At 48.7% G+C, this 57,671-nt stretch carries 49 protein-coding genes and 1 CRISPR repeat array (1 of these 50 only partly in view); of the genes, 46 read left to right on the forward strand and 3 right to left on the reverse strand.

Translation table 11 applies throughout. The features are described from left to right. The first annotated feature begins 123 nt into the window (after positions 1–123). Positions 124–1,634: direct repeats of the CRISPR family, unit length 33 nt; unit sequence GTTACAACCTGCGCTCCGCGAGGAGATGGAAAC. Positions 1,635–1,768: 134 nt separating this feature from the next. The 15 genes from csm6 to KTH89_RS02815 all read left to right on the forward strand — a co-directional run bounded on the left by csm6 (position 1,769) and on the right by KTH89_RS02815 (position 19,854). Then, the gene (gene csm6 / locus KTH89_RS02745) at positions 1,769–3,133 is read left to right on the forward strand and encodes a type III-A CRISPR-associated CARF protein Csm6 (protein ID WP_238720535.1); all 1,365 of its coding nucleotides are present in this window, start codon (positions 1,769–1,771) and stop codon (positions 3,131–3,133) included. A 182-nt stretch (positions 3,134–3,315) separates the two neighbouring features. After that, positions 3,316–4,158 carry a shikimate kinase gene (locus KTH89_RS02750; protein ID WP_238720536.1) on the forward strand — a complete coding sequence of 281 codons (843 nt, stop codon included), beginning with the start codon at positions 3,316–3,318 and terminating at the stop codon, positions 4,156–4,158. A gap of 130 nt (positions 4,159–4,288) precedes the next feature. Continuing rightward, positions 4,289–5,254, forward strand: a complete 966-nt coding sequence (locus tag KTH89_RS02755; protein WP_238720537.1) for a substrate-binding domain-containing protein — start codon at positions 4,289–4,291, stop codon at positions 5,252–5,254. A 262-nt stretch (positions 5,255–5,516) separates the two neighbouring features. Next, a complete protein-coding gene (locus KTH89_RS02760; protein ID WP_238720538.1) occupies positions 5,517–6,209 on the forward strand; it encodes an ABC transporter permease in 693 nt (230 codons plus the stop codon). Further along, positions 6,202–6,903: an ATP-binding cassette domain-containing protein gene (locus tag KTH89_RS02765; RefSeq protein WP_238720639.1), complete on the forward strand. Its 702-nt coding sequence runs from the start codon at positions 6,202–6,204 to the stop codon at positions 6,901–6,903. Before KTH89_RS02760 ends, KTH89_RS02765 begins: the two co-directional genes overlap by 8 nt. Before the next feature lie 3 nt (positions 6,904–6,906). Continuing rightward, the gene (locus tag KTH89_RS02770; protein WP_238720539.1) at positions 6,907–8,136 is read left to right on the forward strand and encodes a molybdopterin molybdotransferase MoeA; all 1,230 of its coding nucleotides are present in this window, start codon (positions 6,907–6,909) and stop codon (positions 8,134–8,136) included. 33 nt (positions 8,137–8,169) lie between these two features. Then, positions 8,170–10,089, forward strand: a complete 1,920-nt coding sequence (locus KTH89_RS02775; protein WP_238720540.1) for a molybdopterin biosynthesis protein — start codon at positions 8,170–8,172, stop codon at positions 10,087–10,089. A gap of 210 nt (positions 10,090–10,299) precedes the next feature. Further along, complete coding sequence (aroD, locus tag KTH89_RS02780; RefSeq protein ID WP_238720541.1) at positions 10,300–11,064, forward strand: type I 3-dehydroquinate dehydratase; 765 nt, start codon at positions 10,300–10,302, stop codon at positions 11,062–11,064. A 105-nt stretch (positions 11,065–11,169) separates the two neighbouring features. After that, positions 11,170–12,363, forward strand: coding sequence for a phosphoenolpyruvate hydrolase family protein (locus KTH89_RS02785; RefSeq protein ID WP_238720542.1), 1,194 nt, complete (start codon positions 11,170–11,172; stop codon positions 12,361–12,363). A gap of 408 nt (positions 12,364–12,771) precedes the next feature. Then, positions 12,772–13,977 carry a Tm-1-like ATP-binding domain-containing protein gene (locus tag KTH89_RS02790; RefSeq protein WP_238720543.1) on the forward strand — a complete coding sequence of 402 codons (1,206 nt, stop codon included), beginning with the start codon at positions 12,772–12,774 and terminating at the stop codon, positions 13,975–13,977. Positions 13,978–14,024: 47 nt separating this feature from the next. Continuing rightward, positions 14,025–14,855, forward strand: coding sequence for a phosphoenolpyruvate hydrolase family protein (locus KTH89_RS02795; protein ID WP_158342882.1), 831 nt, complete (start codon positions 14,025–14,027; stop codon positions 14,853–14,855). Positions 14,856–15,122: 267 nt separating this feature from the next. Then, positions 15,123–16,511, forward strand: a complete 1,389-nt coding sequence (locus KTH89_RS02800) for an SLC13 family permease (RefSeq protein WP_158342883.1) — start codon at positions 15,123–15,125, stop codon at positions 16,509–16,511. 83 nt (positions 16,512–16,594) lie between these two features. After that, complete coding sequence (locus KTH89_RS02805) at positions 16,595–18,478, forward strand: aryl-sulfate sulfotransferase (RefSeq protein ID WP_238720544.1); 1,884 nt, start codon at positions 16,595–16,597, stop codon at positions 18,476–18,478. Positions 18,479–18,628: 150 nt separating this feature from the next. After that, a complete protein-coding gene (locus KTH89_RS02810) occupies positions 18,629–19,405 on the forward strand; it encodes a threonine/serine exporter family protein (RefSeq protein ID WP_238720545.1) in 777 nt (258 codons plus the stop codon). Next, positions 19,402–19,854, forward strand: a complete 453-nt coding sequence (locus KTH89_RS02815) for a threonine/serine exporter family protein (protein WP_238720546.1) — start codon at positions 19,402–19,404, stop codon at positions 19,852–19,854. The genes KTH89_RS02810 and KTH89_RS02815 overlap by 4 nt, the downstream gene beginning before the upstream one ends. Here KTH89_RS02815 and KTH89_RS02820 read toward each other — a convergent pair whose 3' ends face one another. After that, a complete protein-coding gene (locus tag KTH89_RS02820) occupies positions 19,855–20,874 on the reverse strand; it encodes a LacI family DNA-binding transcriptional regulator (protein ID WP_158342887.1) in 1,020 nt (339 codons plus the stop codon). A gap of 455 nt (positions 20,875–21,329) precedes the next feature. Here KTH89_RS02820 and KTH89_RS02825 point away from each other — a divergent pair, with 455 nt between their 5' ends. The 9 genes from KTH89_RS02825 (at position 21,330) to KTH89_RS02865 (ending at position 31,295) form a co-directional block, all read left to right on the forward strand. Next, a complete protein-coding gene (locus tag KTH89_RS02825; protein WP_238720547.1) occupies positions 21,330–22,421 on the forward strand; it encodes a sugar ABC transporter substrate-binding protein in 1,092 nt (363 codons plus the stop codon). Between the two features lie 18 nt (positions 22,422–22,439). Further along, entirely contained in the window at positions 22,440–23,444 is a 1,005-nt protein-coding gene (locus tag KTH89_RS02830; protein ID WP_238720548.1) for an ABC transporter permease, read from the forward strand. A gap of 22 nt (positions 23,445–23,466) precedes the next feature. Then, entirely contained in the window at positions 23,467–24,954 is a 1,488-nt protein-coding gene (locus KTH89_RS02835) for a sugar ABC transporter ATP-binding protein (RefSeq protein ID WP_238720549.1), read from the forward strand. Positions 24,955–25,059: 105 nt separating this feature from the next. Continuing rightward, a complete protein-coding gene (locus KTH89_RS02840) occupies positions 25,060–26,049 on the forward strand; it encodes an ABC transporter permease (RefSeq protein WP_158342891.1) in 990 nt (329 codons plus the stop codon). 30 nt (positions 26,050–26,079) lie between these two features. After that, positions 26,080–27,273, forward strand: a complete 1,194-nt coding sequence (locus KTH89_RS02845; RefSeq protein ID WP_238720550.1) for a M24 family metallopeptidase — start codon at positions 26,080–26,082, stop codon at positions 27,271–27,273. 66 nt (positions 27,274–27,339) lie between these two features. Further along, positions 27,340–28,236 carry a sugar phosphate isomerase family gene (locus KTH89_RS02850; protein ID WP_158342893.1) on the forward strand — a complete coding sequence of 299 codons (897 nt, stop codon included), beginning with the start codon at positions 27,340–27,342 and terminating at the stop codon, positions 28,234–28,236. After that, complete coding sequence (locus KTH89_RS02855) at positions 28,230–29,204, forward strand: ribokinase (protein ID WP_238720551.1); 975 nt, start codon at positions 28,230–28,232, stop codon at positions 29,202–29,204. Before KTH89_RS02850 ends, KTH89_RS02855 begins: the two co-directional genes overlap by 7 nt. 200 nt (positions 29,205–29,404) lie before the next feature. Next, on the forward strand, positions 29,405–29,947 hold the full coding sequence (locus KTH89_RS02860; RefSeq protein ID WP_238720552.1) for a CCDC90 family protein: 543 nt from the start codon (positions 29,405–29,407) through the stop codon (positions 29,945–29,947). Between the two features lie 403 nt (positions 29,948–30,350). Continuing rightward, positions 30,351–31,295 carry a DMT family transporter gene (locus KTH89_RS02865; protein ID WP_238720553.1) on the forward strand — a complete coding sequence of 315 codons (945 nt, stop codon included), beginning with the start codon at positions 30,351–30,353 and terminating at the stop codon, positions 31,293–31,295. A gap of 176 nt (positions 31,296–31,471) precedes the next feature. On the opposite strand, the gene KTH89_RS02870 is transcribed toward KTH89_RS02865, so the two are convergent. Both KTH89_RS02870 and KTH89_RS02875 read right to left on the reverse strand, forming a co-directional pair. Further along, positions 31,472–32,272 (reverse strand): polysaccharide deacetylase family protein, encoded by an 801-nt coding sequence (locus KTH89_RS02870; protein WP_238720554.1) that lies wholly within the window; start codon positions 32,270–32,272, stop codon positions 31,472–31,474. A 76-nt stretch (positions 32,273–32,348) separates the two neighbouring features. Next, entirely contained in the window at positions 32,349–33,035 is a 687-nt protein-coding gene (locus KTH89_RS02875) for a hypothetical protein (protein ID WP_238720555.1), read from the reverse strand. Between the two features lie 326 nt (positions 33,036–33,361). Between KTH89_RS02875 and KTH89_RS02880 the strand changes: the two genes are divergently transcribed. From KTH89_RS02880 to gatA, 22 genes are all read left to right on the forward strand, one after another. After that, a complete protein-coding gene (locus KTH89_RS02880) occupies positions 33,362–34,780 on the forward strand; it encodes a hypothetical protein (RefSeq protein ID WP_238720556.1) in 1,419 nt (472 codons plus the stop codon). 152 nt (positions 34,781–34,932) lie between these two features. Further along, entirely contained in the window at positions 34,933–36,162 is a 1,230-nt protein-coding gene (locus KTH89_RS02885) for a cation:proton antiporter (RefSeq protein ID WP_238720557.1), read from the forward strand. A gap of 14 nt (positions 36,163–36,176) precedes the next feature. After that, the gene (locus KTH89_RS02890; RefSeq protein WP_238720558.1) at positions 36,177–37,541 is read left to right on the forward strand and encodes an MATE family efflux transporter; all 1,365 of its coding nucleotides are present in this window, start codon (positions 36,177–36,179) and stop codon (positions 37,539–37,541) included. Positions 37,542–38,212: 671 nt separating this feature from the next. Beyond that, on the forward strand, positions 38,213–39,385 hold the full coding sequence (locus KTH89_RS02895; RefSeq protein ID WP_238720559.1) for an ATPase, T2SS/T4P/T4SS family: 1,173 nt from the start codon (positions 38,213–38,215) through the stop codon (positions 39,383–39,385). A gap of 15 nt (positions 39,386–39,400) precedes the next feature. Then, positions 39,401–40,375, forward strand: a complete 975-nt coding sequence (locus KTH89_RS02900) for a type II secretion system F family protein (protein ID WP_238720560.1) — start codon at positions 39,401–39,403, stop codon at positions 40,373–40,375. A 68-nt stretch (positions 40,376–40,443) separates the two neighbouring features. After that, complete coding sequence (locus KTH89_RS02905) at positions 40,444–41,295, forward strand: type II secretion system F family protein (protein ID WP_238720561.1); 852 nt, start codon at positions 40,444–40,446, stop codon at positions 41,293–41,295. Between the two features lie 10 nt (positions 41,296–41,305). Beyond that, positions 41,306–41,524 carry a Flp1 family type IVb pilin gene (locus KTH89_RS02910; protein WP_158342911.1) on the forward strand — a complete coding sequence of 73 codons (219 nt, stop codon included), beginning with the start codon at positions 41,306–41,308 and terminating at the stop codon, positions 41,522–41,524. A gap of 21 nt (positions 41,525–41,545) precedes the next feature. Beyond that, positions 41,546–41,953, forward strand: a complete 408-nt coding sequence (locus KTH89_RS02915) for a hypothetical protein (RefSeq protein ID WP_158342912.1) — start codon at positions 41,546–41,548, stop codon at positions 41,951–41,953. A 54-nt stretch (positions 41,954–42,007) separates the two neighbouring features. Further along, complete coding sequence (locus KTH89_RS02920) at positions 42,008–42,538, forward strand: hypothetical protein (RefSeq protein WP_158342913.1); 531 nt, start codon at positions 42,008–42,010, stop codon at positions 42,536–42,538. 51 nt (positions 42,539–42,589) lie between these two features. Beyond that, the gene (locus KTH89_RS02925; RefSeq protein WP_238720562.1) at positions 42,590–43,267 is read left to right on the forward strand and encodes an SAF domain-containing protein; all 678 of its coding nucleotides are present in this window, start codon (positions 42,590–42,592) and stop codon (positions 43,265–43,267) included. Between the two features lie 34 nt (positions 43,268–43,301). Then, on the forward strand, positions 43,302–45,245 hold the full coding sequence (locus KTH89_RS02930; protein WP_238720563.1) for an InlB B-repeat-containing protein: 1,944 nt from the start codon (positions 43,302–43,304) through the stop codon (positions 45,243–45,245). Positions 45,246–46,161: 916 nt separating this feature from the next. Next, positions 46,162–47,265 carry an HNH endonuclease domain-containing protein gene (locus tag KTH89_RS02935; RefSeq protein WP_238720564.1) on the forward strand — a complete coding sequence of 368 codons (1,104 nt, stop codon included), beginning with the start codon at positions 46,162–46,164 and terminating at the stop codon, positions 47,263–47,265. Positions 47,266–47,423: 158 nt separating this feature from the next. Next, positions 47,424–48,305 (forward strand): amino acid ABC transporter substrate-binding protein, encoded by an 882-nt coding sequence (locus tag KTH89_RS02940; protein ID WP_158342917.1) that lies wholly within the window; start codon positions 47,424–47,426, stop codon positions 48,303–48,305. A 99-nt stretch (positions 48,306–48,404) separates the two neighbouring features. After that, complete coding sequence (locus KTH89_RS02945; RefSeq protein WP_158342918.1) at positions 48,405–49,055, forward strand: amino acid ABC transporter permease; 651 nt, start codon at positions 48,405–48,407, stop codon at positions 49,053–49,055. Positions 49,056–49,067: 12 nt separating this feature from the next. Beyond that, entirely contained in the window at positions 49,068–49,835 is a 768-nt protein-coding gene (locus tag KTH89_RS02950; protein WP_158342919.1) for an amino acid ABC transporter ATP-binding protein, read from the forward strand. A 226-nt stretch (positions 49,836–50,061) separates the two neighbouring features. Further along, positions 50,062–51,393, forward strand: a complete 1,332-nt coding sequence (glnA, locus tag KTH89_RS02955; protein WP_238720565.1) for a type I glutamate--ammonia ligase — start codon at positions 50,062–50,064, stop codon at positions 51,391–51,393. Between the two features lie 87 nt (positions 51,394–51,480). Further along, complete coding sequence (locus tag KTH89_RS02960) at positions 51,481–52,023, forward strand: ANTAR domain-containing response regulator (protein WP_158342921.1); 543 nt, start codon at positions 51,481–51,483, stop codon at positions 52,021–52,023. Between the two features lie 149 nt (positions 52,024–52,172). Beyond that, complete coding sequence (gene dapF, locus KTH89_RS02965) at positions 52,173–53,021, forward strand: diaminopimelate epimerase (RefSeq protein ID WP_238720566.1); 849 nt, start codon at positions 52,173–52,175, stop codon at positions 53,019–53,021. 4 nt (positions 53,022–53,025) lie between these two features. Continuing rightward, positions 53,026–54,240, forward strand: coding sequence for an LL-diaminopimelate aminotransferase (locus tag KTH89_RS02970; RefSeq protein ID WP_238720567.1), 1,215 nt, complete (start codon positions 53,026–53,028; stop codon positions 54,238–54,240). Between the two features lie 376 nt (positions 54,241–54,616). Further along, complete coding sequence (gene aspS / locus KTH89_RS02975; protein ID WP_238720568.1) at positions 54,617–55,948, forward strand: aspartate--tRNA(Asn) ligase; 1,332 nt, start codon at positions 54,617–54,619, stop codon at positions 55,946–55,948. An 18-nt stretch (positions 55,949–55,966) separates the two neighbouring features. After that, the gene (gene gatC, locus KTH89_RS02980; protein WP_158342925.1) at positions 55,967–56,260 is read left to right on the forward strand and encodes an Asp-tRNA(Asn)/Glu-tRNA(Gln) amidotransferase subunit GatC; all 294 of its coding nucleotides are present in this window, start codon (positions 55,967–55,969) and stop codon (positions 56,258–56,260) included. A gap of 13 nt (positions 56,261–56,273) precedes the next feature. Continuing rightward, positions 56,274–57,671, forward strand: partial view of an Asp-tRNA(Asn)/Glu-tRNA(Gln) amidotransferase subunit GatA gene (gene gatA, locus KTH89_RS02985; protein ID WP_238720569.1) — the 5' portion only. 69 nt of this gene lie beyond the right edge of the window; only the first 1,398 of its 1,467 coding nucleotides appear in the window; its start codon is at positions 56,274–56,276; its stop codon lies beyond the right edge, outside the window.

A 57,671-nucleotide genomic window follows, 5' to 3' on the forward strand; every position in this document is an offset into this window, starting at 1 on the left:
CTTGGTGTTTTCAAGGCGGAGAGGTGTTTGCGGAAGCTTTTTGAAGAAAAATAGTGATTGTTTTTTGGTGTTCGCACTTTTTGGGTGTGGAGATGGCTTTGGGGGCGGTCAGGTTTTGGTGGGGTTACAACCTGCGCTCCGCGAGGAGATGGAAACGGTCGGAAGGTCAAGCGCGTGTGGCTGGACATGGTTACAACCTGCGCTCCGCGAGGAGATGGAAACTCTGGGAGTTATCGCCATATGAGGTAATGGATCTGAGTTACAACCTGCGCTCCGCGAGGAGATGGAAACCCCGAAGAGTCTATAAGAGACAGATTGAGCCAGGGTTACAACCTGCGCTCCGCGAGGAGATGGAAACAACAGGTAGTGGACGTAGCCAGGAGGCAGACACAGTTACAACCTGCGCTCCGCGAGGAGATGGAAACATTGGGTGATACGCTTAACAGACCGTTATTGCTAAGTTACAACCTGCGCTCCGCGAGGAGATGGAAACTCGTAATGATAAAACTTGCAGTTATACATACCGTGTTACAACCTGCGCTCCGCGAGGAGATGGAAACCCTTTGAAAGCCCCTGAATATGGCATAGATTATAGTTACAACCTGCGCTCCGCGAGGAGATGGAAACCTCAAGCGTTTTACCAGATATTTCAGTGATTTTAGTTACAACCTGCGCTCCGCGAGGAGATGGAAACAAAAGGACTTATAGAAGAAAATTGTTTTATCTCTGTTACAACCTGCGCTCCGCGAGGAGATGGAAACGTGTCCATCATATCGGAGATTGCCAATAAAAGCTGTTACAACCTGCGCTCCGCGAGGAGATGGAAACAACAATAACCTCAAGTTGATTGTCTGCCCTATCTGGTTACAACCTGCGCTCCGCGAGGAGATGGAAACTGTAAGGACTCCACTTCCGGCCGGCCGGACTGCGGTTACAACCTGCGCTCCGCGAGGAGATGGAAACCGAAGGAAATCGTCCAAAGCCTGTTTCCTGATCTGTTACAACCTGCGCTCCGCGAGGAGATGGAAACTTCGCAGGGAGGACATAGCGACCGTTGCGGAATGTTACAACCTGCGCTCCGCGAGGAGATGGAAACGTTTGTAAGGATGGCTTTTTGTACCACTTCCATAGTTACAACCTGCGCTCCGCGAGGAGATGGAAATCATTGCCGCTATGTCTATCTCGCGCAGCTGGTACTGGTTACAACCTGCGCTCCGTGAGGAGATGGAAATTGGAAAAATATTGCATATATTGGAAAAACATCAAGTTACAACCTGCGCTCCGCGAGGAGATGGAAATTCCATTAGGCAAATGAAGTGTAGTATCCATCTCAGTTACAACCTGCGCTCCCCGAGGAGATGGAAATACCCAACTCGCCAGCTCTTCTGCCCGTTCAAACAGTTACAACCTACGCTCCGCGAGGAGATGGAAATAGGGGGCAACCGAACGATGGGATGGCGGGGAACGTTACAACCTACGCTCCGCGAGGAGATGAAAATGGTCTTGGCTTATGCGTTTCCACGTAAGCACCACAGTTACAACCTACGCTCCGCGAGGAGATGGAAATCTGGATGTTCGTATGTCCCAACTTTTTCTTCGATGTTACAACCTACGCTCCGCAAGGAGATGGAAATGTTGGGTTTTGCACCCGTTTCACTTGCTTTATTGTTACAACTTGCGCTTTACGAGGAGATACCGTATATAAGCTAAATATTATATTTAACAACTCCTTATAATTTGTAGTAAATACAGAAAGAAGGACCCACAAATGAAAAAAAATATATTATTCTCAGCAGTAAGCGGCACCGATCCCATATCAAAAAATAGTGACGGTCCTCTATTACATATTTGTCGAAAATATAGACCAACTGAAATTTATCTATATTTATCGAAGGAAATGTTGGAATTACACAGAAGAGATGATCGCTATTGCCTAAGTCTGAATAAATTAGGAGAGAAATTAGGATGTACGTTCACGATTGAAGTTATTGAAAGACCTGAATTAGATAATCCACATGTGTTTGATATTTTTTATAAAGAATTTCGCAGTATATTAAATAATATATGGGAGAAACACGAAGGAGAAGATTTCGATTTCCTTTTGAACGTATCTTCTGGAACACCCGCGATGGAAGCAGCTTTACAGACCTTGGCAGCTTTCGGTGAAAATAAATATATACCGATTCAAGTAACTTCTCCTGCAAAGGGAGGTAATTTTCCAAAAGAAGATTTTATTATTGAAAAAGTATGGGCAACGAATAAGGATAATGAAGAAAAATACTGTGATCGGAGCGTAGTCTCGGAAAATCTGAATCTGGTTGAAGAGATAAGATACGGTATTATTAGACGGCATCTGAAGGTATACGATTATATTGCGGCAAACACGGTTGCAAACACTTGTAATCATCTGTCAGATGTCATATTAGCGATGCTGGAAGCTTCGGAAGATCGTTTTCGCTTAGATTTAGACAAAGTCGAAGCGTTGCAAAAACAGTATGATTTTAATTTTATGCCTACGACAGATGCAAGATACCAAATGAATATAGAATATCTTTTAACTTTGGATATCAAGCGTAAGCGCAAGGAATATGTTGATTTTATAAGAGGTGTTACGCCTATTAATTTAGACTTGTTAGAGATTTATTTATCAAATATTTTAAATATTAATATAAAAGACTATTGCGAAACATTTGCAAGCGGTAAAGTATGTATTACCCAGAGAAAATTGAAGAAAACCGAAAAGGGCAGAGATGTTTTAGAGAAACTGGAAGGTGGTTTTAAAAAAGGAGCTGCAAAAGGATATAACGACAGATTACCCTATTCTTCTGAACATCTTAGAATTCTAATAGAAAGTTATGGTAATGATAGAAATGTCTTTGCTATGGTGGCGGAATTGAGAACAGTAGAGATAAAAGTGCGTAATTTAGCAGCGCATGTAATTATATGCCTTACCGAAGATAAAATAAAAAAAGAATGTGGAAAATCTCCGGATGATATTATGAATATTTTATGGGGATTAGCCAGAAAAGCTGGTATTATTCAGAATGAGGACATCCAATCATCATACCGTAATATGAACGATCAAATAATACAAGAAATATATTCCGGTAATAAAAATGTCTCTTTTTCATAATTTAATTAACTTATACATAGTCCTCGACGATAGAAAGACAGCATAATTTATTACATTAAATTGAAAAAGTGTTTGAATTGATATTTGTATATTGCTATAATATAACCTTACAGAGATTAAAACGAAAGTGTAAATGTATGTTCTTTACATACTTAAAAACAAATTAGACAACGGAGGTAACAATGCAAACCCAAGACATAGAAAAACTGCAAGAACGCATTCGGCAGTGCGACGAACACATTATAGAAGCTCTGATACAGAGAATGCAGTTGACCAGAGAGCTGGCGGAACTCGATAAAAAGTATCACCAGCCTTTGCTGACAATGGTTTCAGCACAAGGAGGAGGGAGGAGCGGAAATCACGATGGCAGCCGGGAAGATAACCCATCTGAAGGGCTGTACGGATATCTGGACACCATGCTCCGGGGCTGCCCAGATGAAACAATGATCCGTGAGATCTATCAGACGGTTATGGAAAGTACCAAAAAAGTCCGGGCACAGTCTCTGTTCTCCTGCAACATCCTGCTGGTAGGCTTCATGGGAACCGGTAAGAGCACGGTCTCCTCCTATCTGGTGAAAGCCCTCGGCGTGGAAGAGATCGATACGGACCGCCTGATCGAGCAAAGAGAGGGCCGGAGTATTGCCGGCATCTTCGAAACGGACGGGGAGGCTTATTTCCGCCGATGTGAAACCCAGCTGCTGGCAGAGCTGCAGAAACGGAAAAACCTGATTATATCCTGCGGCGGCGGCATGGTGCTGCAGGAGGAGAATGTACGTCTGATGAAAGAAAACGGGAAAATCGTACTGCTGACGGCCAGTCCCGAGACGATCTACGGGCGGGTGAAGGACAGCCGGGAACGCCCGCTTCTCAATAATAACATGAACGTGGAATTTATCGCCGGGCTGCTGGAGAAGAGGCGGCCGAAGTACCTGAAGGCAGCGGATATCATCATTGATACCGACGGAAGAGACGTGGCGGATATCTGTGAAGAGTTGATTGAAAAAGTAGCGGGAAGTGCGGAATAAGCTTTCATTTGCCGGAAAATTCCTGTATGATTAAGAAGTAAGAAGTTAAGCAGCAGGGAGAGAGTTATAGATATCAGCCGTGATATTAATCCCGGTTCCTGCAATACTTTTGTTTCAAGGGAGGGTTACGATGAAAAAAACAAGAAAGATCCTGTCACTTATTCTGGGCCTGCTCATAATCGCAGCTGCGGCCGCAGGCTGCGGAAAAAAGGAAGAATTGCCGGCCGGGCCGGCGGAACCAGCCGCAGTTGAGATGCCCGAAGCACCGCCGGCAGAGCCAGCCGCTCCGGTGGAGAGTGAGAAACCGGCGGAACCTGAACAGACGCCGGCGGAAGAAAAAGGGGTGCTCTTGATGGCTACCACCACCAGTACCGATGACACGGGGCTGCTGGATTATCTGAAGCCCATATTCCTTGCGGATACCGGCTGGGATCTGCAGTGGGACGCCGTCGGCACGGGGGAAGCCCTGAAAATGGGTGAAAACGGCGACGTAGCCGTCGTTCTGGTTCACGCCAAGGCCAGTGAGGAAGAATTTATTGCAGGCGGTTATGGAGTGGAGCGTTTTCCGGTGATGTACAATGATTTTATCGTGGCGGGGCCGGCACAACCGATCGCCCATACAGATAATATAGAGGCTGTTTTTTCACGGATTATCAAAGAACAGCTGCCCTTCGTCTCCCGTGGGGATGATTCCGGAACGGATAAGAAAGAAAAACAGATCTGGAAGAAGCTGGCGCTTGATCCGGCGCAGGATCCGGAATATGTGGAGTCCGGACAGGGAATGGGCGCTACACTTACGATGGCGGACGAGATGAAGGCTTACTGCCTTACCGACCGGGGCACTTATCTGAAGATGAAGAAGGATGCTACCGTACCGCTGGAACTGGAGATTGTCTGCGAGGGTGACGCCAATCTGTTGAATCAATATGGAGTGATCGCGGTCAATCCTGATAAATATCCCGATATCAACAATGTGGGAGCCAATGATTTTATCGACTGGATCTGCTCCGAAAAGGTGCAGCAGCTGATCGGTGAGTTCGGTGTGGAAGAATACGGGCAGGCGCTCTTTGTGCCCAATGCCGGAACCGATTCTTAATTCATACGAAGATGCATAGCGCCGTATCCGCGTAGGACAGAGGTCTTCTTGCGGATACGGCGCCGTTTTTTATCTAAGGGTTGGGCCGCAAAATATGGTGGTCTGCAAAACTTGGTGGTCTGCAAAATATGGTGGCCTGCAAAATATGGTGGCCTGCAAAATAGGGCGGCCCGCAAAACAAACGGTATGATAAAAAGACGGTAAGAAAAATAGAAGGTAAGAAAAATAGATGGTATGATAAAAACGCGGAAGGGGGCTGGATATGAACGCGATTGAACAATGGATCAATGAGACATTTTCCAATGTAGGGGTATTAAGCTCGATTCAGGTGACGTTTCAGATGGCTGTCTGTTCCACCGCCATCTCCGCACTGCTGGGAATCCCGCTGGGCCTGCTGTTGGAGAAACACCAGTTTCCCGGCAAGCGTATTGTGGTGCGGGTGAACAGGACCTTGATGGGAGTGCCGCCGGTGGTGATCGGCCTGCTGGTATATATGCTTCTGATGCGGCGGGGGCCTTTGGGGGCGTTCCGGTGGCTGTTTACGATCAAGGGCATGGTTCTGGCGCAGACCCTCATTATCACGCCGATTATCTGCGGGATGGTCTACTCTTACGCGGTGCGCACCGCGCCCGCCATCCGGAATTTCGCCGTCACTATGGGGGCAAGCCCGATGCAGACGAACCGGCTGATGCTCCGGGAGATGAAAAACGAGATTTATTTTGCCATCCTCTCGGGCTTCGGGCGTTCGATCAGTGAAGTGGGAGCGGTTATGCTGGTGGGGGGAAATATTAAGGGAAATACCCGTACCATGACTACGGCGATATCTTTGCTGAAAAGCCAGGGGATTTTTACAGAGGGAGTGGCGCTGGGGCTTATATTGCTGCTCATGGCTTTTCTATTGCAATGCCTGGCGGACTTTTTCCGAAAGGAGGAAATTTCCGTTGAAAATGACTGATATCGAAAAGCGGGTCGGGGATTTCTGCCTCCGGATTCCTGAACTACAGCTGGAAAGCGGATGCATCCACGGGCTGATCGGCGGAAACGGTTGCGGTAAGACCACGCTGGCGAAGCTGATGATGGGGATTCTGACGCCGGATTCCGGACGGATCGACCGGGAGGGGCTTAACGAAAGGGAGATCACCATGACTACCCAGAGACCCTATCTGATGCATACCAGCGTCTATGAGAATCTGGTGTATCCGCTGAAGCTTCGGGGAAAGAAGCCAAGGGAGGCTGATGTCAGGCCATGGCTTACCCGCTGTGGGCTGTGGGAGAAAAAGGATCAGTACGCAGGCAGTCTGTCCGGAGGGGAACGGCAGAAATTGTCCATGATCCGGGCCATGATTTTTAAGCCAAAGCTGATTATCGTGGATGAAACCCTTTCGAACCTGGATCCGGACAGTGTGGAGCTGTTTGAACAGTGGATCCGGGAGATTCAGGCGCAGGCGGCTGTGACCTGGGTAATGATCAGCCATCAGCTTTCCCATATTTGCCGTATGTGCGATCAGATTCATTTCCTGTCACAGGGGGAACTGGCGGCCAGCGGCCCTGCGCGGGAACTGCTTAAGAACTGCGGGGACGAAAGGCTGAAAGCATTTCTGGAAAGGGAATCCCTGGATCTGAATGTCCGGGGAAGAAAGGTTGATTAAAATATGAAGCTGCTGAACGTGGATACATTGGAAGAAGCGGTCGGGAAACTGCTCCGGGCGGCTGAAACACTGCCGCTTCATACACAGATGATCCGGACAGAGGAAGCCTTGGGAAGGATACTGGCCGGTGATGCGGTAAGCGCTGAGGATATCCCGGGGTTCCGGCGCTCCACCGTGGACGGATATGCGGTTGTGGCTCAGGATACGCAGGGAGCGGCGGAGACGCTGCCGGTATTTTTGAAACTAACGGAAGAGGTGAGCGCAGGACAAGTGCCCGGGCGGTGCTTACAAAGCGGCCGTTGCGCCTATGTTCCCACCGGAGGCATGCTTCCGGAAGGGGCGGATGCCATGGTGATGATAGAGTATTGTGAGCCGTTTGGCGCGGGAGAGATCGCGGTGGGGCAACCGGTATCACCCGGCAGAGATGTGGTTCCTGTGGGGGAGGATATCCGGGCTGGAACTGTCTTTTTGAAAAGAGGGACCGAGATCCGTGCGCAGGAGATCGGAGCCCTTTTGGCGGCAGGAATCGGGAAAATCCCGGTCTTCGCGCCGTTTCAGGTTACTATATTATCTACCGGCGACGAATTGGTGGAGCCAGGGGTAACGCCCGGCCCCGGACAGATGCGGGACATTAATACGGGGGTGTTGAAAACGCTGGCCCGACAGTATGGCTGTGATGTGATTCATACCGGCCTGATTAAAGATGAGAAAGAGCAGTTCTTGCGTACGGTAAAGGCGGCAATGGGCGGCAGTGATCTGGTGCTGCTCTCAGGAGGAAGCTCAAAGGGAAACAAAGACTTTACCGCGGAGGTGATTGAACAGCTTGCCAGGCCGGGAGTATTTACGCAGGGCCTGGCGTTAAAACCGGGCAAGCCGACGATCCTGGGTTATGATGAGCCCAGCCGGACGATACTGGCCGGGCTGCCCGGGCATCCTGCGGCTGCGATGCTTGTGTTCGTTCTGCTGTTTGGTAGGATCTTTAAGCAGCTGCGGGGAGAAAAACCTCCGTTCTGTATCCGGGCTAAGATGGAATGTAATGTGCCGGGAGCGCCGGGAAGAGAGACCTGCCAGCTGGTACGGCTTCTGCCCGCGGAAGGCGGATATCTGGCCCGGCCGGTATTTGGAAAGTCGGGGCTTATAACCACGCTGACGGAAGCGGACGGTTATATTATGATACCCCTTAACCGGGAGGGACTTTGCACCGGGGAGAGCGTTGACGTATGGCTGATGTAAAGGGTAATTTATGTAGGAAAGGATAGAATCGGGATGGAGAAACGGAATCTTTATCTGAATAATATTCCGGCGGAGGAAGCGGTTGAGATCTATCGGAAGGCCCTCAAAGAGAGCGTCGATGTCAGCTATGAGAGGATACCGGTAACGGAGGCGCTGAACCGGGTGACCAGGTCGGCGGTTTATGCCAAATATTGTTCTCCCCTATACAATTCAGCGGCGATGGACGGTGTGGCTGTCCGAGCGGATATCACGAACCATGCCTCGGAGCGGGAGGCTGTGGAACTGGTGATCGGTGAGAACTGCCGGCTGATCGATACGGGGGATCCGGTCAGACCGCCCTATAACGCGGTAATCATGGCGGAGGATCTTGTGGAGACAACGGATCCGGACAGGTTCCGAATTCTGGCGTCGGCAGCGCCCTGGCAGCATGTGCGCCCCATTGGGGAGGATATCGTGGCCGGTGAAATGATCCTGCCCGGAGGGCACAGAATTCGACCGGTTGATATCGGCGTATTGCTTGCGGGAGGGATTCTGCAAGTGGAAGTTATCCGGCGTCCGCAGGTGGCGGTGATTCCTACCGGCTCTGAGATCATAGAGCCGGGCCGGGAGCCGCGGGAGGGAGAGATCATCGAGTCGAATTCCCGGATGTTTGAGAATCTGGTGACAGAGCAGGAAGGCCTGCCGCACCGCCTGCCGCCGGTTCCGGATGATTACGGACTGCTTCGGCAGACGGTTCTTAAAGCGGTGCGGGAACATGATATGGTATTGGTAAATGCCGGCTCCAGCGCGGGGACGGAGGATTATACCGTGCATGTGCTAAGAGAACTGGGGCAGGTGATCGTTCATGGCGTGGCGGTAAAACCCGGGAAGCCGGTGATTCTTGCGGTTGTGGAAGGAAAACCGGTCATCGGGCTCCCGGGCTATCCGGTATCCGCCTTCATCGGATTTCAGAATTTTGTGATACCTGTAATGGATCTTTACCTAGACCGGGACCGGCAGCCGGCGGGATGTGCCGAAGCGGTGCTGTCCAGACGCCTGATATCCAGCCTGAAATATAAGGAGTACGTCAGAGTCAAGATGGGAAAGGTAGATGAGAAACTGATCGCTGCGCCGTTGGCCAGAGGCGCGGGAGCGGCCATGTCCCTGGTGCGGGCGGATGGGTTTTGCATCATCGGCCAGAACCGGGAAGGCGTGGAGGCGGGAGAAACGGTGGAGGTAGAGTTGTTCCGAAGCCTTTCGGAAATCGAGCATACGGTGATGGTGATCGGAAGCCACGACCTGCTTTTGGATGTACTGGCGGATCTGATGCCGAGCCTACATCCGCATATGTTTTTGAGCAGTACCCATGTGGGGAGTATGGGCGGCCTGATGGCTCTGCGGCGGGGGGAAGCTCATGTGGCGCCGGTCCATCTGCTGGATCAGAAGACGGGAATTTATAACATATCCTATCTGGAGGAACTTTTTCACGAACCGGTGCTGCTGGTCAAAGGCGTGAAACGGATTCAGGGCTTGATCGTGAAAAAGGGAAATCCACGGAATATCAAAGAAATCCGGGACCTGCCGGGGCTTCGGTACGTGAACCGGCAGCGAGGGGCCGGAACCAGGATTCTGTTTGACTATCTGCTCAGTGAGAATGGCCTTGTGCCGGAAGAAATAGAGGGATACACCTATGAGGCTTCAACCCATATGGCTGTGGCGGCTCTGGTGAGCAGCGACGGAGCGGATGCCGGGATGGGGATCCAGTCGGCGGCGAAGGCCATGGATCTGGATTTTCTGCCGATCGGGGCGGAGGAATATGATTTTGCACTCTATCCGAAATCCCTTGAACTGCCGCATATACAGGCGTTCCTGGATGTGCTGCAAAGCAGGGAATTCCGGATGAAGCTGGAGGAATTGGGAGGATATGATACTTCCGGAATCGGGGAGCAGATTCTGATTCACGGTTTGTGTTAGGGAATATGACAAATTCCGTGGATATAACAATTCCGTGGATATACCCGTTGAGCGGAGCCTGCTTTTCGTGCTATAATTTACCGGTAGAAAAGAAGAGGCAGAAGCGGCAAAGGAAAGTCGAAATATGTCGGCAGCACGTAAATAAAGCAGATGAGAATATAGATTAAAGCAGATGAAAATATAGATTAAAGCAGATGGAGGAAAACACACATGAACCCGGTAATCGTACGCAATATAAAAATCGGAGAGGGAAGGCCAAAGATCTGTGTGCCCCTGGTGGGCGCGACGGAAAAAGAAATCTTAGGCCAGGCGGCAGAGCTGTCCGGCCTGCCGGCAGATATTGTGGAATGGCGTGCGGACTGGTTTGAAGAAGTATTTGATTTAGTACGGGTAAACCAGGTTTTGGTAAAGTTAAGAGAGGCAGCCGGCGGTCTGCCGCTTCTATTTACCTTCCGCACGGCCCCGGAAGGCGGGGAGAAGCCGATCTCTGGCGACGCGTACACGGAACTTCTGATCCGGTCGGCGCAAAGCGGGCTGATTGACTTGGTTGATATCGAATATTTTACGGTGGGAGAGGACATGCAGAAGTGTCTGGATGCGGCTCATGAGGCGGGCGTAAAAGTCATCGCGTCTAGCCATGATTTCGGAGGTACTCCTTCAAAAGAAGAGATGGTAGCCAGACTTCGGACAATGCAGGAGACGGGGGCGGATATTTCCAAACTGGCCGTTATGCCCCGGAGCACAAAGGACGTACTGGCCCTGCTGGATGCGACGCAGGAGATGGTATCGGGATATGCGGACCGTCCGGTGATTACCATGTCCATGGGCGGGATCGGGCTGATCAGCCGGCTCTGCGGGGAGGAATTCGGCTCCAGCGTGACCTTTGGAGCGGCGAAGCGGGTTTCGGCGCCGGGACAGATCCCGGTAACAGAGTTAGAGAGCATTCTTAAGACGATTCATGAGAACATGCAATGAAAAGGCAGCAGCGTTCGAAAAGTAGTTATATTAAGACAAGCTTTGACGTAAGATAGAGAAGAACCATGGGAACCATCTAAAAGGTACGGAAGCGGAGTGGTATCAATGCCTGATCGGGAAAAAATCTTAAAACAACTGCACGCCCAGATCCATGTCAACGGCCATATCATCGGCGTCGCCACCGGAAGCGGAATGACGTCCAAATATACGGTTCTGGGAGGGGCGGATCTGATACTGGCCCTGAGCGCCGGAAGGTTCCGGCAGATGGGCAGAAGCTCTTTGTGCTGTTTTCTTTGCTATGGCAACAGCAATGATATTGTTATGGAATTTGCCACCCGGGAGCTTTTGCCGGTGATTCCGGATACCCCGGTGATATTTGGCATCAATGCCAGCGATCCGGCCGTCCATCTCTATGAGTACATATCGAAAATCAAGGCGCTTGGATTCGCCGGGATCAACAACTTTCCTACGGTGGGCCTGATCGACGGGCAATTTAGGGAAGCGCTGGAGGAAGAGCAGGTTACCTATGACCGGGAGGTGGAGGCGATCCGGATCGCCCGGTTTCTGGACTTGCTGACCATCGCCTACGTATTTGACGAGGAGCAGGCAAAGAAGATGCTGGACGCGGGGGCGGATATTATCTGCGCCCATCTGGGTCTGACCACGGGAGGCCTGCTGGGGCCAAAGAAAGTCGTATCCCTGGAGAAGTCCGCTATGCTGGCCAGAAGAATCTTTGATGTATGCAAAGGCAGGACAGATGTGATCAAAGTCGTGTACGGCGGCCCGATCAAAACGCCCATTGATATGCAGTATTTCTATGAAACCACGGAGTGCCAGGGTTTCATCGGTGGATCTTCCTTTGAACGGATTCCGGCGGAGAAGGCGATACTGAATGTGACCCGGGCCTATAAGACCTCCGGCAGCCTGGATGAGGATAATGTGGTATATAAAGTGCTTATGGGGAATGGGCGGAATTATGACTACATTAATTATGTCAAACAGTTTATCCAGGAAAATTACCGGAGCCAGATTCATCTGGGAGATCTGGCGATGGCGGCCCATATCTCCCCTTCCTATCTGAGTACTCTGTTTAAAAAAGAGGAAGGCAGAAGCTTCAGTGAATACCTGGTGCGCTTTCGGATGGACCGGGCGGCGGAATTCATGGAGGATACGGGGATTCCGTTCGTCGAAGTGGCAAACATGGTTGGGTACACAGATTATGCCCAGTTCTGTAAGATGTTTAAAAAATACAAAGGAGTTTCCCCGACGGAATTTCGGAAATCTAATATAAACACATGAATTTCCAAAAGAAAGCCAGGGAAAAACAAATATAACCACATAAGATGCAAATATAACCACATTTACTAATGAAGAAAGAAACAGTAAAATGTACTTATCAAACATTTACTGTTTCTTTTATTTATTCACAGGAATACAACTGTTCCATAAAGAAAACACAAAAAGAAACAGCGGATTCCGCGAGTGGAATTCTGAAAAATCCGGCCGGATCAGAAAATGCAGTAAGAATAAGTGCCATGGAAAACGCGGCAGAACAAGTGGACAGTGGAACAAGTGGACAATGGAATAAGCTGGGTAATGGAATAACTCGGACAATGGAACGAGTTTAGCAGGCAAGAAGCGAAGCGCAGAAAAGAAGCGGACCATTGCAGGAAGCTTACGAAAGACAGATAGAAAGGAGGAAGATATTTGAAAACAATAGCGGTAGCAGGAACCTTTGATACAAAAGGGGAAGAATTTGCTTATGTGAAGGATTTGATTGAGAGCATAGGAATGAAGGCCTATATGATACATACAGGGGTATTCGAACCGGCGTTTCGGCCGGATGTCTCCAATCAGGAGCTGGCGGCAGCGGCGGGGGAGAAGATAGAAGACGTTGTAGCCAGAAAAGACCGGGCCTGGGCCATGGAAGTGCTGTCTAAGGGGATGGAAAAGCTTCTGCCGGTTCTTTACGATGAGGGAAAGTTTGATGGAATAATATCCTTCGGAGGATCCGGAGGAACGGCTCTTGTGACACCGGCCATGCAGGCGCTGCCCATCGGCGTGCCGAAGGTGATGGTATCCACCATGGCATCCGGGAACACGCAGCAGTATGTGGGAACCAGCGATATCGTCATGATGCCGTCGATCGTGGATGTGGCGGGGTTAAACAGCATTTCGGTGAAAATATTTACCAATGCCGTATTTGCCATCGCCGGAATGGTGAGCTTTGAAAACAAGAAGACCGTACCGGAGAAGCCGTTGATCGCGGCTACTATGTTCGGAGTGACGACGCCTTGCATTACCCATGCGAGAGAATATCTGGAGAAACGCGGCTACGAGGTGCTGGTGTTCCATGCCACAGGAATCGGAGGGCGCTCTATGGAAATGCTGATCCGTGCCGGATTTATCAAAGGGGTGCTGGATCTGACGACGACGGAGTGGTGTGACGAGCTGGTTGGAGGCGTTCTGAACGCAGGCCCCCACCGCAGCGAAGCGGCTTCCCTGTGTAAGATTCCCCAGGTGGTATCGGTGGGAGCCTTGGATATGGTGAATTTCGGGCCATACGATACGGTGCCTGAGAAATTCGCCGGCCGGAATCTGTATAAACACAATCCGATGGTGACGCTGATGCGCACGACCAAGGAAGAAAATGAACAGATCGGGGAAAAGCTGGCGGAAAAACTGAATATGGCAACGGAAAAAACCGTGCTGATGCTCCCCCTTAAAGGGGTATCCGCCATCGATGTGGAAGGCGGCGCTTTCTATGGGCCGCAGGAAGACCAGGTGTTATTCAACACCTTGAAGAGCAAAGTAAATACCGATGTAGTGGAAATAGAAGAAATGGACTGCAATATCAACGATCCCGCATTTGCCGAAGCGGCAGCGGAAAAATTAATAGAAATGATGAAATAAGAAAACAGAATAATTTATAAAATGGATGAAATAGGAGGATATGTGAAATGAACACAATGTCAAGAAAAGAGATCTTAGCAAAATTCAAAGAGGAAACAGCAAATGGAAAAATTCTGGTAGGCGTGGGCGCCGGAACCGGGATCACCGCCAAGAGCAGTGAGGCAGGAGGAGCCGACATGCTGATCATCTATAATTCCGGACGGTTCCGGATGGCAGGCAGAGGATCCCTGTCGGGACTTTTATCCTACGGCGACGCGAACCAGATCGTTGTGGAGATGGGATCTGAGGTGCTCCCGGTAGTAAAGAACACTCCGGTACTGGCAGGCGTGTGCGGAACCGACCCGTTCCGCGTGATGGATGTATATCTGAAACAGTTAAAGGATATGGGATTTAACGGTGTACAGAACTTCCCTACCGTAGGACTGATCGACGGCGTATTCCGCCAGAATCTGGAAGAAACCGGTATGGGGTACGGCCTGGAAGTGGATATGATCCGCAAAGCGCATGAGCTGGATATGCTGACCTGCCCTTACGTATTCGATCCCGAACAGGCAAAAGCCATGGCGGAAGCCGGAGCCGATATTCTGGTTGCCCATATGGGTCTGACGACAAAGGGAACGATCGGTGCGCAGACGGCTCTCACGCTGGATGATTGTGTCGTGAAAATCAAAGCGATCATCGAAGGCGGTAGAAGTGTTAATCCTGATGTTATGGTTATCTGCCACGGCGGACCGATCGCGGAGCCGGAAGACGCGCAGTATGTTATCGAGAGAATTCCGGAGATAGACGGATTCTTCGGAGCGTCAAGTATCGAACGGTTTGCCGCTGAAAGAGGAATTAAAGCGCAGACAGAAGCTTTTAAGGATGTTCACAGATAATAAGGATATAGAAAATAAAGATATAGAAAATAAGCAGGCATGACGGGGTGAAATCATGTTCTGGCGATAAGTATGTTATGTATTTAAATTCGTGTGTGGAGGACATACACGGTCCGTGAGACAGGCGCATAGAACACGAGAAGGGTGCGCTTTCGGAAAAAGCTTTTGCCATATAGCATTACATTATGGACAAAAGCTTTTTCCTTAGAAAAACGGAAAGAACCTTTTTACTGGCAGAATTATATATTGGAAAGAGAGGATCGGGGAATGAACAAAAAATCGATACCGTATGGACAGATTATAAAATGGGTGATTGCGATCGGCGTTCCGGCGCTGCTATATTTCATCATTCCGCAGTCAGATGCCGTTTCACCGGAAATGAGGAAGTTTTTCGTCGTTACCGCGTGGGCGATTCTGACCTGGGCGATGAACCTGATGCCGGTGTATATCTCCGGATTGCTGCTGACGATTGGGGCTATCCTCTGGGGTGTGGCGCCGGCGGCGGTGGTACTTTCACCCTGGACAGGGTCTGTTGTGTGGCTGTCCCTGGGAGGGCTGACCTTATCCGTTATTTTTGAAAAAAGCGGGCTGATGCAGAGAATTGCATATTTCTTCATTGTAAAGACCGGAGGATCCTACAAGGGGATCGTTACAGGAATCGTCCTGTCAGGTGTTGTCGTAGCATTACTGGTGCCGAATATGACCGGCCGGGTGGCTTTGTACTGTGCCCTCTGCTATGGGATCTACCATGCCCTGAAAATAAAGAACAACAGTAACACCGGAGCGGGCATCATGTTCGCGGGCTTTGTGGCCGCTATCGCCCCGGCCTGGCTGTACTTATCCGCCAGTGAGAATTTGCAGCTGGTCAATTCCTACTTAAAAGAAACCGGTCACGCGGTAAGCTGGATGGATTATTTCATTAGCAACTTCCCGGTCATGCTGATCTGGACTCTCGTGCTGTTGGTCATGGTGCGGATTCTGTTCAAACAGGATGTGCAGATCGATGGAAAAGAATATTTTGTAGAAAAATATAACGAACTTGGGAAAATGAAACCCAAAGAGATCAAATTCCTGGTTGTGCTGGTTTTACTTGTTATTGCCATGATATTTACCAATATAGACGCCGGATGGCTGTTCTCCCTGGCGGTGATCGCCTGCTATCTGCCGGGTGTGCAGGTGGCGGAAGTGGAAGATCTGAAGTCTGTGAATTTCCCGATGGTATTCTTCGTGGCGGCTACCATGTCCATCGGAAGCATGTCCAACGCAGTTGGTGTGGCGGATCTGGTCAGCAGTATCGTGATGCCGCTTCTGCAGAATGTAGGGAACCTGGGAATGACCGCGTTCGCATGGCTGACCGGTGTAATTACCGATATGATGATGACGCCTCTGGCTGGTATGGCAGCATTTTCGCCGCTCTTCATCGATATTGCCTCCAAGCTTGGCCTGAGCATCGTAGGCACCACCTTCAGCTTTGTATGGGGCGTGGAGCAGTTGTTCTTCCCCTACGAGTGGGCATTGTTCCTGATCCTGTTCAGCTATGATGTATTTGATATGAAAAAGGCGATCAAATTCTGTACGACCCGTACGGTGCTCAGTATTATATTCCTGATCCTTATTATATTCCCTTACTGGTCGCTGACCGGCTTCTTAAAGTAACTGGTATCGATTCGGCAGGTCCCGGTTAGGCGGGACCCTGCCTGCATGAATATCGCAGAAAACTGCGGACTGGAGGAAAAACAATGGATGCGCAAGCAATGAAATATGAAAAAAAAGAACATCTGGTCACAAGGCAGAACAAGGCGGAGCAGGAAATACTGGCGGAGTTTGAACGGGGAAACTATACGCTGAAAGCGCCCCTGGTCAAATTGAACCCCTATCTGATCTCACCGCTGACCGCCCTGGTTTTATTCCGCACGGAAGTAAAGCAGGAGGTTACCCTGACGGTCAAGGGCAAAGAGCACGCAGGAGATATTTCCCATACGTTCCCGCGCGATACGGTTCATATCCTGCCGGTGTATGGATTATATGGGGATTATGAGAATACGGTGGAACTTCGGACATCAGGGGGCGAGACCAGCCTGGTCACGATCCGCACAGAGCCCCTGGCGCCGGAGGTTCCGGTACCCACCTACTGTAAAGAAAATAAAGAACATATGGGAGACAATCTGATCTTTCTGACGCAGACATCCAAGGCGGATGCGCTGGCCTGTGATTACCGGGGAGATGTCAGATGGTATCTGACGGTGAACGTATCCTTCGACATGAAGCGGCTGGCCAACGGACATCTGCTGGTGGGAACCGACCGTCTGATCCGGCTGCCCTATTATGTCAGCGGTGTATACGAAATGGGAGTACACGGTAAGATTTACCGGGAATACCGGGTTCCGGGAGGTTATCACCATGACACGTTCGAGATGGAAGACGGCAATATTCTGATGCTGACCCAGGCCCCCGATGCAGAAACGGTGGAGGACGTACTGGCGCTGACGGACCGGGAGACCGGGAAGATCCTGCGCATCTGGGATTATAAAAAGCTTCTGCCCTATCAGTGCGCATCCACCTATTCCGGCTCCGGTTCCGCCCACGACTGGTTCCATAATAACGCCGTGTGGTATGATAAAAAAACCGACTCTATCACGCTGTCCGGGCGGCATCAGGATGCGGTAATCAATATCGATTACGTGAGCGGTGAGCTGAACTGGGTGCTCGGTGATCCCACCGGATGGCCGGAGGACTTTGTAAGCCGTTACTTTTTTAAACCGGTTGGGGAACCGTTCGAATGGTCCTATGAGCAGCACGGTGTCCTGGTCTGCCCGGACGGGGATATCATGATGTTCGACAATGGGCATTACCGTTCGAAGATTAAGGAAGAATACGCCAAAGCCGCCGACAGCTATTCCCGGGGCGTCCGTTACCATATCGACACACAGGCGCGCACGGTCCGTCAGGTCTGGCAGTATGGAAAAGAGCGGGGAGCGGATTTCTTTTCCCCTTATATCTGCAATGTGGAGTATTACGGCGAAGGGCGGTACATGGTACACTCCGGCGGAATCGCTTACAAGAACGGAGAACCGTTGGAGGGCCTTGGCAGTATGGACGGTACGGGACCGGACTGCCGTCTGAACTCCATTACCTGCGAGATCGTAAATGATGAGGTGGTCTATGAACTGCACGTTCCATCCAACGTATTCCGGGCCGAGAAACTGCCTGCTTATTATGCCGGAGAAGTGATGGAGCTCGGAGCCGGACGGGTATGCGGCGAAATGAGCGTTACCGGGGAATTCGACACCGAGGTACCGGCACAGGCGGCCGGGGAAACAGTGCCGGAACACTATGAGGCTTCCCTTACGGAAGAAGAGGACCGGATTCTGTTCAATGCGACTTATGAAAAAGGACAGCTGGCAATGCTGCTGCTGACCGGCGAGGATGACCGTGTCCACCGCTATTATATCAACACGTCGGCATCTAAGAATTTTGAAGCGATGTGCGTCGGAACATTCCTGAAAAACAATCCCCGGAATGTAGATCTGTTTATCAATAAGAAGGGGCTTGGCGGAAAATTCCGTGTGCAGCTTCTGGTAGATGAGAATATCTACGAGACAGGAATTATGTTAGATTTCTAAGACTGACTGTCCTGGTTTAAGTTATTTTTATGCGGTATATGTGAAAACCGGCGGCTTTGAAGAAATTCAAAACCGCCGGTTTTTTGGCCCTTGAAGCGGTCCGGGCCATGTGCTATGATGCTAACATAAAATGAGGAAAAGGGTGATCACGTGGATTATCAATCCCTGACAGACACCGCCGTACTGGCTGGTGAGATCATGTTAAAAAATAATGCGGAGACGTACCGCTGCGAAGAGACGATTACCCATATGCTGGAAGCGCAAAAGCCGGGCCGGGCGGAAGCGGTGGTGCTGACCACCTCCATCGTGGTGACGGCTTCCGATCGGGACATGCATCCCATTACCGTCGTACGCAGGATTAAGAACAGAGATACGAATCTCAACCGGATCTGCCGGGTGAATGAGATATCCAGACGTTTCTGCGCCGGCGCACTGACACTGAATGAGACCAGGGAAGAACTGATGTCCGTGTCCAGGGAGAGAATCTACCGTCCCTATCTGGTCAACCTGTGTCTGGTCATGGTGTCTATCTTCTATACCATGCTGCTGGGCGGAAATGCCATCGACTGTCTGAATGCTGCGGTATGCGGCGTCCTGATGGCAGCCATGACCTATGGGGGCAGCCGGATCGGCCTGAGGCCATTTATACGGGATTTTTGTATCTGTGCGGCTATCGCGGTCTGCGCCTGCGCGGTGGGCCGGTTCCTGCCGGTGCCCGTCCACCTGGACCTGATCATTATAGCAACCATGATGCCGATGATGCCCGGGGTGGCGGTGACCAATGCGGCCCGGGATACGCTTCAGGGGGATTACATGTCCGGCGGAGCCAGAATGCTGGAGGCGTTTGTGAAAGCGCTGGCCATCGCGTTGGGCGTGGGTCTGGGCCTCGGTATCTGTGGCCTGTTCGGATGGGAGGTCCTGCTATGATACTACAGATTATCGGTGCGTTCGTATCTGTCTTGTGTTTTTCCATCATCCTGGAGGTCCCCAGGAAATATCTGCTGTACACCAGTGCCACGGGCTCTCTTGGCTGGCTCATCTATCTGGTGGTGCTTCGCGTGGAAAACAGTACGATTATGGGGAGTCTGATCTCCGCCATCGTGGTTGCCCTGCTGTCCAATATCCTGGCCCGGAGCCGGAAAGCCCCGGTGACCACCTTCTTCGTTCCTGGAATCCTGCCGATCGTACCCGGCGTGGGCATGTTCCGCGTGGTCTATTACATGCTGGAGAAAGACTTTGAGGCGGTGAAATCGTATTTGTTTGAGACATTCATGATCGCGGGTGCGATCGCGCTTGCGATTTTTCTGATCGACTCTATCTTCCTGCTGTTTCTGAGATTTGACCGGCGGCGGGCTAAGGCAGGCAAAGGGAAGTAATCATCTCGGTTTGTATTTTTTGGTACTGTTTCGGATGATTAAGTCCCCGTCGATTAGCATCTTCTGAACCGGGGAATCCGGGTGGCTGATCTTGTGATCCAGCAGGCGTACCGCCCAGATGCCCAGATCTGCGGGATACGCGTTACAGGTGGTCAGCGGCGGATCGGAGATGGCGGAGAATGAGATATTATCAATTCCTACGACAGAGATATCTTCCGGAACTCTCACGCCGGCTTCTTTAAAAGCCTTGATGGCGCCCAGAGCAATACAGTCATTGATCGCCAGCATGGCGGAAGGAAATGTGACGCCCTGGCGCAGCAGGGCTTTTGTGCTTTCATAGGAACCGGAGAGGGAGGGCGGCACCTCGTGAATCAGCGAGGAATCAAAGGGAAGCCCCAGTTTTTGCAGGGCCGACTTATAGGAGGACCGGAGGCTCTGGCAGTTACAGGTGGGCAGGGAGTTGGCTAACAGACCGATCTTTGGATGCCCCAGATCGGCCAGATGCTTGACTGCGATATAGGACAGCTGTTCATTGTTGGCAACCACGCAGTCATAAGGCTCCTGAACCAGAAGATTGTCCACGATCACCAGCGGAGAATGAAGTTCCTGAAGATAGGTATTGTCGTGTGGATACCACTCGGTTCCCAGCAGAATCAGCCCGTCCTCCTGAGGCTGGCTGCGCAGCATATCGAAGACCTCCCCGGCATTGTGGGCATCGAAGGAGGTCATAATGAGATTATAGCCCAGACGTCTGGATTCGTGTTCTATGGAATCGATCATGGAGGAGACGAAATTTGCGTTTCCATCAACCAGATAAGAGTGCAGGCTGTACTTTAAAAAACGGATGCTTCTGGTCTGGCTGAACGGGAGAGGATCTGATTCAATTACATATCCGTTCTGTATAAGAAGCTCGGTGAGACGTTCCCGGGTTTCTTTATTTACCCCTTTTTTATTATGCAGCACCAGGGATACGGTGGCAGGTGAGACCTGTGCGGCCTGTGCGATGTCTTTTAGATTCAAAGTGGTTCCCCCTTTTTGGAGTATATTTTCTTTTGTGTTTGCCGGTAATCATTTATTCTGTTTTTTCTGTATCTATCATAGCAAGTTCTATTTTAAAATTCAAGGGATTATTTTAATAAAATAATTTAAAATTTATGTGTATTTTAAACAAATAATATTAGAAAAAACATATATTTTACTCTGCTAAAACTAAAAAGTTAATAAAATATTAGAAAATTTACAACAAATATTGACAAAATAGTAAATAAAAGCTAGCATAAGAGGTGGAAAGGAGCATTTTAAGGGATAAAATTTAATTAAAATATTTTAAATAAATAATTAAAATTATTTAAAATAGTGAATAAGCTATTTGCCGAACGGCAGAAGCAATTTAAAGTTTACCCTATCCATTTAAAATGCTAAAACATCAGAAGACCAGAGGCGACAGTTATCTGTTCACAAAGGAGGAGAAAATTATGTTCAAAAGGTTATTTGCATTATTTATGGCAGTCATGCTTACATTGGCCGCCGCAGGGTGCGCAGGGCAAAAAGAAAACGAAACGGCACCCGCCGCCGCATCCGAATCCACGGAAACCGAAGACAACGGTCAGGATCAAAGTAAGACGGCAACTGATGTAGAAAAAGACAATGGTGACATGACAATCGGAGTTTCGATCTGTTCCTTATTTTCCCCCTATTATGTGGGAACCTATAACGGCATCACAGCTACGGCAGAACAGATGGGAGTAGAGCTGGTTACTTTAATGGCAGATGATGACATCAATAAACAGAATGAACAGATGCGTAATCTGATTTCCCAGAAGGTCGACGCGATTATCTGTATTCCGTTAGACGGTACCTCGATCGCCGTTACCGTCCAGGAAGCGATGGATGCCGGAATCCCGGTCATTATGTGCGACCGGGCCATCGAAGGGGCGAAGGCAGCCAAATCAGTGGTGGCCGATACTTACCAGATGGGGAAAGATATTATTCAGTGGTTTGTAGATGATGTAAAAGAAGAAGACAAGATTACCGAACCTTATCAGGCACTGCTGCTTTTGGGAAGTCTTGGGGATTCTGCCACAGTGAAGCTGTCCACCGGTTTCAAAGAGGTGATCGCAGAGCATCCGGACATTATTGAAATAGTTGGTGAGGTACCTACGGAGTGGAATCAGGAGACAGCATTAAAGGGAATGCAGAATTGGCTGCAATCCAACCCGGAAATTAACATGATTATTGTACCTTCCGATCTGTTAATCCCTTCCGTACAGAGTGCGTTGCAGCAGGTGAACCGCTGGCACAGGATCGGGGAAGAGGGACATGTGGTAATCCTCTCCAGTGATGGGGACTCGGCAGGGATGCAGGTATTAAAGGACGGGTACAGCGAAGTGGACGGAGCCTTTGACGCGGTGGACTGCGGGGTACAGAGTGTGATCCACGCGGTTAAGATCTTAAACGGGGAAGAGGAAGCGGATGACGGACAGATTGTCTACGGCGCCACGCTTGCTACTTATAAAAATGTAGAGGAGACAGGCCCTTCGATCTGGAGCTGGGACGATGTGGAATAAAGACAAGAGGTGGTCGATATGAACGAAAAACTGCGGAAGATTAAGGCGGTGGTGATGAAATATCCGATCCTGGTATTCCTGACAGCAGCGGTGTTGGTAGCTCTATTTTTCACTCCTAATTTCTTTACGGTATTTAATTTGAAGAATCTGCTGTTACAATCCACCGATCTGCTGATTCTGTCCTGCGGGCTGACATTGGTTCAATTGAACGCCGGGATCGACTTCAGCATCACCTCCGTCCTGTCCCTGGGCAGCGTACTGGGAGCTTATCTTATGGCCAGGACACCGCTTGCCGCAAATCCCCTGCTGGGGATATGCGCCGCGGTTCTTATGATGGCAGGTACGGGAGTGGTGTTTGGAATAATTAATGGAGCTGCGGTAACCCGGCTTAAGATGCCGTCCTTTATTGTCACGCTGGTGATGCAGATGATCGGTTCCGGCGCCGCTGTGCTGTTCGTCAACTCTATTGCGGCCGAGGCTACGCTATCCGCCACGATCGCAGGCCTGCCTCCGGCATTCGGCGTCCTGGGCGGGCTTGGTAACTGGTTCTTTGTGCCTGTACTGATCGCGGCGGCGGTGTTCCTGTTCTCAGACTGGTTACTGACGAAAACCCGGTTCGGAAGAAATGTTTACGCAGTGGGAACCAACGCCAGAACCGCAGAAGTATCGGGAATTCCGGTTAAAAAAACGATCTTTCTCCTCTTCGTGCTGTGCGGCCTGTACGCCGGGATATCCAGCATTCTTGCGACAGCCAGGAATCAGTCCGGAATACCGACTTTGGGAGATAAGATGTTTTTAAATATTATTGGGGCTGTTATCATCGGGGGTACCAGCGTGCTTGGAGGCTCCGGGGGAGTCAGACAGACGCTTCTGGGTGTGATTTTCATGTCACTGATGACCAATGTCATGAATCTGATGAATGTGACCTGGTATATTATATTGTTGGTACAGGGGATTCTGATATTTGTCGTGGCTATGATGGATTATGTTATGAAGCGGCAGAGCGCATATCAGGAAAACTGAGCCGGGAAAGGAGAATCAGGATATGTCCGATGTGATTTTAAAATTAAACGATATCTGTAAGAGCTTCTTTTCGGTGGAGGTGCTGCATCATGTGAACCTGGAGCTGCGCCAGGGAGAAATACTGGGACTGGTGGGAGAGAACGGAGCTGGAAAATCTACACTGATGAATATACTGGGAGGTATTTTCCCTATGAGCGCGGGCAGTATTGAATTCCTTGGAGAACCCTACGAACCTGCTTCGCCGAAATATGCTACGGAAAAGGGGATAGCTTTTATCCATCAGGAACTGAACCTGTTTACCAATCTAAGCGTGGCAGAAAATATGTTTATTGACAATTTTCCCACGGGATTCCTGGGAAGGATCGATAAAAAGAAAATCCGGGCAAAGAGCCAGGAATACATAGATAAGTATGATCTGAATGTGCGGGCATCCGCAAAAATGGGAAATCTGCCCATGGGTTCCAGACAGATGGTGGAGATAGCGAAGGCACTGATGAAAAATGCGAAGGTGATAATTTTCGATGAGCCGACTACTTCGCTGTCCAACCGGGAAAAGGAAAAGTTGTTTAAAGCAATACGGGAATTAAAGGAAAATGGAGTGTCGATCATTTATATTTCCCATATTCTGGAGGATGTGCTGCTCCTGTGTGACCGGATCAGTGTGTTGAGGGACGGCAAAGTGGTGCATACCGATAAAAGGGAACGGTATGACCGCGCGGGACTGATACGCGATATGGTGGGGCGGGAGCTGACCCAGGTCTATCCGTCCGTAGAAAAAGAGATTCATGATAAGGTTCTTGAAGTGAAAGATTTAAACTGCGCAGGCTTTGTAAAAGGGGTTTCTTTCTGCCTGCGGGAAGGGGAAGTCCTGGGGCTGTTCGGACTGATGGGAGCAGGGAGAACACAGATCTTAAGGGCCGTGTTCGGGCTGGATCCTAAGGAGAGCGGAGAGGTGCGGGTATTTGGAGAGGAAGTAAAAAAACCTTCCCCGGGCGAATGCATCCACAGAGGGATGGCATTTATCACGGAAAACCGCCGGGAGGAAGGCCTGCTTATGCCCAGGCCGGTCAGCACCAATCTGCTGATGGTGAAAAATGAAGAACTGGCCGGTTCCATGGGAGTTGTGGATACGAAAGAAGAGGCCGAGCTGTGCAGGAAGATGGTGAAAACTCTGGACATCAAAACGGCGCGTCCGGACCAGCAGGCGGCCAACAGTCTGTCAGGGGGAAACCAGCAGAAAGTAGTCATGGGAAAATGGCTGTTGAAAGAACCTAAAATTTTTCTGGTGGATGAACCTACCCACGGGGTGGACGTGGGGGCAAAATATGAGATTTACAGACTGATTTTAAATATGGCAAAGGAGGGCTCCGCAATCCTGGTGGTATCCTCGGAGATGCAGGAGCTGATGGGAATCTGCGACCGGATTCTGGTTTTGTCCAATGGAAGGCTGACGGGAGAGGTCCGGAAGGAAGATTATTCACAGGAACGGATCATGAAGTTTGCTTTATGAGGGTATACCTGTATGCCTTGAGAAACAAGGCAAATATGGAAACACCCTGCGGGTATACCTGTATGCCTTGAGAAACAAGGCAAATATGGAAAGGAGTAGGTGAAGATGACGGAAGCCTGTGAAGGAAGTGTGGGAAAACGGATCCTGCAGTATCTTATGCGCTATGGGATGTATCTGATCTTCCTGTTGCTGATGATCTATTTCAGTGTCTCGAATCCCAACTTTTTGACATTTAACAATCTGATCCTGATATTGCAGCAGGCATCTCCCCACGGAATCGCGGTAATTGGAATTATCTTTGTGCTGACGGTAGGGGGAATCGACATATCGATAGGCAGAAATATGTTCCTGGCCAGTACGCTGGTTGGTGTGATGACTGTGAACGTGAGTAAAAATTTTTTGGATTCCACGGCTGCGCTGGCGGCATGTCTGGGAATTGCGGTGGCAGTGGGTATTGTATTCGGACTCTTGAACGGCATTATAATAACAAAATTCAGGATGGTTCCGTTTATTACCACATTGGCTGTGGGCAGTGTGATGCGGGGACTGGGACTTACGATTTCAAATACCAGACAGTTTAATATTACTTTTATGAGTCCTCTGGCCAGCGGACGGATTTTTAACATTCCATATGTACTGATTATTTTTGCCGTACTGTTGGTAGTGTCGAATTATATATTACGCTCTACCACGTTCGGCAGGCATCTGATGGCCATCGGAAACGATCCGGAGAACGCAAAGAAGATCGGAATCAATGTGGACCGGGATACGATCCTTGTCTATGTGATCTGCGCAGTGCTGGCCGCTCTTGGAGGGATTCTCTCTGCCGGACAGATCGGAACGATTGCGGCCACCTTTGGTGAGGGGAATGAATTTATCGCTATCTCGGCTGCGGTGGTTGGCGGCGCCAGTTTGTTCGGAGGTAAGGCAACGATTCTTCCGGGGGCGGTAGTGGGAATACTTTTGATTACGCTGATTACCAATGGGATGGCTATGGTAAATGCGTCTCCCTATGCCTACACTATAGTCCGGGGGGCCATTATATTCCTGGCTGTTATGCTGGACAGTATCAATTATAAAGGCGTGCTGCGCTGACGCGGCAGTGTACGCAGGAGGATGAGGCAAATGAAGAAATGTTATGGGATACCGCGAAGTGAGTTTGAACAAAGAATCGCCCGGATACGGGAGGAGATGCTGAAGAATAACCTGGATCTGCTATTGGTCTATGGAGACGAGTACCGCAGGGAACACCTGCGCTATGTGAGCAATTATTGGCCATTGTTCGAACGGGGAATATTGTTGATTCCGAAGGATGCAGAGCCAATACTGATGTGTGCTCCTGAGGGGGAGATGATCGCCCGGGAGATGTCCGTTTGGAATGATATCCGTCTTCACCCCGGCCTGGCCGGGATCTATGTGCCGGAAGAGATCGATTATCCTTTGGCCAGCTATACAGACTTTTGTAAACTGGCCAGGGAAATCAATACTGCCGGAAAGGTACGGCGTCTGGGGATAGCGGGAATAGATTCGATGTCTCTTTATCTGCTGGACGATATTAAGCGGTCGTTCCAGGTTGACCCGATCGACGCCAATCCGGTGATGCGGGCTGTAAAACAAATCAAAACCGGCGAGGAGATCCGGTGTTTGAAAGAGGCGGGCCGACAGGCTGATCTGGGATTTGCCGCAGTCTATGAGCTTGGAGACCGGCTGATTGGTATGACTGAGATCGAGGCGGCTGCGGAAGCGGAATATGCGGCGAGAAAAGCAGGAGCGGAGCAGATCGTATTTACTATTCTGGCGTCGGGAGATCGAACGGAATCCATCGTGGGCAGGCCCCAGCATAAGGTGATCGAAGACGGAGACATGGTTATGTGCGGGATCGCGGTTATGTATGAAGGATATATCGCCAGCAGCGGCGCGCCTTTTGCCGTGGGGCATTGTTCACCTGAGACGGAAGAAGTGATCCGGGTATTAATGGAAGCATCGGAAATCGCGTTGCGGCAGATCGGGCCCGGACGCCCCATGAATGGGATTGTAAAAGCGGTGCGGGACTATTTTCGAAGTAAAAATCTGGAACAGTATGACATCTATCCTCCGCTGCACGGGATCGGCAGTGCCGAAGCGGAGTCACCTTATCCGGACGAACACACGGCGGATAGTTTTCAGGCGGGGATGACGGTGAACACCGATATCAGTCTTTTCGGAATGCCTGGGGGATCAAACCGAATCGAAGAGGGTTTTCTGATTACGGAGGACGGATTCGAGAGCCTGACACCTTATATACGCGGCTGCATTCAGAATTACTTAAAGGGAAGGTGAATGAGGTTAATTTATAGACATGAACTCTAATCATGCATGCGGAAAAACATACGAATGGAGGAAAAAATGGAATTTCAATTGACGATAGAGCAGATCGAGGAATGGTGCCGGATCCCCTTCGATGAATTATGCAAACAGGAGGGATTAAATGCGGCGGTCCGCCTGTCTGACACGAAAGAACAGACTATGACGGACATTGGTAACCTGATGGCGGAAGAAATGATACGGTATAACAAAGAGGGTAGGATAACCAGATGGATCCTGCCGGCCGGTCCGATGGAGCAGTACACGACTTTTATCGACCGGGTAAACCGGGAAAAAATTAGTCTGAAAAACCTTTATGTATTTCATATGGACGAATTTCTGGATTGGGAAGGCCGGCCTTATCCGGTAGAGGAAAAATTTTGCAGCCTGCGGGGCACTATGCAGGGAGGTTTTTATGACCGGATAGATCCAAAACTTAATGTTCCTGTGGAACAAAGAATTTGGCCGGATATACACGATCCGGACTGCTTCGACCGGAAAGTGGAAGAGATGGGCGGTATCGATACGACATGGGCGGGTATCGGCTGCAAGGGACTGATCGCATTCTGTGAAGCACCCCATTCCAGGTATCACAGAATAACCCGGGAACAATTTAAAAACGGAAAAACCAGAATACGCGAGATTAATGAGGATACTATCGTGGCATTAGCCCAGCGGACCTTTGGCGGCTTTTATGATATGGTTCCACCCATGGCTATCACGGTTGGAATGAAATCCATCCTGACATCGAAGCGGATTGTATTTATGATTACAACCGGCGCATGGAAGAACACGGTCATCCGTATCCTGCTTATGTGCAAAGAGCCTGTCCTGGAATATCCGGTGACATTCCTGACCCAATACATTCCCGAAAAGATACTATGCTGTGACAAGGCCTCCTGCGACCATCCGCTGTCGCATAAAATGAAGCTATGGTAGCTGCAAAAGAAGCCCCCCGGGTCCTGGTATTCAACAATCACGGAGTCGGACAGTATGTCAGGATAGACCGTCTGCCAAAATGGGGAGAGACGATCCGAGGGAAGGACTGGCAGTTTGAGCAGGACGGGGGAAAAGGATCTAATGTAGCGATCGCCCTTGGAAGACTAAAAATTCCAACTGCTTTTCTGGGAAAGATTGGTAAGGACTACTGGGGTGACTTAGGAATCTCCTGGATGGAAGAGGCTGGGGTGAATATCTGCAGAATCCGCCGTTCCGAACAGGTAAATACCTGCACAGGTATTATATTGACGGATCATGACGGAAGGAATTCCATTGTTGTTGGCGAAAGCAGCAGCAATGCCATGACGATAGAAGAACTGGAGGAGGATATCGGGTGTTTTTCCAATGCGGACATACTGATCACAGGATTTGAAATACGCGAAGATCTGGCTCTGAAGGCAGCCAAAATCGCCCATAACAAAGGTATATGTACAATCCTGAATGCCAGTCCGGTGCCGGAACATGGGATAGGTATGCTTTTGGATATCGATATTCTGATTATTAACTGGGAGGAGGCATGCGTCCTGGCTCAGATCGAGGAAGAGGAGCAGGACGGGAAAACTGGTAATGGGTACAGAGCACAGGTGATCCGCCGGGTGAAACAGACCTGCTTACCCGGGAATGTAATTATGACATTGGGAGATGAGGGTTGTATGGTACTGGAGGATGATATATGTACGTGGATTCCGGGGGTGAAACAACAGGCCGTAGATACAACCGGAGCGGGAGATGGATTTTTGGCTGCATTCGCTGCAAACTTGGTCTGGGGAAAAACGATAACAGAAGCCTGCCGGTGGGCTAACCGATATTCCGCCTATACGGTGGCGCATCAGGGGACAATCCCATCCTATCCGGACAGAGAAACCATAGAACGGTTTATGGATGATTCTGGACCGGATACGCCTTGATGAGAGGTGTGGGAGGGGATTAGCTTAGGGCCGGGACACGGCTCGTCGGAAGACGGGCGGTGTTCCGGCCCGGTTTATGTATGAGGCGGTAGTGGAGATGTTTCGATCCGATAAAAGGGAAGAAAATCAGTCAAAAATAATATAGATTTTATAGTCTCTATATGATATACTTTTTTTACCAATGAAAGGAGGTGAGGATAATGACAGATAATGAGTTGTTAGTGGCGATAGCTGATATTATGGATCAAAAAATTAATGGAATTAGAACTGAAGTTGGCGAAGAAATAAAGGGATTCAGAACAGAAGTCAGTGAAGAAATAAAGGGATTTAGAACAGAAATAAAGGAATTTAAAACAGAAGTCAGTGAAGAAATAAAGGGATTTAGAACAGAAATAAAGGAATTAAAAACAGAAGTCAGCGAAGAAATAAACGGATTCAGAACAGAAATGGAGGAATTTAAAACCGAAGTCGGCGAAGAAATAAATGGATTAAAGGAAGATATTTCATCGCTAAGAATTGAATTAAAGCAAGATATATCAGAATTAAAACATGATGTCCTAATATTAAAATTAGACAATGAAAATAATATAATACCTCGTTTGCAGAACATAGAATCCTGTTATATCTCTACCTATAACCGTTATAAATATAGTGTGGAGACTTATGAGACTTTGGTGGCAGATACTCAGATGCTGAAAGAGGTAGTAGCAGAGCATAGTGCCATTTTGCAGAAAATTTCTTAATATGTCTGTCATGTGGTGTTATTGTCATGTGCAAAAGCATTGCAGAATACGAAAATATAATATATTAGCACATCGAGCAAGAACAGTTAGTGAAATGAAAACCAGAACCAAATAAGTTATTTGAATACAAGTTGAATTGATCCGGTTAACTGAATTTTCTAAATTTTTATCTTTTTATCTATTTGTCCATTAGCTGAACAATCATAAAAATTTCCTAATGACCTGAAACATACATTATTTACATTTCTCCTTTTGAGATGGGGTGAACGTTGTTTTTGCACAAAAAATCAAAGAATATTATTCTTGAGATTTTTCTCGCGAAATGCTATGATTAACCCGTTTGAATAGAAACAGAGTCTGGGTAAGAGCCCGGATAAACTGCTAAAGGAGGGGCTGAGTCGATATGTCATCGAAAAAGGGAGAATGGTTAAAAAAGACACCGGCGCTTTGTTTTATGGCAATGATTTGCTGCGCGCTGTGGGGAAGTGCATTTCCCTGTATCAAAATAGGATACCAACTGTTTAAGATTCCGGCGGATGCGGTGAGCAGCCAGATGCTGTTCGCGGGTATGCGGTTCACACTGGCGGGGATTCTGGTCATAGTAATAGGAAGTCTCATGGGACGTAAATTTATGGTACCCAGGAAAGAAGCCTGGAAGAAAATCCTGATTCTAAGCTTGTTCCAAACGATTATTCAATACATATTTTTCTATATCGGCCTTGCGAACACGACAGGAGTGAAATCCTCTATAATTGAAGCGGCCAACGTATTCTTTGTGATCCTGTTGGCCAGTCTTGTCTTTCGACAGGAGAAACTGACTGCGTCGAAAATACTGGGCTGTGTGGTGGGCTTTGCCGGTGTGGTTTTGATCAATTTGAATCAGGGCGGTATGGATGCGGGAATCAAACTGACCGGGGAAGGATTTATCCTGCTGTCGGCGTTCTCCTATGCCATGTCCAGTGTGTTTTTGAAGAAGTTCGGAAAAGATGAGGATCCGATGCTGTTGAGCGGCTATCAGTTTGTGATCGGCGGGCTCGTGATTACTATTTGCGGTTTGCTGACCGGCGGAACGATCACAACGTTTACGGCCGGCTCAACGGGTATGCTGTTCTACCTGGCCATCGTGTCGGCAGGGGCTTATTCGATCTGGGGGAATCTTCTGAAGTATAACCCGGCGTCAAAAGTGGCGGTATTTGGTTTTATGAATCCGGTGTTCGGTGTTATCCTGTCCGCGCTGCTGCTGCATGAACAGGAGCAGGCCTTCGGGTGGATGGGGCTGACCGCATTGGTACTGGTCTGTGTTGGCATCTTTGTGGTAAATAGAGACAGCAGTAAGACAATCATGTAATTAAAAGGACCTCTAAAACAGATTTGCAGTGTGATATGTTTCCACATAAGTAGACATGGTAAATAACCAAAATCTTCTTAAGGGGAATCATATCAGTGTACTGCAGCTGTTTGGAGGTCTTTTATAGTTTCTATGTCAGGCTTGACGTATCGGCATTGGCTTTCACAAATATTTTTTTATTTGCTGTCCGGTATCTGCCGCCCCTCGTGATCCATGTGGTATTGCTCCCGGTAGATCAGCTGGGAAACCGGAACCAGCTCATAACCCGCCCCCTGCAGCGTGGTAATTACCGTTTCCAGAGCGTCTTTTGTATACTTCGCTCCATTATGCATCAGAATGATGGAACCATTACCCAGATGTTCGTGCTGTGTTACCGTCTGTATGATGCTGTCAGCCCCGTAATCTTTCCAGTCCAGGCTGTCTACGTCCCACTGAATCGGATAATAGCCGCAGTCTCTGGCATTCGTGATCACATGATTATCATAATCGCCGTAGGGAGGACGAAACAAAAACATCTCATAACCGGTCAGTTCTTTGACCTTACTATGTACACTCATCAGCTCCTGTTTACATTCCTCATCGCTTAACTGGCTCATGTTTTTATGATTCTGTGAGTGATTGCCCAGATCATGGCCGGCCGCCAGTATCTTTTTCACATCTTCCGGATAACTGTCCACCCAGCCTCCGGTCATAAAAAAGGTTGCATGTACATTGTATTTCGCCAGAATATCCAATAACGTCATCGTATCTTCACAGCCCCAAGCGGCGTCAAAGCTTAGGGCCACCTGCTTTTTCGGGGTCTCCACACAGTAGATCGGAAGCTCGCGTCCGTCCACCGAACTGCTGACCGAAGTGACGGTTGGTAAATACAGGACACTGCATACAATCAACAGCAGCAGGGCAAACCAGAAAAAACCGGATTTGGCCACCGTTGGTATGTTCAGTTTTTTATGCTCTTTTTTTGACATTCTTTGCATACAAAAACCCCACAATATATGTTTTTATACATATATATGTGGAGTCCTTAGAAGTATGTATTGAATTCAGAAGCCTTTAAAAGCACTTTTTGCATGGGGTTAATCCCCTTGCCAGGGCGTCCTCAAGTGTTGCCTCATAATACGTACCATTGCCGCACTTATGATTGTGATACTTGCTGCCTGTTTTGGTAACCAGTACGATTTGCGAATCCGTGTCGGCAGGCTGCGAAGGAGCGTCAGCGCCGGAAGATACGGTAGCGTCTGGGGATGATTTAGAAGAATTGGAAGCAGATGCGGACTGAGCGGCTAATTTTTCATTTTCTTCCGTTAGCTTTGTGTTCTCACTTTGCAAGGCGTCGATCTGACTTTGCAGTTCTTCCGTGGAATCTGAGTCAGCCATGGAAGCTATGGTTTGTTCGGCTGTCTCCAACTGATCCTGCAGTTCCTCAATCTTTGCCGCATTTGTTTGATTTTCATCGTTCAGAGCGGACAGATCGGCGGACAGTGATTCAATTTGTGTTTCCAGCTCCTGTTTTTCAGCCTGTACGGTTTTTAATTGGTCCGTAAGTGCCGCAGTTTGAGTTGTGTCGGATGAAAATGTAGAAAGTAAGACAGCCAGAAAGAATACTGCGAATACCGCGCTGGCCCCTGCTTTACTTGTTGTTTTCCATTCCTTTTTATACTGCCACATAAGAAAACAGCCAAGAGGAAAGCATAAAACTAATAGAGCCAGAATCCAGCCGGTTTTTTGATACCATTTCATAGAATTCCCCCTCTTTGGTAAAATAATATCAACACTGCTATCTATTCATATTTTACAGCTAATGGGTCCAAAAAACAATCGGTGATACACGAACATTCCCTATAGCTTAGTTATGTTGGACATTTCTTCTGCTTTAAGAAAAAGTTAAGGTTTTGATCGGAAAAATTAAGAAATATATGGGCAGATTAATTTGAAGATCAGGAGTTAGCGTGCTATAATTCACTACGTATTGACTTACAGGTATGGGTTTTTGCTGAGCTGTCGAGAATAAAGACAGGAGAGAAACTGGTGAAAACCTGGCTGAGCCGATCAAGGAGCGAGTGAAAATGGATAGCAAAAAGTTTGGAAAAAAATATCTGGCATGGTTTCAAAGCTGCCGTGTCCTGCCGGTTGAATGGGTAATCGCAGGTGTCATCGGCGGGCTGATTCTGATTACATATACTTATGCGGACGGTGTATCCTGGACGATCTGGTCCACGAACCTTCTGGATGTCATTTTTGACGGAAAGCCATTGGATTATTATGCGTACTGCCGGGAAAACCTGTTCGGCGCCATGCACAAGGATATGGGTACCAGCGTGTTCAGTGTTCTTCCCTGGGCGGTCTGGAATATTCCGATCTGGATTTTTCAGAGGTTTTTCGGGTTCCGGATCGTAGAAAACTCCCTGATGCTGATCTGGTCCAAACTTTTCCTGGTAGCGGCACTCCTGGTTACGGCTTATTTTGTGTATCAGATCGTACTGCTTATGACCGGAAACCGGTACAGGAGCTGGCTGGCGGCTCTTTTGATGGTTTCTGCGGTTCATATCTATATTGCGGTCTGCTTTGCGGGACAAAATGATGTGGTCATCTGCATGTTTGGGGTTATGGCCGTTTATTTTCTTTTGAAAAAACGATACGGGCTGTTTATGCTGTTGTCTTCCTTTGCGATAGCGACCAAACCGTTTTTCATCTTTACCTATATTGGTTTGGTACTGTTTATAGAAAAGCGTGTGGATAAAATTATATATCGGGTACTGGGCGGATTCTGGCTCACTATTTTATTTTCCCTGATTTACCACAATGCGCCTAATTACCAAAAATCAATAAAAGGGGCGATCAAATACGGGGATGAGATCGGAAAAATACTGAGCAAAGATATTTCTTTTGGCCCGGTTGTGAACACTTCCATTTTTATTCTAATCCTGTGTCTGGTTTACTTTTTTGCTTACGTGGTGAAGACAAAGGGGGACGAGCAGTGGCGGCAGTATGTGCTTTATATCGCCATGGCTACGCAGTTCGTATTCTTTGGTTTCACGGAATATTTTTATTACCGGCTGATCCTTCTGTTCCCGTTTTTGCTGTGTGTGATATTATCCAATAAAAAGTACCTGCGTTTGAATATGATACTGGAAATTTTGCTGTCTGCCGGCGCGGTGCTGGTCCATCTGAATACCAATGGGTTTATGGGGCCTTCTTATGTGGCGCGGGGATTTTTGGCAAACTTTCTGCCGGGGATCAATACCGGAAAGCTGCATTATGTAAATCTAAACCAGATCATGTGGTCGGTTAAAAATTACGCGCTGTATTCCAAGATATTTAACGCGGTGTTTATCGCCTGCCTGATTCTGCTGCTGGTGATTAATTATCCCGGTTTCAAAAAAGATCTGGGAGAGGAGAACGATGTTTGCAGCAGAGGATGGATATGGCTGCATATGGCTCTCATTATACCGGTGTACGGGGTATCTTTGGCGCTGTGCTTTTGAGAAGGTAAAGGCCCGGCCGGAAACGTGTTCCTTGGTAGTTATGGCATGAAAACTGTGCTATAATAATAAAATATTAAATGGCGCTATTACGTAGGGAGTATATCAGCTGTACGGACGGCGGGACAAGGCCGTAGAAAAAGGAGCGTGGTGAAATGGCTCTTCTCGACAGGATTGAAAATTCTTCTGCGGAGGTAATTTTAAGCATTGCGTTGATTCTGTTTGCTGGTTTTTTAATGACCAGAATCACGAAAAAGCTGCATTTGCCGGATGTGACGGGGTATATCTTAGCGGGGGGGCTGATCGGCCCTTATGTTCTGAATCTCATTTCCACTGATATTATGGAGGGAATGGGATTTATCACGGACATAGCCCTGGCGTATATTGCGTTTGGCGTAGGAAAATATTTTAAACTGGAGGAATTAAAGAAAAACGGCAAGCGGATCATCATCATTACCGTGTTCGAGGCGCTGCTGGCAGGAACGGTAGTGGCGCTGACGATGATCTTTCTTTTTCACCTGTCGGTTCCCTTTGCTATATTGCTGGGAGCGATCGGCTCTGCTACGGCGCCGGCCTCGACGATCATGACGATCAATCAGTATCATGCCAGAGGTGAGCTTGTGAATACGATCCTGCAGGTGGTGGCGCTGGATGATGCGGTAGCCCTGATCGCATTCAGCGTGTGTGCGGCGATCGCGGATCAGCTGGAGAGCGGCGCGGTACATATGCGGTGGAATGTATTCCTGGTGCCTTTGCTGGTGAATCTGTTGGTTTTGTTTTTAGGAGCTGTGTGCGGATATCTTTTGAAATGGATCATATCGGACAGCCGGTCCAGGGATCACAGACTGATCCTGATCAACGCGGTGATCTTTGCCATGACCGGGGTCTGTACGATGTTGGACGTCTCCCCTCTGCTTCCCTGTATGGTTATGGGAACGGTTTATGTAAATGTAATCGAAAAAAAGAACCTGTTTAAGCAGGTCAATCATTTTTCACCGCCTATCATGCTGATGTTTTTTGTATTGTCGGGAATGAGGCTGAATGTACCGATGCTGGTGTCGGCCGGCGTGATCGGTGTGGTATATTTTGGAGTCCGTATTCTGGGAAAATATGCGGGCGCCTGGATGGGCTCTCTGATCGGCAAGGCTTCGCCGGAAGTACGTAAATATCTGGGATTGGCTCTGGTGCCGCAGGCGGGAGTGGCGATCGGCCTGGCTGCCCTTGGTCAGCGGATTCTGCCGCCGCAGATGGGAACCATGCTCTCCACGATTATCCTGTCTTCCAGTATCCTATACGAAATGGTGGGACCGGCCTGCGCCAAAGGAGCATTGATTCTGGCCCATGAGATCCGGACGACTAAGGCGGCAGATACGGGTAGAAAATGAGAGGGTTGTAAAGCATGAGTGTGAACAATGATTTCAGCAAGGGCAGCGTGTCGGGAAATATTCTAAGCCTGGCGCTGCCCATGACTTTGGCTCAACTGATCAATGTGCTGTATAACGTGGTGGATCGGATCTATATCGGGCATATTCCGGGAGAGTCTACCGTGCCGCTGACCGGGCTTGGCCTGGCGCTGCCCATTATTACAATCATTACGGCATTTGCCAATTTGTTTGGAATGGGAGGAGCCCCTCTGTGTTCCATAGCCAGAGGACAGCGGGAAAACAAAAAAGCGGAGCAGATTATGGGGAATTCGTTCTCCATGCTTTTGATTTCCGGCATCCTACTGATGATACTCTGTCTGTTGTTTAAAAAGCCGCTGCTGTATCTGTTCGGTGCCAGCAGTGCAACATTTCCTTACGCGGATTCTTATCTGACCATCTATCTGCTGGGGACGGTGTTCGTCATGATCAATCTGGGGATGAACAGCTTTATCAATTCACAGGGGTTTGGGAAAATCGGCATGATGACCGTACTGCTGGGTGCGGTGGCGAATATTATTCTGGATCCGTTGTTTATCTTCGTATTTCAGATGGGAGTGCGCGGAGCCGCGGCAGCCACTTTGATTTCCCAGATGCTGTCCGCTGTCTGGGTGCTCAAATTCCTGCGGGGGCCGAAGGCAATCCTGAGGCTGAACCGGGAAGGGATGCGGCTAAAGGCGGAACTGTTAAAAAATATTACCGGACTTGGAATGTCCGGCTTTGTGATGTCCGTGACCAATGGGTCGGTACAGATTATTTGCAACGCTACACTGCAAAATTTCGGGGGCGATCTTTACGTCGGAGTCATGACGGTGATCAATTCGGTGCGGGAGATTATCACCATGCCGGTAATGGGGGTGACCAATGGCGCCCAGCCGGTGATGGGATTTAATTATGGGGCCGAGGAATACGGCCGTGTGCGAAGCGCTATAAAATTCACCACTGCAGTGTGCGTCATCTATACGTTTGCGGTATGGGGACTGTTACTTCTGGCGCCCCGGTTTTTTATCCATCTGTTTAACAGCGAGCCGGAACTTTTAGAGGCAGGCGTTCCCGCCATGAAGATTTATTTTTTCGGCATTTTTATGATGTCACTGCAGTTCGCCGGACAGTCCGTGTTCGTGGCATTGGGAAAATCCAGGCAGGCAGTCTTCTTTTCGCTGCTTCGTAAGGCGATTATCGTGATCCCGTTGACGCTTCTGCTGCCGATGGTGGGCGGTCTGGGGACGAATGGAGTGTTTTTGGCGGAGCCGGTGTCGAATTTTATCGGCGGGACCGCGTGTTTTGCTACGATGATGATAACGGTATGGCCCAGTCTTAAAAAACAGGAGAACAAAGGGTAGACGGGAAGTGCGGATAGCATGTGAAATGCGGATAACATGTGATATGCGGATAGCAAAGACAGTATACCGGCGCAGGCGTACAATTCAGAGCTTGGATTGTATGCCTTTTCTTCATCTTAATAAAATAGATGTAAAAAATAAGGGGTAAAAAGATGGCGTTTTTTGGTTAGAATGCAGAGTTGACATACACCGGATTTTGAGATATGATCTTTGTACGTTCTTTAAAGAATGATTCTGATTTATCTGTTTTGTATCTGATTTATGTTAGTTATTCCTTTCATTTATTTATCTGATTTATTCCATTTACTAATTGATTGTCCGTTTCGTATCAGGCGTAGAGTGGTATTCCTTGTCCAGTTTGTATCACGAGCAGAGAGGTATTCCTTTGTCCGGTTTGTATCATGAGCAGATCGGTGTTTCGTATGATGGACTTCGGGCGGGAGGCGCAGGCATTATGAGATTGCGCGACAGGAACGGGCAACAATGGTCTTATTAGGAAAAGAGGTGGTCAAAAAGAGATAGCAAAGTACGGACGCTAAGTGCTCATAGAGAAAAAATAGTAGCGCTCGAAAAAGCCTCGCTGACTATTTTTCATGCATCGCACGTAAGCGTCCAAAATACAGACGCTAAGTGCTCATAGCGAAAAAGAACAGAATGAGAGGAGGAGCGAATTGTATGTAAATAAAACCCGGGCGGAAAACAGAGAGTATCTTCTTCAGGGGGATTTTGTAAATAAACTGTTGGATGACGTTATTGACTATTTTACCAGAGTCGATATGAAACCGCTGAACCTGGTCGAACGCGGAATGAAGAGCAGGGAAGATTTCCTTCGTGAGGTGAGAGAGTACCTGAAACACAGCCAGGTTGGGGAGCCTCTGGCCGGTATCGTATTGGAGCGCTTCCGGAAATTCCTGTGGAGTTATGATATTCTGGATGAACTGATCAACGATGAGTCCATATCGGATATTAAGGTGCTGGATGAGAATCACATTCGGATAAAAAGATATGGAAAACGTATGACTTCGCCGTTGAAATTCAGAAGCAAAGAGGCATATCGGCGGTTTGTGGACCGGGTGGTTATCAAAAACAGGACCAATCTGAGCGATTTGAACGCGGTTCAAAACTTTACCGACAAAACAACAAATCCGAAATTTATATTGCGCTTTAATATTACAACAGAGTTTGTGAATTCGGTAGACACCCCTTACCTACATATCCGAAAAATTGCCAAGCAGAAAAATACGCTGGCAGATCTTATAAAAATGGGTATGCTCAGCGGGGAAACCGCCGACTGGCTCCGCCGGGAAGCTTCTTTGGCCTCTGGGATTTTGTTTACCGGGAAAGGTGCGTCCGGAAAAACCACTCTGATGAATGCGCTGCTGGACTGTATTCCGGAGGATTATTCGGGCCTGGTCATTCAGGAAAATGAAGAACTGTTTTCCAATACCCATCCGGATCTGATGTTTCAGCATGTAGTTTCCAGCAAGGGCGAGGGGAAGATAAGATATGATCTGAAGGATCTGGCCCGCAATGGCCTGTTGACAGACCTGGACTATTTTATTATTGGGGAAATCAAGGGAGGGGAGGCGCTGTATTTTTTAAACGCGGCATACACCGGGCATAAGTGCTGGGCGTCCGTCCATGGTGCCAGCTCTACGGAAGGGCTTAATAAACTGGCCGATTATGTGAAATACGAAAGTGATTACAGCCGGGAAGACGCGTTGCATATGCTGTGTCATATAACCACGGTCGTGTTCCTGGAAAATTTTAAAGTGAGGGAGATCTCTCAAATAGATGGCTGGGACCATCTGAATAACGATCTGAAATACAAAAAAATATTATAGGAGGGATGATACCGCTTGATCAATGAAATCATCTTATGTCTTAGGTTGCTTCTGGTTCCGCTGCTGTTTACAGGGTTTGTAAATCTCTATGATTATCTGAGGGAGCAGCGCCTGGTGGAGCGGACAATGCTGGAATTTTACCGCCTGTCGGAAGAACAGGAGGAAAGCCGCAGAATGGAGGAGACCAAACGGTGGTTTGAAGAGGGGGCAGGCAAGCGAAAAAGTATCTTATACCGGTTTGATCTTATGATATTGCAGAGCAATATCCGATACTATCTGCCATTTTTGAACACAGAATTATATCTGATTTTGATGCTGGCATCATCCGCAGCAGCGGCCGCGCTGGCCAAAAGTCTGAGCGGTATCTGGCTGCCGGCGGTTCCGGCTTTCGCTTTTACCATGTTTCTATTTTATCTATTTATTTACAGTCTTTCTATTTCCAACTATAAGAAAACACAGAACAACATTACACAGTTTGCCAATCTGCTGGAGAATTTCAGTGAGACCAGCGACGATCTGATTTTTATTTTTGAAAAGGTCTGCCCCTATCTGGATGTGCCTATGCGCCCGGCCCTTCAGGAGTGCGTGAGCAAGGCGCGCAATACGGGAAATGTGGAGGAGGCGCTTAGAAATCTGGAACTGCAGATCGAACACCCCCAGTTTCGGAATCTGATCCGGAATCTGGAGATCTGTTCCAGACACGAGGCAAACTACGCAGAGATTATCCGCGATAACCGCAGAAGCCTGCAGGAATATCTGCAGAATCAAAAAGAAAGGAAAGCGCTGTATGACAACGGGCGTATCGAAATCAGTATCATTCTGCTTCTCTGCTTTGTTGTCGCCGGTATGCTGAACGGTTTCATCCGCCATGGATTTCTCTATGTGCTTGTTCATTCTGCAATTGGGAACGGCATCGCGCTATATTGCTTGCTCGTACTGCTGATCTGCCTGTATTCCATGTTTTTTGCGGGGAAAAAAGGTTCCTCATAAATACAGCCGCTGCCCATATTTGAAAAAATAATGTTAAATCGTGAATGGAAAGGAGATACTATACACAGATGGAGATTTTGGAAACGATCCGCATAGGGATAGCGGTGACGGGGATTTTATGTCCGGTCCTGCTTATGCTGGCGCTTTGCAGCGTATCCTATACCCAGGTGGGGGAGCGCCTGATACAGTGGCGGAATCAAATGGGGCGGCAGGTCAGCCGGAAAATGAAAACCAGCAGATTCGCCTATTTCCGGTATGACCGGATTCAGGATTATCTGGAACACTACGGGGTTACGTACATGTTTCCGGGGAAAGCCGATCCGGTTTCCTATCTGGCGGTGAAAGGGGTTTTTGCGCTGCTGTGTATGGCTGCGGGGTTACAGATTCACCCGGCGATAGGGTTACTGCTGCTGCCGGTTGGTTTTCAGGCGCCGGATGGACTCATCCGGCTGTCCAATCAACAGGACAATGACGAAATGCTGGCGGATATTAAGAATGTCTATGATACGCTCAGAATACAGACGAAGGCGGGAGTATATCTGACTCATTCCCTTTCGGAATGCTATCTTGCTGTGGAGAACGGCCGGTTGAAGGCGGCGCTTCTGACCCTGACGAACCGCATAGTGGCAAAAAGTGATATCACCCAAGCATTGGAAGAGTTTCACGAAAAGTTTGAGAACAAATATATTGATATTTTATGTATGATTTTGCAGCAATCGTTAGAATCCGGCCGTACTGTGCAGATCCTGGAGGACGTATCCTCCCAGCTCACCGATATGCAGCATGCGATACATATGAAAGAAAAGGAAAAACTGGACCGGAAAATCCAGGTATTACAGCTGCTGATATTTGTTGGAATCATGGGGGTCTGCCTGCTGGGGCTGGGAACTGAGATTATGGATTCCATTATACAATTTTAGGAGGATTAGTATGAGAAATATATGGAAACAGGAATTAAGCATGAGAATGCGCAGATGGGAAGTAAATCGGATGAATAAGGAGCAGGGTGGAAAAGAAATTATCGCCGAGGTGGCATTGGCTGTGATTGCCGTAGCCCTGATCCTGATTTTCCGGACTCAGATCAGCAGCCTGATCACAACGATCATGACATCAATGAATACAAAGGTTTCTGAGTTGTTTAGTATGTAACAGAAAAGAGGTCCTGATTTTATGGGAAAAAAAGAGCAGGGAAGCTTATTTAAGTTCATGCCCAGTATATTGAGTGTTCTGATGCTGGGGATTATCGGAATCGTATTTCTGAACTGGATGTCCGATTTGGATTCCAGGGACAGGCTGGATAGCCTGGCAAGGGAATATATTCTGCGGATGGAGACGCAGGGCTGTCTGACTGATACGGACAGTCAGGAATTGATACAGGAGCTGTCAGATATGGGCATGGAGCAGATCAGTCTGGAGGGCACGACCACGGGAGAAGTGGGGTACGGGAATCAGGTAATATTACAAATACAGGGAATGATCCGGCAGAAACAACATCGGCTTAGCGGATTTGCCGGTCTGAACCAGACAGAGGTGCTGACGCCTGTGCGGCTCCGTAAAGCTTCCACTGCGAAATATTAGGAGGTCGGTAAAATCAGAAGAAAGCCGATAGAGAGGAAAAAAGAAGCGGGAGCCGTGGAATACGTCATCTCTTTGAGCGTGGTGGGGATCGTTCTGCTGCTGATCCTTTTCCTGTATCAGAGCAGAATGATCAAAATAACCAGGAATTATGTGCAGGATGGACTGACGGCCTCTAATCTGGCCGCTGCCATTATTGATCTGGCGGAATTCGGCGCTTCGCATGAGATTCTGATCAGCGATGAAGTGCGGGCGTATGAGGAATTCAGAACGGCTCTCCGGGAGAATCTGAGATTAGACGAGCAGGAAAGGGCCTTGGAAAACAGCCTGCTGAAGGGACAGATCCGAATAGAAGATTTTATTATATATAATGTAGAAAATCATTTGGTTTATCAGTTAGGGAAAAAAGACGGCGCATGGCTTACAAAAAACTGCCTGGGGAGCCAGGGAGACGTGAGGACACCGGATGGGACAGTGATTGAAAGCACTACGATCTACAGCAGGATCTGTTTTCCGATACAGGGATGGATCGGGCAGGTCAGAGAAGTTACCGTTCAAAAGAGTGTGGACGTAGTAACGAGAGAATGACCGTACCGATTGATTCTGATACAAAAAGATAAGGAGAGTAAAAGCAAAAGAATGAAAAGAATTAAAATAAGATACCCGAAAGAAAAAAGGAAAAAGAATCCGGCATGGAGATTCCTGTTCAGTTTTTTCATGGCTTTCCTGGTATTCCTTCTTCTTTTAATTCTGGAAGCAGGCATTCAGAATAAGGAGGAGGAAAAACAGGTGGTCATGGCTGTAGCTAATATACCCAAGGGAACGGAATTATCGGATGAAATCATAGCGAATAGCTTCCGGGAAATTTATGTTCCTGTCTCTTACGTCCCTGATCAGGCGATTGAAGACAGGAAACAATTGGCCGGGAATATTACAGAAGAGGAGATCTGCGAGCGGGAGATCCTGACCATTCCAAAACTCTGTGAATTATCTGCATTACTGGAAGAACTGGAGGAACCGGTGGAGGTAAGCGTATCCGTCACCGATCTGTCCCAGGTGGTAGGGGGGATTATAAGAGCGGGCGACCGGATTAATTTGTCGGTTACCGATCGGGAAACCGGGGTAAATGAGCGTATTATTTCCAATGTCTACGTATCCGGGGCTTTTACCTCCTCCGGAAACAGGCTGGACCGCGTCCGTACGGAACAGGAACAGCCCCCGGCCACGGTACTTAATTTTTGGATTCCCAAGGCAATGGAACAGGCGTTTAATGAAAAAATAAACAGCGGTTTGTTGAGAATCAGTAAAATACAGTAAAAGATTCTCCATCGATAGAAAGAGGTTAATGCTTATGAAAAAGACCTGGAAGCGGATGAGTTTCCTGATCATGCTGTTGAGCTGGATCTTCCTTGTCCCATTTCGTGCAGATGCGGCTACCTCGCTGGGAAGCGGGGACTGCGGGCACTGGGACTGGCAGTATCTGGATGATACCGGCAGAATCTATATCCAGATCCGCAGCCCGGACCGGGACTTTGGAACCGCAGTCTTACAGGTCGGCGGACTTGCCGGAAAACAGTTTTATTACCGGAATTATCCGCCGGTTTTGTACCTGTCTTTATCAGGAAGTCCCTGCGGAATGCGTCTGGATTCCAACACAGCGTCTGTTTTTCCCTATACCTTCTGCGGAGACTGCGGGTCACCCTACATACAGGAATTTTCGGTTCCGATTCATTGGCAGATGCCGGCTTACTATGAATTTGCCGGCACACCGTATGTCCAGAACAGCGGAGGGACCACTACCCTGCAGCAATTTGTGGATCACAGAGATTTTATATGGAAGGACTATTACTTTGTCAACCGGCTTCCAAACGGAGGAAGTACCCTGACCTCACAGGCCTTTACTGTGAGTGCATCCACCTTCTACGATCTGGGCATCCGGGTAAAAACGCCGAGTGGTACCGCGGTGCAGGGACCTCGCACCGTAACCATTCAGCTGCAAAAACAGAGCTTCGCCCTGCAGATAAATCCGAACGGAGGAAGCTGGGAAGGCAGCACGGGAATCAGTGTGCGCAGACAGCAATGGGGAACAAACAGAGCAATCGGTGTTCCGGTTCCGCCGGCCGGATATACGGTCTATTGTGACGCCAACAAAGGAGAGGGCAGCAAGACACTGACGGCCGGAAAAATTTTTACCGGATGGAGCTGTTCTGGCCCGGGAACGGTAAATGGAAACACCTACACCTTTGGCACAGGCAACGGAAGCCTGACGGCGAATTACAGGCAGTCCGCCGTAACTTTGCCGACGGTAAAAAGAACCGGCTATCTATTTCAGGGGTGGTATTTGAATGGAAAGAAAGTGGGGGATGCGGGAGCCGTATGGACGCCCACCGGATCAGTTACCCTGACAGCTTCCTGGAAACCCGTAACCTATACCGTATCCTATCATGGCAATGGAAACACCGGAGGCAATACGGCATCCGGCAAACACACCTATGATGTGGCGCAGTCGCTTAACGCCAATGGCTTTGTGCGGGACGGCTCCACTTTCCAGGGATGGAGTACCAGTGCGTCTTCTTCTACAATACGCTATGCAGACCGGCAGAATGTACAGAATCTTTCATCTACACAGGATTCTGTGATACACTTGTACGCAGTTTGGAAAAAAACAATCACCTTATCCTATGACGCTGGCGGAGGAAGAGGGGCGCCCTCAGCAGAGACCAGGAGTATTTATAATACGGACTCCGCTGATTTTACAATCAGTCTCGTAAAGCCTGAAAAGGACGGGTGCCGTTTTCTGGGGTGGAGTACGAGACCGGATACGAATCTGGGTTCCTATCAGCCCGCACAGCAAATTACACTGAATAAGAACACCACACTGTATGCGATCTGGGATCCGATCCTGGAGGTGGAGGCTTATATAACCAGAACCCTGCAACCCCATGATCCTGTTTTTAAAACCGGTGAGCAGGGGATTCTGACCATTAAGGTGTATGGCATGTGTGAAAATATAAAGGTAACCTTTCCGCAGGAATTCATCAGCCAGGAAGATGAATTGAATTCGGATGACCTGAACAGGGAATATAACCTGTCTCCATCGATGAGTCAGGAGCTTATTCAGGAGTTCTATGTCCCGCTGTATACCCTGGAAGGAGTCTATGCAGTCGAAGTGACAGCCGGCAAAACAGGAAATAGCGGAGAACCGCTGACGAAGACTGTGTATCCGCAGCTCCGCGTTTCAGGAAAGATTCTGGATGAATTGAAAACCAGGATCAGGCAGTCGGAGCGACGATGAATACAGTCTTGGAAATGTGCTGGTTGGACAGCCTTGATGCTATAAATAGGCTGATATATTTTATAAATATTAAATTTATCGAAATAGAAGTAGTATTGCTCACGGCCTTATTAACGGTATCTTTTCTGTTAATATTGCGTTATATAAGGCAAAAAGATCCGGAACTGTACCTCCCGGCTGATCCTCGTTTATCGATCCTCGTTCTGTATTTTGGAGTCACTATTATTTTGTTATCCGGTTTATATTCACCAATTGAGACAGTGATATTTTCCGTATTGCTTCTCTACCTGTCTATTATGAGTTTTACCGATTATTATACCGGTTTGGTGTATCCTGTCTTCTCCTACTTCTACCTGTTGATCGGCGTATCTCTTTGGCTATTCAAATATCTGGCGTATGATAGAAACTCAACAACAATGGTAATTGGCCAGCTGACCGGATTAATCATTTATTATGCCGTCTTACGCCTTCTTCAAAGAGGAAAAGTCTTTTCGTCAGGCGATACAAAAGTTTATCTGTGCGCAGCCCTTTTCCTTACTATTCAAAAATCCGGATCTCCATTATTCTTAAGATGGACGGTGAATCATGTGATCAGCACATTATTGTTTCTGTTCCTAAATATCCGTTATATCGATATCAGGCATTTTCGCCTTTCTGCCCCGCGGCCATTTATTCCCTCGATCACAGCCAGTACCTTGTTGATCCTATTACTTTTTACAAAGCAAAGGTAAACGCAAAGCCAAAAGTAAACGCAAAGCCAAAAGTAAACGCAAAGCAAAACCAAAGCAAAGGTAAACACATTGCGAAAACGGGCGAAATATGTTATTACTGAATAGATGAGGCCGTATGAAAAGCTGATGTCATCAGATATTTCGTCATATAGCATCGCAATTTTAATGAAACCGGAGATAAAAATATGGAATTACCCTATTCATCCGAACTTCCCATCCACTCCTTTTCCAGACTATTTGACAATATGAGTGAAAGCTATAAACTGTTTTGGTTTCAGGCGGTTGTTGAGCACGTGATACAGGGGAAGAATCGTATAACTTTTTCTGAGATTATTGATTATATGATTGCAGATGCCTGGTATATGGTGTCAGAATACCGCCTGAACTTTGGACCTTCGGATACGCTGGAAAAGCTGGTGTTTCAGATATATGAAAATAGCGGCTTAAAGACAACGGAAAAGAAAGAAAATATCCTGAAGTACCTCCAAGACAATCAGGAACCGGAAGTAATACAGATGAAACGGACCCTGGCACTGCATGTGCCGTTCCGCCTGCAGGCTCCTTTCCTTACAGGGGCGAAGGCTTCCTTTTGGAAGAGCCAGGCCACGGTAATTGAACGGATGAATCAGGAAAAGCATCTGCTCTATTATTATGATCAAGTGCAGGGGCTAAAAAGAAGTATCCGGATTAATGAAGAGTGGCTGGATTATATCCTGGCCAACCAGTCCGTACTGCTGGGATGGCTCCAATTCCATATGATTGAGTATCTTCAGAAAAGAAACCCGAGCGTGCCGGGGATACCTAATAAAATAAGTCCGCCCGCGAAGCGCCATCTGGAAAAAGTGAAAAAATACTGGAAGGCTATCGTGACGGTGGAGCCGGTCTGCGATATCTATACGGGGAAGACATTGACAGGTGAGGAAGTGTCGATTGACCATTTTATTCCCTGGTCCTATGTCGCTCATGACGAGCTCTACAATCTGACGCCCACCACCAAAAACGTCAACAGCAGCAAGAGTAACCGGCTGCCAGACTGGAATACCTATTTTGGACGGCTGTGCAGAATCGAATACCAGGCATATCAGATCATGTGGCGAAACAGGACGGTTCACGCGCTGTTCGAGCATTGCAAAAAAGAACATATCAACAGCCAGGACGCCCTGATAAAGCTTTATGATCCGTCTATCGGCCAGGAAACCTTTTATAAAAATCTGGAAGATATTCTGCATCCGGTCTACAATTCCGCCCTAAATATGGGTTTCCCCAAATGGGAAGCGAGTGGTTCTTAGGCGGTACTTCAGGAGTCATATACGGATATCGTTCAGTCGTAATTCAGCCGTAAGGAAGTCGTAATCGGAAAGATATTGACAACCCCGCCTTCTGCGTGATAATATGGAAATGCTTTAATAGGGTAGAGTATTACCAAAGGAAAACAGGAGGACTAGTTATGAGAAAGTTAGCAGTTTTATTGGCATTGACATTGACAGTCAGTGTGTTTGCAGCAGGCTGTGGAGATAAAGAAGAAGCTCCGGCTGCGGCCCCCGCTGAGACACCGGCAAACAGCGAAGAAGTAGAGGCATCTGCCACACCTGCGGCGGATAAGGAGACGGCGGCGCCGGCTTCGGACGCAGTTGGCGGTTCTTTTATCGTAGGTTTTGATCAGGATTTCCCGCCCATGGGATTCGTGGGAGATGACGGCGAGTTTACCGGTTTTGATCTAGAGATGGCGCAGGAAGTGGCGAAGAGACTTGGCATGGAATATGTGCCTCAGCCGATTGCCTGGGATTCCAAAGACATGGAGCTGGATGCCGGCACGATTACCTGTATCTGGAATGGTTTCACCATGAACGGCCGGGAAGCGAACTACGCATGGACGGATCCATATTTGAATAATAAACAGGTGTTTGTTGTGAGAAAAGATTCCGGAATTGATTCCAAAGAGGGACTGGCCGGAAAAGTCGTGGATGTACAGGCAGATTCTTCCGCAGAGGCAGCGCTTAACGATGATCCGGAATTAAGCGGAAGCTTTGGACAGCTGCAGGCAGTTCCCGATTATAATACCGCATTTATGGATCTGGAATCCGGAGCGGTGGATGCCATCGCCATGGACAGCGTAGTGGCTGATTATCAGATCGCGAACAGAGAGAATAATTTCGTCGTGTTGGATGACGTGCTGGCTACCGAGGAATACGGGATTGCGTTTAAGAAGGACAATACGGAATTAAGGGATAAGGTACAGGCCACACTGGAAGAGATGGCGGCAGACGGAACTACAGCTCAGATCTCTACCAAATGGTTCGGATCCGATATAACCACAATCGGAAAGTAACTCAGAAAAGATAAAGATATACAGGTTCGGAACTACAGTCGGGCGGGCGTTGACTCGCCCGCATTTTTCAATTCCGTCCTGCAGACAGGAGGATAAAACGTGAATTGGGCATTATTGTTATCAAAACTGGGCAGCGGTATGCTGACAACGCTGGAGATATTCTGCGTGACGCTGATCGTTTCGCTGCCGCTTGGCTTGTTGGTTGCGTTCGGACGCATGGCCAAGAATCCGATCATTCGGACCATATTTAAAATCTACATATCCATTATGCGGGGAACTCCTCTGATGCTGCAGTTGATGGTGGTGTACTTCGGACCATACTATATTCTGGGCTTACAGGTAACCAGCAGTTACCGGCTGTATGCCGCATTTATCGCGTTCGGATTGAATTACGCCGCGTATTTTGCGGAGATCTACCGCGGAGGCATTGAGTCTATGCCCGATGGGCAGTACGAGGCGGCGAAGCTTCTGGGATACAGCAGGCCCCAGACCTTTTTCAAGATCATTCTGCCGCAGGTAATCAAACGGATTCTGCCCTCCATAACCAATGAAGTGATTACGTTGGTTAAGGATACGTCTCTGGCTTTTGCGATAGCCGTTACGGAGATGTTTACCCAGGCGAAGGCGCTGGCTTCTTCCCAGGTCAGCATGATTCCATATGTGGCGGCCGGCGTGTTCTATTATGTATTCAATTTGCTGGTGGCCAGTGTGATGGAATTTATGGAAAAGAAATTTAACTATTACCGATAGGGAGGCGCCGGAATGAATCTGTTGGAGATCAAGAATCTAAGAAAGACGTTTGATGAGTTGGAAGTAATTCAGGACATCTCCCTATCTGTCAAAGAAGGAGAAGTACTGTCGATCATAGGCCCTTCCGGGTCCGGAAAATCCACGCTGCTGCGGTGCGCGACGATGCTGGAGCGGATGGACAGCGGGACGATGAGCTATATGGGCGAGCAGGCGGTGTGGACGGATGAAACCGGAAATGCCGTATATGCGAAAAGTGCGCAGCTGAAAAAGATTCAGAATTACTATGGCCTGGTATTTCAGAACTTTAACCTGTTTCCTCATTTTTCCGTGATGAAAAATATTACGGACGCGCCGATACACGTGCAGAAGCGGCCTAAGGATGAGGTATATAAGGAGGCCAGAGAACTATTGAAAAAAATGGGACTCTCGGATAAGGAGGATGCCTACCCTTGCCAGCTCTCGGGAGGCCAGTGTCAGAGGGTGGCTATTGCCAGGGCCCTGGCGCTGAATCCGAAGATCCTGTTTTTTGATGAACCTACCTCAGCTTTGGATCCCGAGCTGACCGGTGAGGTGTTGAAGGTGATCCGTTCGCTGGCAGATCTGGATATTACCATGGTTATCGTTACGCATGAGATGGCGTTTGCCAGGGATATCTCCGATCGTATCATCTTCATGGATAATGGGGTGATCGCGCAGCAGGGGACTCCCGAGGAAATATTCCAGTCCGAAAATGCGCGTACCAGGGAATTCCTGGGAAAATATCATGATTATGGAGTCTGATTTCGGGAAAATTATGGTACATTGCTGAAATGAAAATTTTAAACAGATCCGTGATTGACAAATGGAAAAGTGTTTGTTATTATTTTTGACAGGACAAAGGCGTGCTCATAATTTGGGTACGCCTTTTTTATTCATAGAAACATGCAAAGCCCCATTTTGGTATCATACAGAACTCTGAGGGAAAAATAAGATGCTGAGGGAAAACAGCGGAGAAGGAGAGCAGAATATGAGTAAATATTCGAAAAAAGACATTATGAAACTTGTGGAAGAAGAGGATGTGGAATTTATCCGGCTTCAGTTCACAGATATGCACGGCATGTTTAAGAATGTGGCGATCACCTCCAGCCAGCTCAACAAAGCGCTGGATAACCGCTGTATGTTCGACGGTTCCTTAATCGACGGTTTCGTAGGAATCGAAGAATCCGATCTGTATCTGTATCCGGATTATGATACGCTTCAGATTTTCCCATGGCGTCCCCAGCAGGGAAAGGTCGCACGTCTGATCTGCGACGTTCACCGGGCGAACGGAGAGCCTTTCGAGGGAGATCCCAGATATATTCTCAAAAAAATGATCCGGGAAGCGCAGGATATGGGATATACCTTTGAGGTTGGCCCGGAGTGTGAATTTTTCCTGTTTCACACGGATGACAGCGGACAGCCGACTACTACCACCCATGAAAAAGCCGGCTATTTTGACATCAGCCCGGTGGATTTAGGAGAGAATGCCAGGCGGGACATGGTGCTGACTTTAGAGGAAATGGGCTTTGAGATCGAGTCTTCCCACCATGAAGTAGCTTCCGGGCAGCACGAGATTGATTTTAAATATGATGAGGCGCTGATAACCGCGGATCATATTATGACCTTCAAGCTGGCGGTACGAACCATTGCAAAGCGCCACGGCCTGCATGCCACTTTTATGCCGAAGCCGAAGTATGGCGTACACGGTTCCGGAATGCACACGAATATGTCTCTTAGCAAGGATGGCAAAAACATATTTAATGATCCTTCCGATCCGGCAGGACTCAGCAAAGAAGCCTACTATTTTATCGGGGGCATCATGAAACACATCCGCGCAATAACCGCCATCACGAATCCGATCGTAAATTCCTACAAACGGCTGGTACCCGGGTTTGACGCTCCGGTCTACATCGCCTGGTCGGCTGTGAACCGCAGTCCTCTGATCCGGATACCTTCCAATAAAGGAGAAAAAACCAGAGTGGAATTAAGATGTCCCGACGCATCCGCCAACCCATATCTGGCGTTGGCCGTGTGCCTGGCTGCCGGGCTGGATGGCATCCGCAATCAGATAATGCCGCCCAAGAGTATTGACAGAAATATCTTCGGGCTTTCAGAACAGGAACGGCAGGAGATGGGGATCGGTATGCTTCCGGGAACGCTGATCGAGGCGGTCCAGGCTCTGGAAGAGGACCCGTATATTCAGAATGTTTTGGGAGACCATATGTGCAGGCGTTACCTGGAGGCGAAGAAGGCGGAATGGACCGCATACCGGACGCAGGTTACTTCCTGGGAGATCGCGGAATACCTGTATAAAATCTGACCTTCTCTTCATAGATTGACAACCTTTGGTTAACGATAGGCAAAGGCGTGGAAAACTGTCAAAATCTAGGGAGCGGAGGTGGAAAAATTGACCAGTATCATTGTTGTATTTCCAAAGCCCGAAGACGCGAAAAACATCCGCAATCTGTTGGTTCGGCACGGATTTGAAGTGGCTGCCGTATGCACAGCCGGTTCACAGGCGATCCAGTATGCGGAGGCTCTAAATGACGGTATTGTCATCTGTGGTTATCGGGCTGCGGATATGATGTACACGGATCTGCATGATTTTCTGCCGCCTCATTTTGAGATGCTTCTTGTGGCTTCCCAGCATTTGTGGAGCGAGTGTGTGAATAACGATATTGTATGCGTGGCTATGCCGGTCAAGGTGCATGACCTGATCAGCACGGTTGAAATGATGGTCAATACGATCGCCAGGCGGAGAAGGAAGTTCCGCCAGAAGCCCAAAGAGCGTACAGAATCCGAGAAAGAAATGATCCGGCAGGCGAAAGCCCTGCTGATGGAACGCAATAACATGACGGAAGAGGAAGCACACCGGTATCTGCAAAAGTGCAGCATGGACAGCGGGACGAATCTGGTGGAGACGGCGGGGATGGTTATGAGTATTTATTAGAGGGACAGGAAATCATTGCAACGGCTGGGAATTTTTGTTATACTGGGGGCATATTTTTATTCAATTAGGAAGCGCATCATCCGTAGGATTATGTATGATATTGAATGTGCGCAATTGAAACTCTATTATACAGTATAGGAGGAACGGCCGTGTTATTTGTTAAGATGCATGGATTGGGAAATGATTATGTTTATGTGGATTGTACGAAGGAGAACCTTGAAAACCCTTCGAAGATAGCCAGACGGATCAGCGACCGGCATTTTGGAGTCGGATCGGATGGGCTGATTTTGATTAAGCCGTCGGATACAGCTGATTTTACCATGGAAATGTATAACGCGGATGGTTCCAGAGGCGAAATGTGCGGAAATGGGATCCGCTGCGTCGGGAAGTTTGTATATGACCAGGGGCTGACTGAGAAGACAGAGCTTCAGGTGGAGACCCTTGCCGGAATAAAGGAACTGAAGCTGTTTGTGGAACAGGGGCAGGTGCAAAGTGTCCGGGTGGATATGGGGGCTCCGGTTTTACGGGCGGCGGATGTGCCGGTGATCAGCCAGAAGGAACAGGTGATTGACGAGCCGATCCACGCGGGGAATGCCGTATACCGGATGACATGTGTTTCCATGGGAAATCCGCATGCGGTGGTGTTTGTGGAGAATGTGATGGATCTCAACCTGGAGGAGCTAGGGCCTCAGTTTGAAGGGAATCCCTGTTTCCCCAATAGAGTGAATACGGAGTTTATCCAGGTGCTGGATGAGAACCGGATCCGGATGAGAGTCTGGGAGCGGGGCTCCGGCGAGACCTTCGCCTGCGGAACGGGCGCCTGCGCGGCAGTGGTTGCTTCGGTGCTGAACGGCTTTACGAAGGATCGTGTGACGGTAGAGCTGCTCGGAGGGTGCCTTGAGATTGAATGGGACAGGAAGCGGGATACGGTGTTTATGACCGGACCTGCGTCTACCGTATTTCATGGAGAGATTGATGTGACAAAACTGGAGGAATGATATTATGTTCAGGATTAATGAAAATTATCTGAAGCTGCCGGGAAGCTATCTGTTTTCGAATATTGCGAAAAAAGTAAATGCTTTTACGGCTGCTCATCCGGATAAGCCGGTCATTCGTCTGGGAATCGGCGATGTTACGCAGCCGTTAGCTCCGGCGATCATCGATGCGCTGCATGAGGCCGTGGACGAAATGGCTCACGAGGAGACATTTCACGGATACGCGCCGGATCTGGGATATGAGTTTTTGAGAAATGCAATCGTGGAAGGGGACTATAAAGCCAGAGGCTGTGAGATCACGGCGGACGAGGTGTTTATCTCAGACGGGGCGAAATGTGATTCCGGGAATATCCAGGAAATCTTCAGTCTGGATAATAAGATCGCGGTCTGTGATCCGGTGTATCCGGTATATGTGGATACAAATGTGATGGCGGGAAGAACCGGAACTTATGATCCCAAGTCGGAGATCTGGAGCGATGTGATCTATATGCCGTGCACGTCTGAGAATGGTTTCGCGCCGGAACTGCCCCGTGAGACTCCGGATATCATTTATCTATGTTTCCCGAATAATCCGACCGGGGCTGCGATTTCTAAAGACCGTCTTCAGGAATGGGTAGATTACGCGAACCGGGTCGGCGCGGTGATCATCTATGACGCGGCATACGAGGCGTATATTTCAGAGGAGGATGTGCCTCATTCGATCTACGAGTGTGACGGAGCCAGAGGCTGTGCCATTGAACTGCGGAGTTTTTCTAAAAATGCCGGGTTTACGGGTACCAGGCTTGGGTTTACCGTTATCCCAAAAGAACTGAAATGCGGGGATGTTTCCTTGCATGGACTTTGGGCCAGACGGCACGGAACGAAATATAACGGCGCACCGTATATTATTCAGAAGGCCGGAGCGGCTGTCTACACGCCTCAGGGCCGCAGACAGGTACAAGAGCAGGTGGCTTACTATATGAAAAATGCCAAAGCCATCTATCAGGGCTTGAAGGAAGCCGGATATTCGGTCTCCGGCGGCGTGAATGCCCCGTACATCTGGCTGAAGACACCGGATGGCATGAGTTCCTGGGAGTTTTTTGATTATCTGTTGGAGCATGCCAATGTAGTGGGAACCCCGGGCTCCGGGTTTGGACCCAGCGGAGAAGGGTATTTTCGGCTGACAGCTTTTGGAAGCTATGAAAATACGCTGGCCGCGATTAAAAGGATTCAAAGTATGTAATACTATAGCATTCTGTATTCTGATTTTAATAGATTAAAATGTATAAATGCGAAGAAAGAGACTCTGGTCCATGGGACTTAACAGGAAGGACGCGTCACCGACTGAGAGCGCATCCATATGGAACGGGACTAAGGGAACACTCTGGAGCAGACCGGTTGAAACAGCAGTAGGCCGGTACGGGTCGTGAACGTTATACACGTGAAAGAGGAATTCATAAGCGTTTTTGAAAGATTTATGAATTCAATGCGGGTGGTACCGCGGGAAATAATATCCCGTCCCGGAATATGTGAAAGCATGTTCCGGGACTTTTTTTATTCCATATCATACTAGCAGGCGGCCGGGAACAGGCCGTACTCAAAAGAAGGAGGAAAACAGGATGGAATTTATGACAGGTGTAAAACAAAAGAACACACTGGAAATTAAGGAGCTGATAGCCAATGACTATACCGGAAGGAAGATCCGGATTCATGGCACCGTGCATACGATCCGTGATATGGGTGAAATTTCGTTTCTTATCTTGCGCAAAAGCGAAGGACTGGTACAATGTGTTTATGAGGAAGGCGTAACGCCGTTTTCCCTGCAGGAGATCAGGGAAGGGGCGGCGGTGGAGGCAGAAGGAACGGTAGAGGCAGAAGACCGGGCGCCCAATGGATTCGAGATCCGGCTGACGGGTATCCGTATCTTATCGGAGCCTTTTTGCCCTATGCCGCTTCCGATTAACAAATGGAAAATGAACGTGTCCCTGGAGACGATGCTGTCCATGCGCTCGGTTTCCCTTCGGAACATCCGGGAGAGGGCAAAGTTTAAAATCCAGGAGGGAATTGTCCGGGGCTTCCGGGACTTCCTGTACGGGGAAGGATTTACCGAGGTGCACACCCCAAAGATTACCGCCAAAGGGGCGGAAGGTGGCTCCAACATCTTCAAGCTTGAATATTTCGGCAAAAAGGCGGAGCTGGCCCAGAGCCCTCAGTTTTATAAGCAGACCATGGTAGGCGTCTTTGACCGGGTGTTTGAGACGGGACCGGTATTTCGGGCGGAAAAGCATAACACGCCCCGCCATCTCAATGAGTATACCAGTCTTGATTTTGAGATGGGCTATATCGATGGATTCGAAGAGGTGATGGCCATGGAGACAGGTTTTTTACAGTATACCATGACACTGCTGAAACGGGAATACGCAAAAGAGCTTCAGATACTGGGAATTACCCTGCCGGAGACGGAACGGATTCCCACCGTACGTTTTGACGAGGCGAAGCAGAAGGCGGCTGAGAAATATAACAGGAAAATCAGAAACCCATATGACCTAGAACCGGAGGAGGAAGTGCTGATCAGCCGCTATTTTAAAGAAGAGTGTGATGCCGACTTCGTGTTTGTGACACATTACCCTTCTAAGAAACGCCCGTTCTATGCGATGGATGATCCGGCAGATCCCAAATTCACCCTGAGCTTTGATCTTTTGTTCCGGGGAATGGAGATCACCACCGGCGGCCAGAGAATCCATGATTACCAAATGCTTCTGGATAAGATGAAAAGCCGGGGAATGAACACAGAGGGGATGGAACATTACCTGATGATTTTTCAATATGGAATGCCTCCGCACGGGGGATTAGGGATCGGGCTGGAACGGCTCACCATGAAACTGTTGGAAGAGTCCAACGTCCGGGAGACCACCCTGTTTCCCAGGGACCTGGGCAGACTGGAACCGTAGAAAGGATGGAGAAAGACAATGGCAAATAAAATTACGGACGAAACCATTGATTATGTGGGAATTTTGGCAAAGCTGGAATTATCTCCCGGGGAACGGGAACAGGCCAAAAAAGACATGGAGGAGATGCTGGATTACATCGATCTGCTGGGCGAATTGGACACCGGGGACGTAGAGCCCATGTCCCATGTATTTCCCATACACAATGTATTCCGGGACGATATCCCTGCCAATACGGATCACAGAGGGGACATTCTGGCCAATGCCCCGGCGCAAAAAGACGGCAGTTTCAAAGTACCGAAGACGGTAGAGTAAGGGAGGGGACACGATGGAAATCTATGAGCTTAGCGCCCTGGAATTGGGCAGAAAAATAAAACAGCGGGAAATATCCGTCGCAGAGGCGGTGCAGGCTTCCCTGGAACAGATACGGAAAAAGGAACCTCAGTATCACTGTTATCTGACGATCGACGAGGAGGGGGCAAAAAAGAGATCCGCCCTGGTACAAAAGCAGATCGACGAGGGGACGTTTACCGGGCCGCTGGCCGGTGTTCCGGCGGCCCTCAAGGATAATCTGTGCACCAAGGGGCTTAAAACAACCTGCGCTTCTAAGATTCTTGAAAATTTTATCCCGCCCTATTCGGCGGAGGCGGTTCTCAATCTGGAAGCGGCCGGGGCAATAATTCTCGGGAAAACCAATATGGACGAATTCGCTATGGGCAGCACTACGGAGACATCCTTTTACGGGATTACCCGGAATCCCAGCAACCCGGAACACGTACCGGGCGGGTCCTCCGGCGGGTCCTGCGCGGCCGTGGCGGCCAAGGAATGCTTTTATGCCCTGGGTTCCGATACCGGCGGATCGATAAGACAGCCCAGCTCTTTTTGCGGCGTTGTAGGGATAAAACCCACCTACGGTACGGTCTCCCGTTACGGTCTGGTGGCCTATGGCTCGTCTCTGGATCAGATCGGCCCGGTCGCGCGGAACGTATCGGACTGTGCAGCGGTGCTGGAAACGATCGCATCTTATGACCCCAAGGACAGCACCTCTGTTAAGAGGGACGACTGTGATTTTACCTCGGCGCTGTATGAGGATGTGAAGGGGATGAGGATCGGAATCCCCCGGGATTATTTGGCGGAAGGGCTGCAGACGGAAGTAAAAGATGCGGTGCTGGCGGTCGCAAAAGAATTGGCGTCCAAAGGGGCAGTCGTGGAAGAGTTTGACTTAAGCCTGGTGGAATACGCCGTTCCGGCGTACTATGTGATCGCCTGTGCGGAAGCCAGCTCCAACCTGGCCCGTTTTGACGGGGTAAAATATGGCTACCGGACGCCGGAATACGATGGTCTGCATAACATGTATAAAAAAACCCGTTCAGAGGGATTCGGCGCAGAAGTAAAACGGCGGATTATGCTGGGGTCCTTTGTGCTAAGCTCCGGCTATTATGACGCGTATTATCTGAAAGCGCTGCGTACCAAAGCGTTGATTAAAAAAGCCTTTGACGCGGCTTTTGAAAAATATGATTTGATTCTGGGTCCTGCAGCGCCTACCACGGCGCCCAGGATCGGAGAATCGCTGCAGGATCCGATTAAGATGTATCTGGGAGATATTTACACGGTGGCAGTGAACCTGGCAGGCCTGCCGGGGATCAGTGTTCCCTGCGGCGTGGATTCAAAAGGGCTGCCCATCGGTTTCCAGCTGATCGGGAATTTGTTCCGGGAGAAGGATCTG

The organism is Diplocloster agilis, assembly GCF_019042275.1.
GTDB lineage: Bacteria > Bacillota > Clostridia > Lachnospirales > Lachnospiraceae > Diplocloster > Diplocloster agilis.

Coding starts and splice junctions, on each gene's coding strand:
- aspS (WP_238720568.1), top strand. CDS start 54,617: ATGGAATTTATGACAGGTGTAAAACAAAAGAACACACTGGAAATTAAG.
- KTH89_RS02800 (WP_158342883.1), top strand. CDS start 15,123: ATGAACAAAAAATCGATACCGTATGGACAGATTATAAAATGGGTGATT.
- KTH89_RS02885 (WP_238720557.1), top strand. CDS start 34,933: ATGGCTCTTCTCGACAGGATTGAAAATTCTTCTGCGGAGGTAATTTTA.
- KTH89_RS02770 (WP_238720539.1), top strand. CDS start 6,907: ATGAAGCTGCTGAACGTGGATACATTGGAAGAAGCGGTCGGGAAACTG.
- KTH89_RS02910 (WP_158342911.1), top strand. CDS start 41,306: ATGAGAAATATATGGAAACAGGAATTAAGCATGAGAATGCGCAGATGG.
- KTH89_RS02935 (WP_238720564.1), top strand. CDS start 46,162: ATGGAATTACCCTATTCATCCGAACTTCCCATCCACTCCTTTTCCAGA.
- aroD (WP_238720541.1), top strand. CDS start 10,300: ATGAACCCGGTAATCGTACGCAATATAAAAATCGGAGAGGGAAGGCCA.
- KTH89_RS02970 (WP_238720567.1), top strand. CDS start 53,026: ATGTTCAGGATTAATGAAAATTATCTGAAGCTGCCGGGAAGCTATCTG.
- KTH89_RS02950 (WP_158342919.1), top strand. CDS start 49,068: ATGAATCTGTTGGAGATCAAGAATCTAAGAAAGACGTTTGATGAGTTG.
- KTH89_RS02860 (WP_238720552.1), top strand. CDS start 29,405: ATGACAGATAATGAGTTGTTAGTGGCGATAGCTGATATTATGGATCAA.
- KTH89_RS02835 (WP_238720549.1), top strand. CDS start 23,467: ATGTCCGATGTGATTTTAAAATTAAACGATATCTGTAAGAGCTTCTTT.
- KTH89_RS02785 (WP_238720542.1), top strand. CDS start 11,170: ATGCCTGATCGGGAAAAAATCTTAAAACAACTGCACGCCCAGATCCAT.
- KTH89_RS02760 (WP_238720538.1), top strand. CDS start 5,517: ATGAACGCGATTGAACAATGGATCAATGAGACATTTTCCAATGTAGGG.
- KTH89_RS02880 (WP_238720556.1), top strand. CDS start 33,362: ATGGATAGCAAAAAGTTTGGAAAAAAATATCTGGCATGGTTTCAAAGC.
- KTH89_RS02865 (WP_238720553.1), top strand. CDS start 30,351: ATGTCATCGAAAAAGGGAGAATGGTTAAAAAAGACACCGGCGCTTTGT.
- KTH89_RS02845 (WP_238720550.1), top strand. CDS start 26,080: ATGAAGAAATGTTATGGGATACCGCGAAGTGAGTTTGAACAAAGAATC.
- KTH89_RS02870 (WP_238720554.1), bottom strand. CDS start 32,272: ATGCAAAGAATGTCAAAAAAAGAGCATAAAAAACTGAACATACCAACG.
- KTH89_RS02805 (WP_238720544.1), top strand. CDS start 16,595: ATGGATGCGCAAGCAATGAAATATGAAAAAAAAGAACATCTGGTCACA.
- KTH89_RS02775 (WP_238720540.1), top strand. CDS start 8,170: ATGGAGAAACGGAATCTTTATCTGAATAATATTCCGGCGGAGGAAGCG.
- KTH89_RS02930 (WP_238720563.1), top strand. CDS start 43,302: ATGAAAAAGACCTGGAAGCGGATGAGTTTCCTGATCATGCTGTTGAGC.
- gatC (WP_158342925.1), top strand. CDS start 55,967: ATGGCAAATAAAATTACGGACGAAACCATTGATTATGTGGGAATTTTG.
- KTH89_RS02915 (WP_158342912.1), top strand. CDS start 41,546: ATGGGAAAAAAAGAGCAGGGAAGCTTATTTAAGTTCATGCCCAGTATA.
- KTH89_RS02750 (WP_238720536.1), top strand. CDS start 3,316: ATGCAAACCCAAGACATAGAAAAACTGCAAGAACGCATTCGGCAGTGC.
- KTH89_RS02890 (WP_238720558.1), top strand. CDS start 36,177: ATGAGTGTGAACAATGATTTCAGCAAGGGCAGCGTGTCGGGAAATATT.
- csm6 (WP_238720535.1), top strand. CDS start 1,769: ATGAAAAAAAATATATTATTCTCAGCAGTAAGCGGCACCGATCCCATA.
- KTH89_RS02940 (WP_158342917.1), top strand. CDS start 47,424: ATGAGAAAGTTAGCAGTTTTATTGGCATTGACATTGACAGTCAGTGTG.
- glnA (WP_238720565.1), top strand. CDS start 50,062: ATGAGTAAATATTCGAAAAAAGACATTATGAAACTTGTGGAAGAAGAG.
- KTH89_RS02830 (WP_238720548.1), top strand. CDS start 22,440: ATGAACGAAAAACTGCGGAAGATTAAGGCGGTGGTGATGAAATATCCG.
- KTH89_RS02765 (WP_238720639.1), top strand. CDS start 6,202: ATGACTGATATCGAAAAGCGGGTCGGGGATTTCTGCCTCCGGATTCCT.
- KTH89_RS02755 (WP_238720537.1), top strand. CDS start 4,289: ATGAAAAAAACAAGAAAGATCCTGTCACTTATTCTGGGCCTGCTCATA.
- KTH89_RS02925 (WP_238720562.1), top strand. CDS start 42,590: ATGAAAAGAATTAAAATAAGATACCCGAAAGAAAAAAGGAAAAAGAAT.
- KTH89_RS02855 (WP_238720551.1), top strand. CDS start 28,230: ATGGTAGCTGCAAAAGAAGCCCCCCGGGTCCTGGTATTCAACAATCAC.
- KTH89_RS02840 (WP_158342891.1), top strand. CDS start 25,060: ATGACGGAAGCCTGTGAAGGAAGTGTGGGAAAACGGATCCTGCAGTAT.
- KTH89_RS02850 (WP_158342893.1), top strand. CDS start 27,340: ATGGAATTTCAATTGACGATAGAGCAGATCGAGGAATGGTGCCGGATC.
- KTH89_RS02825 (WP_238720547.1), top strand. CDS start 21,330: ATGTTCAAAAGGTTATTTGCATTATTTATGGCAGTCATGCTTACATTG.
- KTH89_RS02795 (WP_158342882.1), top strand. CDS start 14,025: ATGAACACAATGTCAAGAAAAGAGATCTTAGCAAAATTCAAAGAGGAA.
- KTH89_RS02875 (WP_238720555.1), bottom strand. CDS start 33,035: ATGAAATGGTATCAAAAAACCGGCTGGATTCTGGCTCTATTAGTTTTA.
- KTH89_RS02815 (WP_238720546.1), top strand. CDS start 19,402: ATGATACTACAGATTATCGGTGCGTTCGTATCTGTCTTGTGTTTTTCC.
- KTH89_RS02905 (WP_238720561.1), top strand. CDS start 40,444: ATGGAGATTTTGGAAACGATCCGCATAGGGATAGCGGTGACGGGGATT.